The organism is Mesorhizobium sp. M6A.T.Cr.TU.014.01.1.1 (assembly GCF_004022765.1).
In the GTDB taxonomy this organism is placed as follows: Bacteria; Pseudomonadota; Alphaproteobacteria; order Rhizobiales; family Rhizobiaceae; genus Mesorhizobium; species Mesorhizobium mediterraneum.
The window spans coordinates 119,773-175,716 of record NZ_RZPG01000015.1 but is presented as its reverse complement, the minus strand read 5'-3'; the positions used below and the strand labels follow the sequence as shown (position 1 = coordinate 175,716).

At 60.7% G+C, this 55,944-nt stretch carries 59 protein-coding genes, 1 tRNA gene and 2 pseudogenes (1 of these 62 only partly in view); 32 read left to right on the top strand and 30 right to left on the bottom strand.

Annotation, left to right across the window (positions count from 1 at the left end):
* Positions 1-412 (bottom strand): annotated as a pseudogene (locus EN885_RS18725) (ABC transporter ATP-binding protein/permease); it reaches 1,414 nt to the left of the window's first position.
* A 119-nt stretch (positions 413-531) separates the two neighbouring features.
* A complete protein-coding gene (locus tag EN885_RS18720; RefSeq protein ID WP_128242931.1) occupies positions 532-1,308 on the bottom strand; it encodes a class I SAM-dependent methyltransferase in 777 nt (258 codons plus the stop codon).
* A 97-nt stretch (positions 1,309-1,405) separates the two neighbouring features.
* Between EN885_RS18720 and gloB the strand changes: the two genes are divergently transcribed.
* Both gloB and EN885_RS18710 read left to right on the top strand, forming a co-directional pair.
* A complete protein-coding gene (gene gloB / locus EN885_RS18715) occupies positions 1,406-2,173 on the top strand; it encodes a hydroxyacylglutathione hydrolase (RefSeq protein WP_095485941.1) in 768 nt (255 codons plus the stop codon).
* Between the two features lie 23 nt (positions 2,174-2,196).
* On the top strand, positions 2,197-2,637 hold the full coding sequence (locus tag EN885_RS18710; RefSeq protein ID WP_128242932.1) for a cupin domain-containing protein: 441 nt from the start codon (positions 2,197-2,199) through the stop codon (positions 2,635-2,637).
* Here EN885_RS18710 and EN885_RS18705 read toward each other — a convergent pair.
* The 4 genes from EN885_RS18705 to EN885_RS18690 all read right to left on the bottom strand — a co-directional run bounded on the left by EN885_RS18705 (position 2,612) and on the right by EN885_RS18690 (position 6,102).
* Entirely contained in the window at positions 2,612-3,280 is a 669-nt protein-coding gene (locus EN885_RS18705; RefSeq protein ID WP_128243014.1) for a lysoplasmalogenase family protein, read from the bottom strand. The genes EN885_RS18710 and EN885_RS18705 overlap by 26 nt on opposite strands.
* Positions 3,280-4,167 (bottom strand): EamA family transporter, encoded by an 888-nt coding sequence (locus EN885_RS18700; protein WP_128242933.1) that lies wholly within the window; start codon positions 4,165-4,167, stop codon positions 3,280-3,282. Before EN885_RS18700 ends, EN885_RS18705 begins: the two co-directional genes overlap by 1 nt.
* Before the next feature lie 28 nt (positions 4,168-4,195).
* Positions 4,196-4,984, bottom strand: coding sequence for a DUF3108 domain-containing protein (locus tag EN885_RS18695; protein WP_128242934.1), 789 nt, complete (start codon positions 4,982-4,984; stop codon positions 4,196-4,198).
* A 266-nt stretch (positions 4,985-5,250) separates the two neighbouring features.
* On the bottom strand, positions 5,251-6,102 hold the full coding sequence (locus EN885_RS18690) for a hypothetical protein (protein WP_128242935.1): 852 nt from the start codon (positions 6,100-6,102) through the stop codon (positions 5,251-5,253).
* Positions 6,103-6,800: 698 nt separating this feature from the next.
* Here EN885_RS18690 and rpmB point away from each other — a divergent pair.
* From rpmB to EN885_RS18675, 3 genes are all read left to right on the top strand, one after another.
* Entirely contained in the window at positions 6,801-7,097 is a 297-nt protein-coding gene (gene rpmB / locus EN885_RS18685) for a 50S ribosomal protein L28 (protein WP_006328411.1), read from the top strand.
* Between the two features lie 81 nt (positions 7,098-7,178).
* Positions 7,179-7,859 (top strand): queuosine precursor transporter, encoded by a 681-nt coding sequence (locus tag EN885_RS18680; protein WP_128242936.1) that lies wholly within the window; start codon positions 7,179-7,181, stop codon positions 7,857-7,859.
* A gap of 3 nt (positions 7,860-7,862) precedes the next feature.
* Positions 7,863-8,564 (top strand): hypothetical protein, encoded by a 702-nt coding sequence (locus EN885_RS18675; protein WP_128242937.1) that lies wholly within the window; start codon positions 7,863-7,865, stop codon positions 8,562-8,564.
* A gap of 41 nt (positions 8,565-8,605) precedes the next feature.
* On the opposite strand, the gene EN885_RS18670 is transcribed toward EN885_RS18675, so the two are convergent.
* The 4 genes from EN885_RS18670 to EN885_RS18655 form a co-directional block, all read right to left on the bottom strand.
* Complete coding sequence (locus EN885_RS18670) at positions 8,606-9,637, bottom strand: esterase-like activity of phytase family protein (RefSeq protein ID WP_095485932.1); 1,032 nt, start codon at positions 9,635-9,637, stop codon at positions 8,606-8,608.
* The gene (gene cobT / locus EN885_RS18665; protein WP_128242938.1) at positions 9,634-11,532 is read right to left on the bottom strand and encodes a cobaltochelatase subunit CobT; all 1,899 of its coding nucleotides are present in this window, start codon (positions 11,530-11,532) and stop codon (positions 9,634-9,636) included. The genes EN885_RS18670 and cobT overlap by 4 nt, the downstream gene beginning before the upstream one ends.
* A gap of 11 nt (positions 11,533-11,543) precedes the next feature.
* Entirely contained in the window at positions 11,544-12,530 is a 987-nt protein-coding gene (gene cobS, locus EN885_RS18660; RefSeq protein ID WP_095485930.1) for a cobaltochelatase subunit CobS, read from the bottom strand.
* 123 nt (positions 12,531-12,653) lie between these two features.
* Positions 12,654-13,283 carry a J domain-containing protein gene (locus EN885_RS18655; protein ID WP_128242939.1) on the bottom strand — a complete coding sequence of 210 codons (630 nt, stop codon included), beginning with the start codon at positions 13,281-13,283 and terminating at the stop codon, positions 12,654-12,656.
* Positions 13,284-13,476: 193 nt separating this feature from the next.
* On the opposite strand from EN885_RS18655, the gene EN885_RS18650 reads away from it, so the two are divergent.
* The gene (locus EN885_RS18650; protein ID WP_095485928.1) at positions 13,477-13,779 is read left to right on the top strand and encodes a BolA family protein; all 303 of its coding nucleotides are present in this window, start codon (positions 13,477-13,479) and stop codon (positions 13,777-13,779) included.
* A gap of 3 nt (positions 13,780-13,782) precedes the next feature.
* Here the strand turns inward: EN885_RS18650 and EN885_RS18645 are convergent, their stop codons facing one another.
* The 4 genes from EN885_RS18645 to EN885_RS18630 form a co-directional block, all read right to left on the bottom strand.
* On the bottom strand, positions 13,783-14,586 hold the full coding sequence (locus EN885_RS18645) for an alpha/beta hydrolase (protein WP_128242940.1): 804 nt from the start codon (positions 14,584-14,586) through the stop codon (positions 13,783-13,785).
* 82 nt (positions 14,587-14,668) lie between these two features.
* A complete protein-coding gene (locus EN885_RS18640; protein WP_128242941.1) occupies positions 14,669-15,562 on the bottom strand; it encodes a transporter associated domain-containing protein in 894 nt (297 codons plus the stop codon).
* Positions 15,559-16,719, bottom strand: coding sequence for a 3-dehydroquinate synthase (gene aroB / locus EN885_RS18635; RefSeq protein WP_128242942.1), 1,161 nt, complete (start codon positions 16,717-16,719; stop codon positions 15,559-15,561). Before aroB ends, EN885_RS18640 begins: the two co-directional genes overlap by 4 nt.
* A complete protein-coding gene (locus EN885_RS18630; protein ID WP_128242943.1) occupies positions 16,716-17,321 on the bottom strand; it encodes a shikimate kinase in 606 nt (201 codons plus the stop codon). Before EN885_RS18630 ends, aroB begins: the two co-directional genes overlap by 4 nt.
* A gap of 147 nt (positions 17,322-17,468) precedes the next feature.
* On the opposite strand from EN885_RS18630, the gene EN885_RS18625 reads away from it, so the two are divergent.
* From EN885_RS18625 to EN885_RS18605, 5 genes are all read left to right on the top strand, one after another.
* Positions 17,469-17,621 carry a histidine kinase gene (locus EN885_RS18625; protein WP_095485924.1) on the top strand — a complete coding sequence of 51 codons (153 nt, stop codon included), beginning with the start codon at positions 17,469-17,471 and terminating at the stop codon, positions 17,619-17,621.
* 24 nt (positions 17,622-17,645) lie between these two features.
* Complete coding sequence (locus EN885_RS18620) at positions 17,646-18,563, top strand: site-specific tyrosine recombinase XerD (protein ID WP_128242944.1); 918 nt, start codon at positions 17,646-17,648, stop codon at positions 18,561-18,563.
* A 99-nt stretch (positions 18,564-18,662) separates the two neighbouring features.
* On the top strand, positions 18,663-19,613 hold the full coding sequence (locus EN885_RS18615) for an acetyl-CoA carboxylase carboxyltransferase subunit alpha (protein WP_128242945.1): 951 nt from the start codon (positions 18,663-18,665) through the stop codon (positions 19,611-19,613).
* A 198-nt stretch (positions 19,614-19,811) separates the two neighbouring features.
* Entirely contained in the window at positions 19,812-21,140 is a 1,329-nt protein-coding gene (locus EN885_RS18610) for a murein L,D-transpeptidase family protein (RefSeq protein ID WP_128242946.1), read from the top strand.
* Between the two features lie 11 nt (positions 21,141-21,151).
* Positions 21,152-21,442, top strand: coding sequence for a sulfurtransferase TusA family protein (locus EN885_RS18605; RefSeq protein WP_095485920.1), 291 nt, complete (start codon positions 21,152-21,154; stop codon positions 21,440-21,442).
* A gap of 14 nt (positions 21,443-21,456) precedes the next feature.
* Here EN885_RS18605 and EN885_RS18600 read toward each other — a convergent pair whose 3' ends face one another.
* Both EN885_RS18600 and EN885_RS18595 read right to left on the bottom strand, forming a co-directional pair.
* Positions 21,457-22,569, bottom strand: a complete 1,113-nt coding sequence (locus EN885_RS18600; RefSeq protein WP_128242947.1) for a GTP-binding protein — start codon at positions 22,567-22,569, stop codon at positions 21,457-21,459.
* 4 nt (positions 22,570-22,573) lie between these two features.
* Positions 22,574-23,746 (bottom strand): D-alanyl-D-alanine carboxypeptidase family protein, encoded by a 1,173-nt coding sequence (locus EN885_RS18595; RefSeq protein WP_128242948.1) that lies wholly within the window; start codon positions 23,744-23,746, stop codon positions 22,574-22,576.
* Between the two features lie 224 nt (positions 23,747-23,970).
* On the opposite strand from EN885_RS18595, the gene EN885_RS18590 reads away from it, so the two are divergent.
* The gene (locus EN885_RS18590; protein ID WP_127205111.1) at positions 23,971-25,134 is read left to right on the top strand and encodes a M20 aminoacylase family protein; all 1,164 of its coding nucleotides are present in this window, start codon (positions 23,971-23,973) and stop codon (positions 25,132-25,134) included.
* A gap of 101 nt (positions 25,135-25,235) precedes the next feature.
* Here EN885_RS18590 and EN885_RS33645 read toward each other — a convergent pair whose 3' ends face one another.
* Together EN885_RS33645 and EN885_RS18585 are read right to left on the bottom strand one after the other, a co-directional pair.
* The gene (locus tag EN885_RS33645; RefSeq protein ID WP_164547102.1) at positions 25,236-25,382 is read right to left on the bottom strand and encodes a hypothetical protein; all 147 of its coding nucleotides are present in this window, start codon (positions 25,380-25,382) and stop codon (positions 25,236-25,238) included.
* A 78-nt stretch (positions 25,383-25,460) separates the two neighbouring features.
* A complete protein-coding gene (locus EN885_RS18585) occupies positions 25,461-25,760 on the bottom strand; it encodes a DUF768 domain-containing protein (protein ID WP_128242949.1) in 300 nt (99 codons plus the stop codon).
* A gap of 236 nt (positions 25,761-25,996) precedes the next feature.
* On the opposite strand from EN885_RS18585, the gene EN885_RS18580 reads away from it, so the two are divergent.
* Positions 25,997-26,073: transfer RNA gene (locus EN885_RS18580), tRNA-Arg, on the top strand.
* A gap of 266 nt (positions 26,074-26,339) precedes the next feature.
* On the opposite strand, the gene EN885_RS18575 is transcribed toward EN885_RS18580, so the two are convergent.
* The gene (locus EN885_RS18575; protein WP_127205110.1) at positions 26,340-26,570 is read right to left on the bottom strand and encodes a hypothetical protein; all 231 of its coding nucleotides are present in this window, start codon (positions 26,568-26,570) and stop codon (positions 26,340-26,342) included.
* An 844-nt stretch (positions 26,571-27,414) separates the two neighbouring features.
* Between EN885_RS18575 and EN885_RS18565 the strand changes: the two genes are divergently transcribed.
* Positions 27,415-27,951, top strand: coding sequence for a J domain-containing protein (locus EN885_RS18565; RefSeq protein ID WP_127205109.1), 537 nt, complete (start codon positions 27,415-27,417; stop codon positions 27,949-27,951).
* Here the strand turns inward: EN885_RS18565 and EN885_RS18560 are convergent.
* On the bottom strand, positions 27,939-28,394 hold the full coding sequence (locus tag EN885_RS18560; RefSeq protein ID WP_128242950.1) for a hypothetical protein: 456 nt from the start codon (positions 28,392-28,394) through the stop codon (positions 27,939-27,941). The genes EN885_RS18565 and EN885_RS18560 overlap by 13 nt on opposite strands.
* Entirely contained in the window at positions 28,395-28,673 is a 279-nt protein-coding gene (locus EN885_RS18555) for an HNH endonuclease (protein WP_128242951.1), read from the bottom strand.
* Between the two features lie 138 nt (positions 28,674-28,811).
* Between EN885_RS18555 and EN885_RS18550 the strand changes: the two genes are divergently transcribed.
* Positions 28,812-29,033, top strand: coding sequence for a hypothetical protein (locus EN885_RS18550; protein WP_128242952.1), 222 nt, complete (start codon positions 28,812-28,814; stop codon positions 29,031-29,033).
* A gap of 395 nt (positions 29,034-29,428) precedes the next feature.
* The gene (locus EN885_RS18545) at positions 29,429-30,493 is read left to right on the top strand and encodes a phosphatase PAP2 family protein (RefSeq protein ID WP_164897870.1); all 1,065 of its coding nucleotides are present in this window, start codon (positions 29,429-29,431) and stop codon (positions 30,491-30,493) included.
* A 177-nt stretch (positions 30,494-30,670) separates the two neighbouring features.
* Here the strand turns inward: EN885_RS18545 and EN885_RS18540 are convergent, their stop codons facing one another.
* From EN885_RS18540 to EN885_RS18510, 7 genes are all read right to left on the bottom strand, one after another.
* Positions 30,671-31,360, bottom strand: a complete 690-nt coding sequence (locus tag EN885_RS18540) for an isoprenylcysteine carboxylmethyltransferase family protein (RefSeq protein ID WP_164897869.1) — start codon at positions 31,358-31,360, stop codon at positions 30,671-30,673.
* Positions 31,332-32,129, bottom strand: a complete 798-nt coding sequence (locus EN885_RS18535; RefSeq protein ID WP_128242954.1) for a sterol desaturase family protein — start codon at positions 32,127-32,129, stop codon at positions 31,332-31,334. Before EN885_RS18535 ends, EN885_RS18540 begins: the two co-directional genes overlap by 29 nt.
* Before the next feature lie 105 nt (positions 32,130-32,234).
* Positions 32,235-32,759, bottom strand: coding sequence for a prepilin peptidase (locus EN885_RS18530; protein WP_128242955.1), 525 nt, complete (start codon positions 32,757-32,759; stop codon positions 32,235-32,237).
* A 9-nt stretch (positions 32,760-32,768) separates the two neighbouring features.
* On the bottom strand, positions 32,769-33,302 hold the full coding sequence (locus EN885_RS18525; protein ID WP_128242956.1) for a tetratricopeptide repeat protein: 534 nt from the start codon (positions 33,300-33,302) through the stop codon (positions 32,769-32,771).
* A gap of 67 nt (positions 33,303-33,369) precedes the next feature.
* Entirely contained in the window at positions 33,370-34,320 is a 951-nt protein-coding gene (locus EN885_RS18520) for a type II secretion system F family protein (protein WP_128242957.1), read from the bottom strand.
* Between the two features lie 18 nt (positions 34,321-34,338).
* On the bottom strand, positions 34,339-35,310 hold the full coding sequence (locus EN885_RS18515) for a type II secretion system F family protein (RefSeq protein ID WP_128242958.1): 972 nt from the start codon (positions 35,308-35,310) through the stop codon (positions 34,339-34,341).
* A complete protein-coding gene (locus EN885_RS18510; protein ID WP_128242959.1) occupies positions 35,310-36,698 on the bottom strand; it encodes a CpaF family protein in 1,389 nt (462 codons plus the stop codon). Before EN885_RS18510 ends, EN885_RS18515 begins: the two co-directional genes overlap by 1 nt.
* Positions 36,699-37,229: 531 nt before the next feature.
* On the opposite strand from EN885_RS18510, the gene EN885_RS18505 reads away from it, so the two are divergent.
* The 11 genes from EN885_RS18505 to EN885_RS18455 all read left to right on the top strand — a co-directional run bounded on the left by EN885_RS18505 (position 37,230) and on the right by EN885_RS18455 (position 45,874).
* Positions 37,230-37,412, top strand: a complete 183-nt coding sequence (locus EN885_RS18505; RefSeq protein ID WP_128242960.1) for a Flp family type IVb pilin — start codon at positions 37,230-37,232, stop codon at positions 37,410-37,412.
* A 96-nt stretch (positions 37,413-37,508) separates the two neighbouring features.
* Entirely contained in the window at positions 37,509-38,549 is a 1,041-nt protein-coding gene (gene cpaB / locus EN885_RS18500) for a Flp pilus assembly protein CpaB (protein ID WP_128242961.1), read from the top strand.
* Between the two features lie 43 nt (positions 38,550-38,592).
* On the top strand, positions 38,593-40,038 hold the full coding sequence (locus EN885_RS18495) for a type II and III secretion system protein family protein (protein WP_128242962.1): 1,446 nt from the start codon (positions 38,593-38,595) through the stop codon (positions 40,036-40,038).
* Positions 40,025-40,309, top strand: coding sequence for a hypothetical protein (locus EN885_RS18490; protein ID WP_128242963.1), 285 nt, complete (start codon positions 40,025-40,027; stop codon positions 40,307-40,309). The genes EN885_RS18495 and EN885_RS18490 overlap by 14 nt, the downstream gene beginning before the upstream one ends.
* A gap of 57 nt (positions 40,310-40,366) precedes the next feature.
* Positions 40,367-41,851, top strand: coding sequence for a pilus assembly protein TadG-related protein (locus tag EN885_RS18485; RefSeq protein ID WP_128242964.1), 1,485 nt, complete (start codon positions 40,367-40,369; stop codon positions 41,849-41,851).
* A 5-nt stretch (positions 41,852-41,856) separates the two neighbouring features.
* Positions 41,857-42,390, top strand: coding sequence for a TadE/TadG family type IV pilus assembly protein (locus tag EN885_RS18480; protein ID WP_245493096.1), 534 nt, complete (start codon positions 41,857-41,859; stop codon positions 42,388-42,390).
* 2 nt (positions 42,391-42,392) lie between these two features.
* Positions 42,393-43,019, top strand: coding sequence for a TadE/TadG family type IV pilus assembly protein (locus EN885_RS18475; RefSeq protein WP_128242965.1), 627 nt, complete (start codon positions 42,393-42,395; stop codon positions 43,017-43,019).
* A complete protein-coding gene (locus EN885_RS18470; protein WP_128242966.1) occupies positions 43,016-44,179 on the top strand; it encodes an AAA family ATPase in 1,164 nt (387 codons plus the stop codon). Before EN885_RS18475 ends, EN885_RS18470 begins: the two co-directional genes overlap by 4 nt.
* Positions 44,163-44,753, top strand: a complete 591-nt coding sequence (locus EN885_RS18465) for a L,D-transpeptidase (RefSeq protein ID WP_128242967.1) — start codon at positions 44,163-44,165, stop codon at positions 44,751-44,753. The genes EN885_RS18470 and EN885_RS18465 overlap by 17 nt, the downstream gene beginning before the upstream one ends.
* Entirely contained in the window at positions 44,750-45,337 is a 588-nt protein-coding gene (locus EN885_RS18460) for a hypothetical protein (RefSeq protein WP_126104686.1), read from the top strand. Before EN885_RS18465 ends, EN885_RS18460 begins: the two co-directional genes overlap by 4 nt.
* Before the next feature lie 249 nt (positions 45,338-45,586).
* Positions 45,587-45,874, top strand: a complete 288-nt coding sequence (locus tag EN885_RS18455) for a GIY-YIG nuclease family protein (RefSeq protein WP_065009969.1) — start codon at positions 45,587-45,589, stop codon at positions 45,872-45,874.
* A 151-nt stretch (positions 45,875-46,025) separates the two neighbouring features.
* Here EN885_RS18455 and EN885_RS18450 read toward each other — a convergent pair whose 3' ends face one another.
* The gene (locus EN885_RS18450; protein WP_128242968.1) at positions 46,026-46,565 is read right to left on the bottom strand and encodes a hypothetical protein; all 540 of its coding nucleotides are present in this window, start codon (positions 46,563-46,565) and stop codon (positions 46,026-46,028) included.
* A gap of 295 nt (positions 46,566-46,860) precedes the next feature.
* On the opposite strand from EN885_RS18450, the gene EN885_RS18445 reads away from it, so the two are divergent.
* Genes EN885_RS18445 through EN885_RS18430 form a run of 4 tightly spaced genes read left to right on the top strand, consistent with a single transcriptional unit; the run spans position 46,861 to position 52,445 of the window.
* Complete coding sequence (locus tag EN885_RS18445) at positions 46,861-48,309, top strand: TolC family protein (protein ID WP_128242969.1); 1,449 nt, start codon at positions 46,861-46,863, stop codon at positions 48,307-48,309.
* 40 nt (positions 48,310-48,349) lie between these two features.
* Entirely contained in the window at positions 48,350-50,479 is a 2,130-nt protein-coding gene (locus EN885_RS18440; RefSeq protein ID WP_128242970.1) for a type I secretion system permease/ATPase, read from the top strand.
* A gap of 48 nt (positions 50,480-50,527) precedes the next feature.
* Entirely contained in the window at positions 50,528-51,817 is a 1,290-nt protein-coding gene (locus EN885_RS18435; protein WP_128242971.1) for an HlyD family type I secretion periplasmic adaptor subunit, read from the top strand.
* Entirely contained in the window at positions 51,807-52,445 is a 639-nt protein-coding gene (locus EN885_RS18430; RefSeq protein WP_095485885.1) for a ribbon-helix-helix domain-containing protein, read from the top strand. Before EN885_RS18435 ends, EN885_RS18430 begins: the two co-directional genes overlap by 11 nt.
* 176 nt (positions 52,446-52,621) lie before the next feature.
* Here EN885_RS18430 and EN885_RS18425 read toward each other — a convergent pair whose 3' ends face one another.
* Complete coding sequence (locus EN885_RS18425; RefSeq protein ID WP_128335202.1) at positions 52,622-53,575, bottom strand: transglutaminase-like cysteine peptidase; 954 nt, start codon at positions 53,573-53,575, stop codon at positions 52,622-52,624.
* Positions 53,576-53,897: 322 nt separating this feature from the next.
* On the opposite strand from EN885_RS18425, the pseudogene EN885_RS18420 reads away from it, so the two are divergent.
* Positions 53,898-55,944 (top strand): annotated as a pseudogene (locus EN885_RS18420) (hypothetical protein); the annotation flags it as partial.

The following is a 55,944-nucleotide window of genomic DNA, read 5'->3' as shown; positions in this document are numbered from 1 at the left end:
TGGCTAGCCGGAAGGCGCGCGCCGGCCGCATCCATTCACCGATCAGATCGAGGGTCAACGCCTCACGCAGCTTCAGCCGAATCATCTGGTCGAGCCAGGTCTGGCCGACATTGAGCACCACAAGCCCGCCGGCGATGGCGGCAAAGATCATAAGCTGGTGCAGAAAACCCTGCATGTCGCGCCGCGCCAGCGCGTCGTAGAAGGGCTCGTTCCAGCGATTGAGCAGCACCTGCCCGATCGAGGTTGCCACAATGACGGCAACTATGCCGATGCTGGCCCAGAGCAGTTGTTTGCGGATCGGCGAGGTACCCAGCGCCAGCTTGATTGTCGCCAGTTGGTCGCGCAGGCTGCTGGCCTCGATCGACGCGGCAATCGGCTTGGTTTTGGCCTCGACATCCGGATGATCAGCCATTGGGGAAGTCCTTGGATTCGGAAGCGGTGCTGAAACCGGTGAACATGTCGACTCAATCGGGTAGCGAGCTCGCCCCCGACAGATAGGTGAGAAAAAGCACGATTCCGATCACGAAAATGTCATCGACGGACCGGCAACGATGCGTTCCCGGTCCGCGATATCCGGCCGAGCCTTGTGGCGCCATGCGGGGAGAAAACCGGTACGAAGACGCGACGAGACGCGCGCTGGGCGACCGGCACGCCCTGATAGAGCCGCTTCTGCGCCTCGACCACGATGACGCCGGAAAAGATCGGCCAGAGCCTGCGGCCGGCGCGCTCCAGCACGTTGTGGAGCTGCATCATGAAGCGTCGCCGCGATGGCGGGAAAAACAGGGCATCGGACCAAGCGGCGGGCGTGAAGTTTGCTTCGCGCAGCAATTCGGTGAGCTGGCCGCGCGAGAAAGGCCGGCCGCTGCCGAACGGCGTATGCTCGAAACGGGCCCAGACACCGCGCCGGTTTGGCACGACGATGACGACGCGGCCGGCGGGCGACAGCACCCGCCAGATTTCGTTTAGCGTCTCGCGCGGGTTCTCGGCATGTTCGAGTGAATGGACGAGCAGCATACGGTCGATGGAGGCATCGACCAGCGGCAATTCCTCATCGAAGACCAGCGCGGTCGCGGTCGGCCCCGTGGCAGGCCAGACCACCGCGCCTTGCGTCGCCGGCATGAAAGCAAAGACCCGCTCTGCGTCGGTGCCGAATCGCTCCAGCCACGGCAAGGTGTAGCCAAGGCCAACAAGCCGCTCATTGGGCACGACAGCCCATATCGAGGACAACGCCATGGTGATCGAGCGTTCGGCCAATCGCCCGAGCGTGGTCGAATAGAAAGAGCGGAGATCGACGATATCGGAATGCATGCGCGGGACGGTATCTTCGATGCAGTCCAAGTTCAACAAAGGCGGATGACATCCGCGGACAAGCGCCCTATGTCTGCGGCGATAAAGGAGAGATGCGATGCCGGTCGAAATCGAACAGTTCATGTGCCGCAGCGACAATTTCGGTGTGCTGGTGCACGACCCCAAAAGCGGCCAGACCGCGATTATCGACGCGCCGGAGGAGGCGCCGATCCTGGCTGCGATTGAGCGTACCGGCTGGACGCCGACGATGATCCTGACCACCCATCACCATGTCGACCATGTCGAAGCCAATCTGGCGCTGAAGGAACGCTTCAAGCTGCGCATCGTCGGACCGGAGGCAGAAAAGGCCAAGATCCCCGGCATCGACGAAACCGTCGAGCAAGGCTCGGTCATCCACCTCGGCGAGGAGAGGATCGACGTGATCGCCACGCCCGGCCACACGGCAGGCCATGTCTCCTATCATCTGCCGGCGTCGAAAGTGGCGTTCACCGCCGACACGCTGTTCGCGCTCGGCTGCGGCCGGCTGTTCGAATGCAAGCCGCCGGTGATGTACGATTCGCTAAAGAAGCTCGCGGCACTTCCGGCCGAGACGGTCGTCTATTGCGGCCATGAATACACGCTTTCCAACGCCCGCTTCGCGCTGACCGTCGACCCGACCAATTCGGCGTTGAAGGAGCGCGCTGCGAAAATCGAGGCGCTGCGCGCCGATGGCAAGCCGACGCTGCCGACGACGATCGGCGAGGAATTGTCGACCAATCCGTTCCTGCGCTGGCACGATCCAGCAATCCGCAAGCATCTCGGCATGGAGAAAGCCTCCGACGTCGAAGTGTTCGCCGAGATACGCAAGCGCAAGGACAATTTCTGAGCGCCATTGATGGTCTGGAAAGCATGACCACCTCCGCCGAAATCATCGCAACGCTTGGCCTGAAACCGCATCCGGAAGGCGGCTGGTATGCCGAGACCTTCCGCGATGGCGCAGAAGGCGCGCGCGGCCATTCGACCGCAATTTATTTCCTGCTGGAGCAAGATCAACTGTCGGCCTGGCACCGGGTCAAGGACGCGGCCGAGGTCTGGCACTTCTATGCCGGCGACCCGCTGGCGCTGTCGATGCATGAGGAAGACGGGCCGGTGGTCGAGCAGGTGCTCGGCGCGGCACTGGCGGCGGGCGAGCGGCCGCAGATCGTCGTGCCGGCAGGCTGGTGGCAGTCGGCACGCAGCCTGGGCGAATGGACGCTGGTCGGCTGCACCGTGGCGCCGGGCTTCGATTTCGCGGCCTTCGAACTGGCCGCACCAGGCTGGAGTCCTAACCCAGCAGGAAACCCAGAGTGATCCCCAGCTGGGCGGCGTAATACAGCGCCCAGACCGCGTAGCGCATCCAGGCGCGGTGCGGCGAGATGGCGGACAGCAGGTACTTTTCCGAGGCGAGCAACCCGTCGGACGCCATGAATAGCACGGCGCCGCTGATAACCCAGAAATTGCTCAGGGTGAGTGCTGAAATCCCCATAGCAAGCATTGCCGCGATATAGACGCTGACGGGAAGGCGCAAGGCGGGACCGACGCGGCGCCAGAGCGCAAAAAGCATGGCGAGCGCGAACACGATCATTACCACGGCAATCGCCGCACGCCACGGCTCGGCCGAGAGCAGCCCGATCCCACCGCCGGAACGCAGGAACAGCGCGATGTAAAGCCCATGCGCAACGAGAAAACTGGCCAGCCCGCCGAGAAAAGCCTTATCAGCGTCGCGCGACAGGAATGCATCGCCGGTGGCGCTGAGCGCCAGCGCCGCGACGAGCAACCAGGGACCGCCCTGCAGCGATGCCAGCACGGCAAGCATCGCCACGGCCAGCGTCTTTGCCGCCGAGCGCGCCAGCGTTGGTGACATGTCGATGGTGAAGGCGTAGATCACGGCCGCCACCAGCGAAAACAGCAGCGTCGCATTGGCGTTGGCGTCGATGCCGCCGGGAAACGGCATCACGCCCCGGCCTCGCTCGTTGCCTGCTTGCGTAAGAACAGCGATTTCGCCGCAAGGGCTGCCCCGCCGGTGATCAGCACGCAGGCAGCGAGGATGCGCAAGGACGGCTCGGCGAAACCGGCTGATATCAGCACCAGCGTCGACAGCAGCGGCGCGGCATAGCTCGCCGCGCCAAGCACCTGGATGTTGCCGCGCTTGACGCCGATATCCCAGGCGTAGAAGGCCGCGCCCACCGGCATCAGCCCGAGGCCGAGCACGGCCAGCCACTGGCCGGCGCCGACGGGCAGCACCGTCTCTTCCAGCATGAGATGGCAGATAAGCGAAAGCGCTGCGGTAGCCGCACAGAACCAGGTGACGATGCTTGTAGGCACCGACGGGAAGCGCCGCGACAACAGCGAATAGGACGACCACAGCACGGCGCAGATGCCGGCCATCGCATAGCCGAAGGCATAATGTGCGTCGAAGGCAAGCCCGCCGCCCTTGGTGACGATCAGGAAAGTGCCGGCGAGACCGAGCAGCGCGCCGACGACGTGGTTCCAGGCCAGCCGCTCGCCCGGCATCAGCGCCGACCCGAGCACAATCAGCAGCGGCCATAGATAGGCGATGAGGCTCGCCTCCACCGCCGGCGCGTTGCGCAGCGCGGTGAAGTAGAAGAAATGATAGCCGAACAGGCCGGCAATGCCGATCACCCACACTCGGCGCGGTATCTTCTCGCTCCTGTCGGCGGCCGGCATGAATAGCCGCGCGACGAGCCCGACGCCGGTGCCGATCGTGAAGGTGATCGCCGAGAGCAGGAACGGCGGCACCGCGCCGGAAGCGTCCGTAAGCAGCGCCAGCAGCGCCCACATGGCGACCGCCGAGAAGCCGATCAGTGTTGCGCGCCCCATGTCCGTCTCCGGCGGCGCGCGATCGCGCCTATTCTGTTGCTTCGAACCGCTCCGCGCTGACGGTGAGAGTGCCGATTTTCGTCGTGACCGCGGCGTGGATCGGCGCATATACGCCGGTTTGGCCAAGCGGCGCAAACGTCACCATGATGCGGCTGCGCTTTTTCAGGTAATTCAATGCCTTGCGGTTCTTGCGATAACCCGCCACTGGCTCAAAACCCATCCTGCAAGTGACGGTATCGCCCTTGTAGCCGCGCACCGAGGTCGAGCCCTTCGAATCGTAGGTCAACGTCAGATCGGCGCGCATCTCGCCGTCGTAGAGTTTCACCGTGCGCCCGCAAACCTCGTCGAGACTATCGGCATGGATCACGGTGGCGGCCATCGGATCGAGCACCGAGGCGAGATCGCTGGCGCCCAGCGGTATCCAATTCTTCGGATTGCGCTTCTTCGGCGCCGGCACGACCTTTGTCGCGGTAACAGTGCCATTGGCGAACTGTATATCGATCATCGACGCCTTCTCGCCCGACTTGTAGTCGGCGCGGAACGCCTGCGGCTGCAATCGCTTGCCCAAAATCTTGCCCTTTGATGAGATCGTGCCACGCGTGTCGTCGAACATTGTGGCGAGGCCGGCGCTGGAGACGCTGCCATCGATCGAATAGGTGTCGCCTTGGTAACTGCTGGAAAAGATTGCCTTCGCCACAGAGAGGCCGAGGATCGACACCGTATACTCGCCCTTGAAGGATTGCGGCGTGGCGGCAGACGTTGCCGTCGGCAGCGCCACGGCAAGCGAGGCAAGGAGAGCATGAGACGAACGAAGCATGGCGGGATCGGTCCTCGATTTTTGACCGGAGATGGCAACTCCGGCCTGGCATGTCCCTGTGCGACCGCTTATAGGCTGAATTCCGGCCTTTATGTGAAAGGCGCCGTCACAGCGTTGCCCAACGATGCCTTCTTCTGCGAGCCGGCATTCAGTTCGACAAGCTCACCTAGGCCTGGCACCCAATTTCGCCGTCAAGCGCTTCGATGCCGGGCCTGTTCCTCGGGCCGGCCAAGGTCGAAATCCGTGGGACGTTCAGCCAATGGCCTTCAAGTCGCGTAGTTTAAATTTTTCTGATCGTTTACGTCTGTACGATTGTAAGTGAAATTTCTGCCGTTGAACTCGCGACAGAAGGCGGTCACACGCTCTTTGCCAAACGCGTCTTTGTACGTGATCTTGCCGTACACGAAGAGGCGCTGACCGGTCGCGCGATGCTCTCCAATCAGGTCACCCAAGCTGCGGCCCTCAAACTGAGGAATCCAGCCCTTAAAAGGCCACGGTTCATCTTGTGGTATAATGGAATCGTCGGGATACCTTCTCTCGAAGGGGCAGTTTTTTGGGTCGGGGGGACTGTCGGCCAAAGTATAGGAAATGCTCAGCTTCTTAACCAAAGCCGGAGTGCGTCCGTAGTTTCTAAAAGTGACTCCATTGGTGGCAATAATGGTGCCATCCTTTTTCTTGGTCTTAGCGGTTACAAAGAGTCTGACGTGCGGACGCTCAGAATTGACGAGTCCCCGAGCGGCTCGTTCAGCAGCCAAAGCCGCGCCGGCAGTGGGGATCAAGGTCAAAAGCAAAAGAGCCAAGCCAGCTGCACTTACATAGAGTGTCTGCCAGCTAGCCTGCGCGCTTTCCTGTGCGGCATGAGCTGCGGACCATTGGGCGCAGATATCTGGCCCATTCCGGGCGCTGGTATCGTTGCAGTGCTCTGTATCGTCGCTGGAGCGCTCTTGCAGGCCGTCGCTGGCTTCTTCGATATTTTCGGTATTAGCCCGATAACTTTCGTGTACAGCCCTGTCGGCTGGATTATATGGCTTATCGTGAGCTACGGTTGAAACCAGAATCGTAAACAATGATGCTAACAGGACAATCCTTAGCGCCCCGCGCTGATTTCTCTGTTTCATCTTTGCAAAACACCTGCACCTTGGAGACTCAGATGACCCCTGAACCGTCAACAAATCTGTGTTTCATAGCAACGGCCATGGACGGAGAATATCGTAAAGGACCCCTGCAGCGTTTTCTGCGGTTCAGGGATCGCAGATTATCGTCAAATCGCGTCGGACGCGTCATCGTGGATGTGTACTACCTCATAAGCCCATTCGCGGCTAAAACACTCGTAAGACATCCCCTTCTTCGTAGGGGCGCTCGTTGGTCATTGCATGTATTAGCTAAAGCCATCTAAATTAAATTAGATAAAAAACACTGCACCAGTCCTGATCGTTAGCATGGAGCGTGACAGTGACGCCCAGAAAAAGTACTCATTAGAGCTTGCTGCAAATGGTCGCCTTTCTCCTCAAAGCGAAGCCAGCATTTGACCAGATAAGCATACGCGACATCCTTTTCACTCAGATCAACTTCCAGAAGGTTAGCCGCTGATGCCTTGCAGGCTGTCATCTCGCCCATACGTACCGTCTAGCATCTCCAAGCCTGCCCAGTTGAGAGTGCTCCCGTCTCATATGTCGTCAGCAAGCCGGAGCTTGACGCATCGGCGAAATGCAACTAAGGAACGCCAACTTTTCCATAAGGCCGCCTGACCGAAACCGCGCGCCACCCGGCGCGGGCTCAAAGGTTTGGCCAGACCGAGAACTGAAGGTTTAGAACCATGTCCCGTACCTGCGAACTCACTGCCAAGGCAGTCATGTCCGGCAACAATGTGAGCCACGCCAACAATAAGACCAAGCGTCGCTTCCTGCCGAATCTCGTCAATGTGACGCTGATCTCGGAAGCGCTGAACCAGAATGTGCGCCTGCGCATTTCCGCCAACGCGCTGCGTTCGGTCGAGCATCGCGGCGGCCTTGATGCGTTCCTGGCCAAGGCCGACGCCAAGGAGTTGTCGCAGCGCGCCCGCCTGCTGAAGAAGCAGATCGCCAAGAAGCTGGCCGAACAGCCGGCCGCTTAATTTTTCAGGCGGCTGCCTTCCAAGGAGTGTCGTCCGAACTCGGTATGACACCCCGCTGGTTCCATTACCCAGGATAAAAAAATGAGTTTTTTCTCCCGATATCTGCCCTTTGTTGCGGCCATGGCGCTTGTCGTGGTGGCGTCGAACATCCTCGTGCAGTTTCCGGTGCAAGGTGCGATCGGCGGCCTGTCGCTGGCCGACATTTTGACCTGGGGCGCCTTCACCTATCCCTTCTCGTTCTTGGTCACCGACCTTGCCAATCGCCGCTACGGCCCGGCCGTGGCGCGCCGGATCGTCTTTGTCGGCTTCATGGCGGCGGTGATCTGCTCGATCCTCATCCCGCCCTTGCTGTTCCGCCACGGCCTGATCGAATTCGAGACGGCCGCCGACCGGCTGGTGCGCATTGCGGCGGCTTCCGGCGCCGCGTTCCTGATCGCGCAATTGCTCGACGTGACCGTATTCAACCGGATGCGCCGGCAGAGCTGGTGGCGCGCGCCGATCGTCGGCACGCTGGTCGGCTCGGTGTTCGACACCGCCGTGTTCTTCACCGTCGCCTTTTCGGCGGCCTTCGCCTTCGCTGGCCCGAACGATGGCTTCGCGCTCGAAACCGCGCCGCTGATGGGCGTGCTGTCGGTCGAGACCATGCGCTGGGTGTCATGGGCGCTCGGCGACCTCGGCGTGAAGCTGATCATCGCCGTGGTGGCGCTGATCCCCTATCGGCTGCTTGCCGCCCGCTGGAGCCAGCCGGCACTGGCGGCATAGGCAGTGATCCCATGGGTCCAGCTCGACACTGCAAAAACGCCTGACGGCGGCCGGGAGCTTCGCCTGAAACGGCGCGGCGCCGAGTTCTCGATCATGCTTGGCTCGAACGAGCTGATGAACAGCCGCCTCAGCGGCTCCGAGGAAGCGCTGGCCAGCCTGACTTGCCAAAGGATTGCCGGCCGCAGCCAGCCGAAAATCCTGATCGGCGGGCTGGGCATGGGCTTCACGCTGCGCGCTGCCCTTGCCGAGCTTGGCGCCGATGCCGGTATCGTTGTTGCCGAGTTGGTGCCCGCCGTCGTGGCGTGGGCGCGCGGCCCGATGGCCTCGGTGTTCGGCGGCTGTCTCGACGATCCGCGTGTGATTGTTCGCGAAGCGGATGTCGGGCAGCTCATGCGATCGGAAGCCTCTGCCTGGGATGCCATTCTGCTCGACGTCGACAACGGGCCGGAAGGAATCGTCCACAAGGCCAACGATGCTCTTTACAGTCTAGCCGGGTTGAACAGCGCGAGAGCAGCGCTCAAGCCCGGCGGCGTGCTGGCGGTCTGGTCGCAGGGACCCGACAGCGGTTTTACCCGCAGGCTCAAGCAGGCAGGCTTCGCGGTCGAGGAAGTCAAGGTCCACGCCAACGGCAAGCGTGGCGCGCGCCACGTCGTCTGGGTCGCGATCAACGGACTCCGGCCTGCGGCAGCCAGCGCGAAGCTTTAGACTTCTTTTCGGCTTATCGGCCATCCCTCGCCGACCGCCTCTCAATCCTCGTGCAGGACGAATTCCAGGTAGAGGTTGCGTTGCAGCATCGAGTGGTTGTCGTCCGAGATCAGCGACACCATCAGCGCGCCATCGTCGCGGGTCCAGACGTCGAGCCCTTCCATATTGTCGATCTGGTAGGCCATGTCGGCTTCCATCAGCACCGGCCCGTCGGCGACGGCGCCCTTCTCGACGCTTTCACCATAGATGCGCCTCAGCCGCATCTTGACGCCGCCGGCCATCGAGAAGCTGCGCTCCAAAAGCAGAAGGTCGCCGTCCGGCAGGAACGCACCGTCGGTGATGTCGAATTCACCGTTGCGCTTGACGGTGAAGACGCCCTTGTGCGGCCCTTCGATGACAGCCGCATAGATGTTGCCTGATTTGTCGAGGCTCTTTTCCGACACCACGACCAGCCCGCCCTCGTGCTGCCCGTGAGGATTGGCATGGGTGCCTGTCTCAAAGCCGCGATTCCGACGAAGCTCCCAGGCCGGAATCAGGAAGTCCAGTTGCTTCAACGGCGCCTTCATATCGTGCGGATCGAATTTGAACTGGGCGACACGGTGGTTGCGCTCGAAGCCGACCGTGGCAATGCCGTCCTTGACCGCAAGGCCTTCGGCGTCGACCTCCCATTTCTCGTCGATCGGCTGGCCTGATGCGTCGATCATCTGCTGCATGCGGAAATTCTGGATGCCCGACGGGCGCTTGTCGGCATCATGAGTGACCGTGCCGAAGAACCAGAAACCGGTGTCGGCGACGCCGATGAAATCACTGCCGGGCTTGAGGAAGCGAAACGCCGACAGCGCGCCGAAATCGCGTGACGGCGAAGTCATTTCCAGCCCGCCGACGAATTCGAGCGGACCGAACCGCTTTTCGTCACGGCCGATGTGAAACCGGGTTATCGGCCGTGCCGAGATTTCGATCGGCTCGACCGAAACAGGGCCGACTGCGATGGAAGGCGACAAGGCGATGCCGGCAAAGAACAGCGCTGTGGCGGCGAAAAGCGTCTGCCGAAAGCCGCCCCGCAAAAAAATCATCCGGCACGCCGCATGCCGCCGCGTCGCGTGTCTCGCGCGCTTTCCTCGCCAAACAGCGAAGCGAGCTGCTCGGTCATGGCGCCGGCCAGTTCCTCGGCGTCGACGATGGTGACGGCGCGCCTGTAATAGCGGGTGACGTCGTGGCCGATGCCGATGGCCAAGAGCTCGACCGGCGAGCGCGTCTCGATCAGTTCGATGACGGCGCGCAGATGCCGTTCGAGATAGTTGCCCGGATTGACCGACAGTGTCGAATCGTCGACCGGCGCGCCGTCCGAGATCATCATCAGGATCTTGCGCTGCTCCGGCCGGGCGATCAGGCGGTTATGCGCCCACAGCAACGCCTCGCCGTCGATGTTTTCCTTAAGCAGGCCCTCGCGCATCATCAGGCCGAGATTGCGGCGTGCCCGCCGCCACGGATGGTCGGCGGATTTGTAGATGATGTGGCGCAAATCGTTGAGCCGCCCGGGATTGGGTGGCTTGCCTTCCTTCAGCCATTTCTCGCGTGCCTGCCCGCCCTTCCAGGCGCGGGTGGTGAAGCCGAGGATCTCGACCGAAACGCCGCAGCGCTCCAGCGTCCGCGCCAGAATATCGGCGCAGGTGGCGGCGACCGTGATCGGCCGGCCGCGCATCGAGCCCGAATTGTCGAGCACCAGCGTCACCACCGTGTCGCGGAATTTGGTGTCCCGTTCCTGCTTGAAGGACAGCGGCTGCATCGGATCGATGACGACGCGCACCAGCCGCGCCGGATCGAGATAACCCTCTTCGAGATCGAAATCCCAGGACCGGTTCTGCTGCGCCATCAGGCGGCGCTGCAGCCGGTTGGCCAGCCGGCCGACTACGCCGGACAGGTTGGCAAGCTGCTTGTCGAGGAAGGCACGCAGCCGATCCAGCTCCTCTTCCTCGCACAAATCTTCCGCACCCACCGTCTCGTCGAAGGCGGTGGTGAAGACCTTGTAGTCGATCTCCTTCGACAGGTTGGCGAAGGGATTGTCGTTGCGGCGCGCCTCGCCGGGCGTCTCGGCATCGGCGTCATCATCGTCGGACAGGTCGTCGGCGGTGGCATCTGACGCCTCCGTCTCGGCCGATTGCTCGTCGTCGGACGACGCCTCGGTGTCGTCGGACTGCGACTGCTCGGAGCCGGAATCGTCGTCGCCGCCCTCCTCGCTCTGCTCCTCGCCTTGCGGCTGGTTCTCGTCGTTGTCCTCGGAGTCTTCCGTCTCCTGGTCGTCACCGAGCTCCTCGGCCATTTCCATGGAAGCCAGCATCTCGCGCACGACACGGGCGAAGGCCTGCTGGTCGTCGAGCTTTGCCGACAGCCCGTCGAGATCAGCGCTGGCCTTCTCCTCGACCCACGGGCGCCAGAGGTCGACCAGCCGCTCGCCGCTCTTCGGAACAGTGCGGCCGGTCAGCTTTTCGCGCACCATCAGGGCCAACGCCTCCTCGATCGGAGCATCCGCCTTGTCCTTGATGTCGATGAGGTTGGCCCTGGCGTATTTGTCCTCGAGCATCGAGCCGATATTGTCGGCCACACCTTGCATGGCGCGGGAGCCGATCGCCTCGACGCGAGCCTGCTCGACCGCATCGTAGATGGCGCGGGCCTGCTTGCCTTCCGGCGCCAGCCTGGTGTGGATGCGCGCGTCGTGGCAGGCGCGCTTCAGCGCCATGGAATCGCCGAGACCGCGGGTGATGGCGATATCGGCCTTCGACGCCTTCTTCGGCAGCTCGGGCAAGCGGGCGCGGCTGCCAGCGAGCGCCGGCCGGTCCTTGGCGAAACCGACTTCGAGTTCCTTGTCGCCGGCGATGGCGCGCATGCAGACGGTGACGGCGCGCTTGAAGCTGTCGGCTTCAGACCCCGTCTTCGACTTGTTGCGCGTATTGTCGCCCGGACCCGCCATCGAGACTCTGCTTAGCCCAGCACCACATTGGCCGCCGATTCCGGCAGATCCTCGCCGAAGGCGCGCTGGTAGAACTCGGCCACGAGCGAGCGTTCCAGCTCGTCGCACTTGTTGAGGAAGGTCAGCCTGAACGCCATGCCGATATCGCCGAAGATCTCGGCATTCTCGGCCCAGGTGATGACCGTGCGCGGGCTCATGACAGTCGAAAGATCGCCGTTGATGAAGGCCGAACGCGTCATGTCGGCGACACGCACCATCTTGTTGACGATCTCCTTGCCCTTGCCGTCGCGGTAGTGTTTGGCCTTGGCCAGCACGATGTTCACCTCATTGTCGTGCGGCAGATAGTTCAGCGTGGTGACGATCGACCAGCGGTCCATCTGCGCCTGGTTGATCTGCTGGGTGCCGTGATAGAGGCCGGTGGTATCGCCGAGGCCGACCGTGTTAGCGGTGGAAAACAGCCGGAACGCCGGATGCGGGCGGATGACCCGGCTCTGGTCGAGCAGCGTCAGCCGGCCGGACGATTCCAGCACGCGCTGGATGACGAACATCACGTCCGGACGGCCGGCATCGTATTCGTCGAAGCACAGCGCGACATTGTGCTGGTAGGCCCAGGGCAGGATGCCGTCGCGAAACTCGGTGATCTGCAGCCCGTCCTTGACGACGATCGCATCCTTGCCGACGAGATCGATACGGCTGACATGGCTGTCGAGATTGACGCGCACACACGGCCAGTTGAGACGGGCGGCGACCTGCTCGATATGCGTCGATTTGCCGGTGCCGTGATAGCCCGACACCATGACGCGGCGGTTGTAGGCGAAGCCGGCGAGGATCGCCATCGTCGTGTTCTTGTCGAACAGATAGTCCGGATCGATGTCGGGCACATGCTCGCTCGTCACCGAGTAGGCCGGCACCACCATCTTGGACTCGAAGCCAAATTTCTCCTTCACCGACACCGTGGTGTCGGGCAGGTTGGCGATGTCGCGATCGACCTTGTTCATCACTATCAACGTCTCCACGGGCGAAACGCCTGATTTCGCCGGCAATCTATTTTGTCCGGGGGCGGTCTTAGAGCCTTTTCCAACCTTATGAAAGTTGGAAAACGACACGAACCGTAAGGTCGCTCAGCACAATCCTGCCTGCTTGAGCACGCGATATGCCTGGAGCACATCGCGGAACCGGTCTTCCGAACCTCTGTCGCCGCCATTCGCATCCGGATGGTGGCGTTTCACCAGTTCCTTATAGCGCGCCTTGATATCCTTGCCAGTCGCCTTTGTATCAAGGCCAAGCGTTTCCAGCGCCTTGGCCTCAAGCGGCTTGGCCTTGCGCTCGCGCACCTCGCGCGGATCCTTCGGACCTTTGAACAGGTCGAACGGATCGCGCATGCGGTTGTAGTAGCCGGCGCGGCCGGAACGCTGCTGGGCGAAATCAGGCGAGGAGCGCGTCGAGGCGCCGTTGACGCCCATCTTCCATGTCGGCCGGTGGCCGGTCATCGCTTCCTTCTGGAAGCGGGCGATCTCGGTGTCGGGGACACCGGAGAAATAATTGAAGCCTTTGTTGTACTCGCGCACATGATCGAAGCAGAACTGAAAATACTCGCCCTCCTTCATGCGCCCGACCGGCGCGCGATGGGTGCCGGCCTCCTTGCAACCGTCCCACTGGCAGATCGGCGAGCGCGACTTCAGCTCCGCATCCTTCTCCGGGCGGATGCGGATTTTCTCGAAATATTTGGGGTACGCTTTCATCTCACCCATTTATGGGCTGTTCGCCGGTGCGAAACAAGAATTGACATTTTCGCGATGATCGCCCTAACCGCTGAATCGCGGCATAAAGCGGGCGATTGGCGAATTTTGTCGCGGCGACGGCATTGCGCGTCCTCCTGGACACGCAAAGAGCACCGATTTTCGGGGGTCATGCGCCAGCCATATGTGGTGAAGGGAAGTACGAATGTCCATACAGTCAACGATGGAAGGCAAGTTGAAGAAGGCGTTCTCGCCGGAGCGGCTGATCATCATCAACGAAAGCCATCTCCATGCCGGCCATCACCATCAGGACTCCGACCATCACGGCACCTATGACGGCACCGGCGAGACGCATTTCCGCGTTCGCATCGTCTCCTCGACCTTTGCCGGCATGAGCCGCATCGAGCGCCACCGCGCGGTCAACGAATTGCTGGCCGACGAGCTGAAGGCCGGTGTCCATGCGCTGGCGATCGAGCCGGCCGCGCCGGACGAAAAGACCAGGTGGTAGGCATCAGCCGAGCGCTGCCTTCAGGAAAATCATCACCGCACGGGTCAAGGCATCGCCTTCGTCGCCGAAATCGCGATTGATCGACATGTGCGAATAGGCGCTGCCGTCGAACAAAATGACTTCCGTTCCGGTTGCCCGCAGGCGCTCGGCGAAGGCCTGTGAGGCTGCCGCACGACCCGCTGCGCGCGAATAGGCGACGAAGGCCGGCGGATGCTTGCGGCTCCCGACATGGAAGGCAGGCGACAGCGCAGGCCATTGCGCCGGATCGGGAAAGGCCCGGGCATAGGCCCGCGTCATGCCGCCGCTCCTCGCAAGCGCCTCCAGATCATAGGCCTTGGTATCGTTCAGAACCAGCGCCGCAACGCCGGGCAGACCGCCGCGCAGCCCGGTCAATGCAGCGAGATGGCAGCCGGCCGAATGGCCCATGACCGCTATCCGGTTCGGATCGCCGCCGTGTCTGGCGATGTTGGCGCGCACGTAGCGATATGCCTGTTCGACATCGTCGGCCTGGGTGGCGACATCGGCCTTAGGCAGCATCCGATAGTCGATGGAGACGAAGCAGAAACCATTGTCGAGCAGGAAGTCCGGCTTAACGTTGACGTTGGTGCGGTTGCCGGCCCGCCAGGCACCGCCATGGATAAAAATGACCACAGGCAGGCCGCTTGCGCCATCGCGCGAGTAGATGTCGAGCTTGGCCGGTCCGTAGTCGAACGTTTGCGGAGAAGGCGAGCGCCGGCGCGATGACGCTGAAGCGCTGGCAGGCAGCAAAGCCATTGACATCAAAAGCAGGGTTCGCCGATCGATCACCGTCATCTCCAGACAGCCCAGTCGAAAGTGCACGCCGGCGCGGCGAGCGTCCAGTCAAGGATTGGTTAGCCGGGACAAGAAGCTAAATGTCGCCGGCCGGCCTGATCCTCAGCCTTGCGATCCGGTTCTTGTCGCGCTTCATGACGACGAAGCGCTTGCCGTGAAAGGTGAAAGCCTGCTTCTCGTCCGGGATCAATTGCGTCTCGTGGATGACGAGACCGGCAATGGTGGTGGCTTCCTCGTCCGGCAGGTCCCAGTCAAGCGCCCGGTTCAGGTCGCGGATCGGCACGGTGCCGTCGACGACGACGGAGCCGTCGGCTTCCTGCTTGACGCCCTGAATGTCGATATCGTGCTCGTCGGCGATCTCGCCGACGATCTCCTCGATGATATCCTCCAGCGTCACCAGTCCCTCGACCTCGCCATACTCGTCGACGACGATGGCGAAATGCGCCTTGCGACGCAGGAAGGCATTGAGCTGTTCCTGCAGCGTCGTGGTGTCGGGCACGAACCACGGTTTTGTCGCGATCTTCATCACGTCGATCTGGGAAAAGTCGTTGCCGACATCGTTCAGCGCGCGCAGCAGGTCCTTGGCATGCAACACACCGACGATGTTGTCGAGTGAGCCCTTCCACAAGGGCATGCGGGTATGCGGGCTCTGCAGGATCTCGCGCACCACCGCTTCCGGCGGATTGTCGGCGTTGACCGAGCGCATGTTGGTGCGGTGGACCATGACATCGGACACTTCGAGCTCGTCGAGATCGGACAGGCGGCCGATGCGGGCGCGATCCTCGCGCACCGCCTGGCCATTGCGCCGAACATCATCGACGGCGCCGCGCGGTTCATCATGGTTCGAATGCTGCGGCTCGATGCGCTGCAGTTCATAGCCGAAGGCGGCGAGCAGCCGCGCGCGAAAGGCGAAAGCGAGCAAGCCGAGCCCGGCCAGGACAGCAGCGACAATCCAGCCGGTCTCGTTCATCCCGGGCGGCTTTTCTGCTGACCCGGGCGGCTGTGCTGACCCGGATGGTTCTCCCTTAGAAACGACAGCACTTCCGACGCCGGCACGTCCCTGGCGATGAAGGCCTGGCCGATGCCGCGCGTCAGGATGAAGGTCAGCGCGCCGCGCGACACCTTCTTGTCCTGGGTGATGAAGGCGAGCAGCGCCTCGGCATCAGGCAGTTCGCCCGGAATGTCGGTCATGCGCCAAGGCAGGCCGACGGCGCGAAGGTGCGCCTCGACCCGCGCCGCATCGTCGGGACTTGCCAGATTGAGCCTGGATGAAAAGCGATAAGCCAGCGCCATGCCGATGGCGACCCCCTCACCGTGGACGAGACGGGCGCTGTCATAGCGGGTGGCGGCCTCCAGCGCGTGACCGAACGTGTGGCCGAGATTGAGCAACGCGCGGTCGCCGGTCTCGAACTCGTCGCGGGCGACGACATCGGCCTTGGCGCGGCAGGCTTCGGCGATGGCTTCGGCCCGCTCCGGGCCGCCGGCAAACACTTTGCCCCAGTTTTCCTCCAGCCAGGCGAAGAAGCCAGGGCGATCGATGAGCCCGTATTTGGCGAGTTCGGCATAACCGGCCCTAAATTCCCGGATCGGCAGCGTGTCAAGCACTTCGGTATCGGCCAGCACCAGTTTCGGCTGATGGAAGACGCCGACGAGGTTCTTGCCGCGCGCGCTGTTGATGCCGGTCTTGCCGCCGACCGAAGAGTCGACCTGCGCGAGCAGCGAAGTCGGTATCTGCACGAAATTCATGCCGCGGCGCACGATGCCGGCGGCAAATCCGGCCAGGTCGCCGATGACACCGCCGCCGAGCGCGATGACGACATCGCCGCGCTCAAGCCTGGCTGCCAGCACGCCGTCCACCACCTCCTCGAGATGCGCGAAACTCTTGGTCTTTTCCCCAGCCGGCAACGTGATGACGGCAGGCTGAATGCCGCCCTTTTCGAGGCCGGCCTTCAACGTTTCGAGGTGTGCTGCGGCGACATTGTCGTCGGTGACCACCGCGGCGCGCGTGCCTGGAAGGCGACGCGAAATCTCGGTGCCCGCGCGCGAAAGCAGGCCGGAGCCGATTAAAATGTCATAGGCACGATCGCCAAGCCCGACTTCGACGGTGACTGTCGCATTGACGCTCACGACCGCACCTCGCCTGTCGCGGCCGCAACGCCGAAATACCCGCAAAGCGCGCTCACCACCTCGGCCGCAATGACCTCCTTGCGATCGTCGCGGGTCGGCACGGTGACATCGGCGCCTGCGTAGACCGGATAGCGCTCGGCCATCAACCGCTCGATCACGGCGCGGGGATCGGCGCTTTTCAAGAGCGGCCGGTTTTGCTTCTTGGAAACGCGGTCCATCAAGAGGTCGATCTCGGCCTTCAGCCATACCGACACGCCATGGCCGGCGATCGCCTCCCGCGTCTGCGCGCTCATGAAGGCGCCGCCGCCCGTCGACAGCACCTGCGGGCCGTGCTCCAGCACGCGCAGGATGACGCGCTGCTCGAGCGCCCGGAACTCGGTCTCGCCATAGCGTTCGAACAATTCGGGGACACTCATGCGCGACACGCTTTCGATCTCCTGATCGCTGTCGATGAAAGGCAGTCCCAGGATCCCCGCCACCTTGCGGCCGATCGCCGTCTTGCCGGCGCCCATGAGGCCGACAAAGACGATGGAACGGTTGCCCAGCCGGCTGAGCAGCGCGGCATGGCTCTCGTCAGGAGGATTTGCTGGTAGCGCGCTCATACGGACCTCGTTGCCGGCGTATCGACATCAAAAGCCTGTTTGCGTCAAGCGTGGCGCGCGCCGAGCTTCGTCCTTGAATTGGCCGGATTGGCGTCTCATAAGGGCACAGGGTTTGGAAACGCAGAACAACAAGACGGGCGAAAATTGATGCCGACACTGTTCCGCTTTGTCGTGACGCTCACGATTCTGGCCGGCATTGTCTATGGCGCGATGTTCGCTCTGGCGATGTTCGTCGAGCCGAGAAAGGCCGAAATGAGCGTGCGCATTCCTCCGGAAAAGCTCAATCCCAAGAAAAACTGATCCCAGGAAAACTGACCCAAAGAAATGAACAGCGCAGCCCGCATCGAAGCCTTTCTGGAAATGATGAGCGCCGAGCGGGGCGCAGCCGAAAACACGCTTTCCAGCTATCGCCGCGACCTCGAAGACGCTTCGGCCGAGATCGATGGCGGGCTTGCGGGCGCCGCCGCCGGCGATATCCGCGCCTATCTCGACGATATCGCCGCGCGCGGTTTTGCCGCCACCTCGCAGGCACGCAAACTGTCGGCGATCCGCCAGTTCTTTAAGTTCCTTTACGCTGAAGGCCTGCGCCGCGACGACCCGACCGGAACCCTGGACAGCCCGAAGAAGGGCCGGCCGCTGCCGAAGACGATGAGCGAGGCCGACACCGGCCGGCTGATCGACCGTGCGGCGCAAGAGGCAGCTGACGCCTCGCTGAACGATGGCGACAGCCTGGCGGCGCTGCGCCTGCATGCACTGGTCGAGGTGCTCTACGCCACCGGCCTGCGCGTTTCCGAACTGGTCGGCCTGCCGGTGACGGTAGCGCTGCGCGACGATCGTTTCTTCATGGTGCGTGGCAAGGGCGACAAGGAACGCATGGTTCCGCTGTCGGCAAAGGCGCGCATGGCGATGCGGACCTGGCTCTCTGCCCGGGCAACGGTGCCGGCTCTCGCAGACAGCCCGTTCCTGTTTCCGGCAGCAGGCGATAGCGGCTATCTCTCCAGGCAGGTCTTCGCCCGCGACCTGAAGGGCCTTGCGGCGCGGGCCGGCATCGCCTCGGCGAAAATATCGCCGCATGTGCTGCGCCATGCTTTCGCCAGCCATCTCCTGCAGAACGGCGCCGACCTCAGGGCCGTGCAGCAGTTGCTTGGCCATGCCGATATTTCAACGACGCAGATTTACACGCATGTGCTGGAGGAGCGGCTGGTGCGGCTGGTCAACGATCATCATCCGCTTGCCGACTAGGCGTCATATCGCTATGTGAGGACCACGTTCCATCGCTCGGAGCCTCTATTTCCTGGGTTCCGCCAGTCATTGCCTCCCGGTCTATCGGTCCGCTCAAGAATGTACAATTACCTCGATTTCGAAAAGCCGGTCGCCGATCTCGAGGGCAAGATCCTCGAGCTGAAGAAACTCGCCGAGAATGGCGAGGCGGTCGATGTCGGCGATGAGATCAGCCGTCTCGAGAAGCGTTCGCGCGACGCCCTGCGCGACGCCTACAAGGCGCTGACCCCGTGGCAGAAGGTGCAGGTGGCGCGCCATCCGGACAGGCCGCATTGCGTCGACTACATCAAGGGCCTGTTCGACGATTTCACGCCGCTTGCCGGCGACCGCAATTTTGGCGAGGACCAGGCGATCGTCGGTGGCTTCGCCCGCTTCCGCGGCGAGCCGGTGGCGATTATCGGCCAGGAAAAGGGTTCGGACACGACCAGCCGGCTGAAGCACAATTTCGGCTCGGTGCGGCCGGAAGGCTACCGCAAGGCGGTGCGGCTGATGGAACTTGCCGACCGTTTCAACATCCCGTTGCTGACGCTGGTCGACACGGCCGGCGCCTATCCCGGCGTCAACGCCGAGGAGCGTGGCCAAGCGGAAGCCATTGCCCGCTCGACATCGGCCTGTCTCGGCCTGAAGGTGCCGTCGATCTCGGTGGTCATCGGCGAAGGCGGGTCGGGCGGTGCCATCGCCATCGCCACCGCCAACCGCGTCTACATGCTCGAGCACGCCATCTATTCGGTGATCTCGCCGGAAGGCGCCGCTTCGATCCTGTGGCGCGACACCACCCGCTCGAAGGATGCAGCGACCAATATGAAGATCACCGCCCAGGATCTGCTGGAGCTGAAGATCATCGACGCCATCATTCCCGAACCGCTGGGCGGCGCCCATCGTGGCCCGGAAGCGGTCATCGCCGCCACCGGCGACCTCATCGCCAAGACGATGAAGGAGTTCTCCGGCGCCAACACCGATTTTCGTGAGCAGCGCCGCGAGAAATACCTGGCTATGGGGCGAAACCTTTAGCAAGACGAGGTTCGGCGCCGCAATGTGGCGAGATTGAGCACGTCCGCCACAAAAATGCCGCGGCATTCGGTTCAACCAAATTGCCGTAAGGGGATGCGCCCGGCGCTTGCGGTAAGGAATTTTCAAGGTTAACGGGCTTAGGGTTGGGCCTGGCGGCGCTGATGCCTGCGGCCCGAAAGAAAAGACATAGCCATACCCATGTTTGCCAAGCTCGCCCGCACCGGACTTCTGATTGCCGCGATAGGGGTCGCCGGCTGCAATGATTCTTCGATGAAGGATTTTGCCCCCCAGGCCAACAAGCCGCTGCCCGACAAGATCCTGGCCGGCATGAAGGCCAAGGGCATGACCCGCACCTCGCCGGTGATGGCCCGCATCTTCAAGGAAGAGGGCAAGCTCGAAATCTGGAGGGCCAAGACCAACGGCCGCTACGACTTGGTCGCCAGCTACGACATATGCAAATGGTCGGGCAAGCTGGGTCCCAAATTCACCGAAGGCGACCGCCAGGCGCCGGAAGGCTTCTATACAGTCCGTCCGGCGCAGATGAATCCGCGGTCGAGCTACCACCTTGCCTTCAACATCGGCTATCCCAACGCCTACGACCGCGCCAATGGCCGCACCGGTTCTCATCTGATGGTCCATGGCGCCTGCTCGTCGTCGGGCTGCTATTCGATGACCGACGCGCAGATCGAGCAAATCTACGCCTTCGGCCGCGATGCGTTCCAGGGCGGGCAGACCGAATTCCAGATCCAGGCCTTTCCGTTCCGCATGACCGCCGCCAACATGGCGCGTTATCGCAAGGATCCGAACTACGAATTCTGGAAGATGCTGAAGGTCGGCTACGACAATTTCGAGATCACCAAGGTGCCGCCGAAGGTCGACGTCTGCGAGAAGCGCTACGTCTTCAACCAGGTCGCGGCCGACGGCACGACGTTCGATCCGGCCGGCGCCTGCCCCACGACGACGCAGCCGGATTCGTTGAAGAGCGCCTTCAATGCCTACCAGAGCACCTACGAAGCGGCTTTCAACGGCGCGGTCAAAGCCAGCGTGCCGGCCCCAAAGCCAACCATCGCCGGCATCAAGGAAGCCAGCGTCGTTTCCGAGTGGTCGAAAAAGCGCGCCCGTGGCGAACGCGTGCCGATCGAGCCGCCGTCGTTCAACGCCGACGGCTCGGTGACAGAGACGGCGCGCATGGGCCGCATCGATTCGCCGGCCGGCCGCAAGATGGCCGCGCTGGATGCGGAGAAAGCCGCCAAGCAGAAGGCCGAGGAGCAAAGGCTTGCCGCCATAGAGGCGGCCAAAGCCGAGAAAGAGGCGGCCAAGGCTCAGGCTCTGGCCGAAACGGAAGCGGCCAAGATTAATTCGCTAGCCGAAGAGGGCGATGCCATAGCCGCGGCCGAAGCGCCTGTCGCCACCGCGACAATCGCGTCGCCCCAAGCTGCCGCCCCGGCCGAAACGCAGGCGGCCAATGCCGATCAAAGCAGGGTGACAAAGCTGAAGAACAAACTGCTCGGCATGTTCGGCGGCTGAGGTTCTCGCGCTTGGCCAAGCCTACTTCCGTCTATGACCTCAAGGGCCTGAACTGCCCCCTGCCTGTGCTGAAAGCAAAAAAGCGGCTGGCTGCGATGCGGCCGGGCAGCAGGCTCTGGCTGGAAACCACTGACCCGCTGGCCGTCATCGATATTCCTGCTTTCTGCACCGATGCCGGCCACCGCTTGGTCGAAACGGCAGCGGTTTCGGGCGCCCATCGCTTTCTGGTCGAGCGCGGCGAGCAGTCGCTAGACCATGATCCCGAAAAGTGGAATCCGGTTTTCGGAAAAGATCGTGGCTAACCAATAGGTTAAAATCAACGCCCGGCGATGGCCAGCGGGTTGTTTTCCAGCGCTGCGCGGTCGGGTGTGTCTATCGACGGCCGGTTGGTGAAGGCGGCAAACAGCCGGCGGACATAGTCCTCCGGCATGTCGAGCGTGATCAGCACCAACCTCGTGCCACGTTGGCCGTCCGGCCAGGACGGCAGCCGCGCCGGCGGATGCAGGATCTTCTGCACGCCGTGGACGACCAGCGGCCGCGCCGGGTCTTCCAGCAATTCGATGACGCCCTTCATGCGTAGCAGGCGCTCGCCATGCGCCGAACGCAGCAGGTCGAGGAACATCTCGATCGCCGAAAACGGCACCGGCCCGTCATGAACGAGCGCGTAGGAGCGCACGCGGGAATCGTGCCGATGGTCGTCATCGTGATCATGGCCATGGTCATGGTCGCCATGGTGGTGGTGATGATCATGGGCGGCTTCCTCGCCCAGCCAGCGCCGCACGTCGGCGGACTTGGTGGCTGGGTTGTAGAGGCCACAATCGAACAGCGCCGCTACATCGGTCCTTCCGTCACCGGCCTCAAGCAGCTCGGCACCCGGATTGATCTGCCGCAGCCGGGCCCGCAAGGTCTCGAGGTCGCGCGGATCGGTGACCAGATCGGCTTTCGTCAGCACGATGCGATCGGCGACAGCCACCTGCTTCACCGCCTCGACATGGGCGTCCAGCGTCGCATTGCCGTTGACCGCATCGACCAGCGTGATGACGCCGTCGAGCCGAAAAGCCTGGACCAGCGCCGGATGCGCCATGATCGACTGCAGCACCGGCGCCGGATCGGCGAGGCCGGTGGTTTCGATGACGACGCGGGCAAGCCGGGCGATGCGGCCGGTCTGCAGCCGGTCGACGAGATCGGCCAGCGTGTCGACCAGTTCGCCGCGCACCGTGCAGCAGAGACAGCCGTCCGAAAGCTGGATGATGCCGTCCGAGGCCTGTTCGACCAGGAGATGGTCGATTGCCACCTCGCCGAACTCGTTGATGATGACGGCGGTGTCGGCGAGTGCTGGATCCCTGAGCAGCCGGTTGAGCAGCGTCGTCTTGCCGGCGCCGAGAAAGCCGGTCAGCACCGAGACAGGGACGGGAAAGCCGCTGTTCATCAGGCTAGTTCAAGGCCTTGGCGGGCTGGCCGTCTTTGGCCGCCGTGGCAGAACCGATAACTGTCGGCTCGGCACCGGGCGGCGTCGGCAGGTCGGGGCGCCAGCTCGGCAACGGCACGTCGGCATATTCCCGGCCCGATGCATCGAGCATCGCCTTCGGCTTTGGCCCGGTGGCGCCGCCAAGGCCGACGGCGACCAATGTCGGCACATGGTCGAGCTTTTCCCGATAGGGCGATTTCGGCGCATCCTTATCGCCGACGGGGACGGCAGCTTCCGACTGCTCCTTAGCCGGCTTCTTCTTGCAAAGCTCGTCATGCATGTCGTTGACCGATGTCATGTCGCCATAGGCAGGCAGCGCCGCGACCGTGGCCCAGCTCGGCTCGGCCGCCGCGAAACCCTGGTCGAGCAATCTCGCCGCGGTCTCGGCACGTGTGATAGTCGACTGTTCGCCGAGCACCACAGCAACCAGTGTGCGGCCGTCGCGCGTTGCCGAGCCGATCATGTTGTAGCCCGAGGAACAGACGAAGCCCGTCTTCATGCCGTCGGCACCCGGATAGCGGCCGATCAGAAGATTGTAGTTCGGGATCTGCTTCTTGCCGACGGCGAGGCCCTCGATCGAGAACCATGCGGCATATTGCGGGAATTCCGTGCGGATCGCCATCACCAGCAAGCCGAGGTCGCGTGCCGTCGTATACTGGTCCGGCGAAAAGAGCCCGTTCGGGTTGACGAAATGCGATCCGGTCATGCCGAGCCGGCTCGCCTCGGTGTTCATGCGTTCGGCGAAAGCGGCTTGCGAACCGCCAATGTTCTCGCCGACGGCCATGGCGACGTCGTTGGCCGATTTGACCAGCATCATCTTCAGCGCATTGTCGAGCCGCATGACCGAGCCCGGCTTGAAGCCCATTTTGCTTGGCGGCTCGCTGGCGGAGCGTTTCGTGACCTTGATCGGTGAATCGAGCCGGGCCTCGCCGGCCGCGATCGCGCGGAACGTCACATAGGCGGTCATCAACTTGGTCAGCGAGGCAGGATACCAGCGCTTGAAAGCCTCCTGATGCTGGAGGATCTTGCCATTCTCCAGGTCGAACACGATCGTCGGATTGGCGAGAGCCGGACCGGCCAGCACCGGAAGCACCACGGCGCCCGCCAGCAATAGTCTAGGGAAATGCTTGTACCGCATGGAATCCGAAATCGCCTCTTGCCGCAGTCGCCTCTGGCTCCGTAAGATTGTTACGCGTTCGCCAGCATAGTGATCCGGCCCTCTACCCGGATCCCAGTCTTGCGGTGCTATTTACCCTATGTGACGTCAAGATGGCAAAGTGCCTGAATGACAATTGTAACAGTAGGCACAATTGCAAAGCAGCAGGCAGAACCCGTCTGCCCCAACAGCGAGATGGAACCATCATGCCGATCCTGAACCGCGCCGCCGAAATGCAAGACGAGGTCGCCGGCTGGCGCCGCCATTTGCACCAGACGCCAGAGCTGAATTTCGACGTCTTCAAGACCGCCGCCTTCGTCACCGAGAAGCTGAAGGCCTTCGGTTGCGACGACGTGGTGACCGGGCTCGGCAAGACAGGCGTCGTCGGCATCATCCGCGGCCGCCTGGGCGAAGGTACGACCATCGGCCTGCGCGCCGACATGGACGCGCTGCCGCTCAATGAGATCACCGGCAAATCCTACGCCTCGACCGTTCCGGGCAAGATGCACGCCTGCGGCCATGACGGCCACACCGCGATGCTGTTGGGTGCTGCCAAATATCTTGCCGAGACGCGCAATTTCGCCGGCTCCGTTGCTGTGATCTTCCAGCCCGCCGAAGAGGGCGGCGGCGGCGGCAACGAGATGGTCAAGGATGGGATGATGGAGCGCTTCGACATCTCCAAGGTGTTCGGCATGCACAACATGCCGGGCCTGCCGGTCGGCCAGTTCGCCATCAAGCCGGGCCCGATCATGGCGGCCACCGCCGAATTCACCATCACCGTCAAGGGCCGGGGCGGGCATGCGGCGATGCCGCACGGCACGATCGACCCGATCGTCATCACCAGCCAGCTCGTCGGTGCTCTGCAGACGATCGCCTCGCGCAGCACCGATCCGGTCGAAGCTGTCGTGGTATCGGTAACGAAATTCCACGCCGGCGACGCCTACAACATCATTCCCGAGAGCGCCGAGATCGCCGGCACCGTGCGCACGCTGAAGAAGGAGGTCGCCAGGAAGGCGGAAGAGCGCGTGCGCGCCATCTGCGAGGGAGTAGGCGCGGCCTTCGGCGCAACGATCGAGGTCGATTACAAAGCCAATTATCCCGTCACCTTCAACCATGCTGAAGAGACGGTCTTTGCCAGTGACGTCGCGGCTGATATCGCCGGCGACGCCCATGTGCACCGAGCCATCCAGCCGGTGATGGGCGGCGAGGATTTCTCTTATATGCTGGAGGCGCGGCCGGGCGCCTTCATCTTCATCGGCAATGGCGACACCGCGGGTCTGCACAACCCGGCCTACGACTTCAACGACGAGGTCATCCCGCACGGCATGAGCTATTGGGTGAAGCTGGCGGAGACGGCGCTGGCCGCCTGATGAATGTGCCTGAGCCCGTCCTCGGCTTGACCTGAGGGTGCGCTGCGATTTTGAGATGGCGACAAGGCCATCGAGCTCAGGACGTGGCGATGCTCCGATCGTCACTTCCGACCGGACGGCTTCCGCGCAAGACCGAAGGCAATGCCTAGCGCAATGCCGATCCCGATGCCTGCAATGATGTTGTCCAACGCGACGCCGATTGCCACGCCGATCACAACACCGAGTGTGATGTGTTTGGCATCTATCATGCCGGGTCATGTAGAGTGGAAGGGGAGAGCCGCAACCGCAGGCCATCCGTCGGCTACCAACCAGTGTTGCCTGGATCACTACGGGCCGCTCTTCGAGTCGTCGACCTTCAGCGCCTCCATGACGGGCGCCAGATCACTCTCTTCGACTGGGTCTGTAGCCTGCGGCTGTTCGCCTGTCCGGGCCTTGTGCAGAGCTTTCTCAATGGCCTCTTCGATGTCGCCGATCTCGTCTTCGCGTACCTCGTGACCATAGCCGGCCGCGTCGGCATCTTGCTCGAATTGCTGCACCAGGACGGCCACGCTCACTTCGCTTTCGGCGGGCAGATCGCCGACGTTCTCCTGGAGCCAGGTTTCAAAGAACTCTTTTGTGGCGCTCATGCGGTATCTCCTTCGGCACACTAAATCGCAGCGGTGGTCCGAAGTTCCGCCATCCCCAGGTTATCTTTGCGATCCAACCCTCCCGGATCAGTCTATAGAGTGGTGATGATCAATTTCGAATTGTGAGCAGAAGCCTCTCGACGGCTGTGCTTCAACGGCCATCGTCGAAACCGACCGATTGGGTGCAGAGCGCCTCTTGGCGAAACGGTCCGAAGCGGCTATGTGTCGGGCCGCGTGGTCCCGTAGCTCAGTAGGATAGAGCGGCAGATTCCTAATCTGTAGGTCACAGGTTCGATTCCTGTCGGGATCACCATAGTTTTCAACTACTTTGCGACCAATCGCCGTACTTTTTGCTAATTAAGTGCGACGAATTTCATAGGCTTTCAGACTTTGGGCGCGCATGCCCCAAGTACGAGTGGAGAAATGCCGGCCGCAGAAGCGCAGGACGCCCTTGCGCGACATGGCGGACTAGCATGGAAGCCCAGGAGAACATCTACAACACCTGGGCCTCCTCAAGCTGGTTCGCATGGCTATTGAACAGACCTGCCGGCCGGCGTGCTGCCGAGCGCGGAAGCCGTGCTACTGCCCTACGGCCGCGAGTCTGTCCATGAAGGCGAAGCCCTTGCCAAAGCCATCATTGAGACGGTTGAAAGGCTGGCCCGATGATTCGCCTTGAATCAATGCCGCGATGAGGAGCGAGCAATCGAGCTCCTCCGGAAACGAAACATTTAAGTCACTCTGAGTCGCCATACGAAGCGACCTCAATCTTGCTGTCTTCGCGGCGCGTTCGGCGCGCTCAGCCTCAGCCATCACCTTCGCGGAGCGCCTAACTGTGCTATTTCCCAGCCAACACATCTATTCGATCCAGTAGAATTCCGATGCCCCGGTCATGCCCTGACTCATTGAGATTGTCGCCGTTCATTGTGATGAAGCCGGTTCGATCGGTGAGGTTAAGATCCGCGTTGCCGCCAGGCGCGGGCCGATCGCCTTGGCAATAGCCGTGGGCGCGCGCCACCAACGCGCGAGTAGCCCGAGCCGTGCAAATCATACTGCTTACGCTCGATGTGGCTGCGCTCGGCCGGCGCCTATCTGGGCCATCACCAAGATCATCGCGGCAAATGACTAGCGGAACAGATATTTTGATACCTCTGGATTGCCTCGTCTCCACATAACGTTATCCAGAAAGTAGTGATGCACGTTGATGAATATCCACGCTATGAAGAGGAACAGCGACGAGCCGAACACCTCTTTGTTGTAAGGAACCAAAACGGACAACGCGATCGGGACCAGCCAGAAACCGAGAATCCCAGAATTCCACCAATGATGATAAATCCCACCACCCGAAAACGGTCTTGGGCGTCATTGAACTGAACCTACGGTCCATCGACCTCAACACTGGCGTCTGACGCGAGCCGACGTATATCGGCGGATGAACGGAATGAGGGCAACCCTTTGCAGGGGCGAAGCTTGCGCGCTAGTATCTGCAAAACGGGAGGGGGGACTAATGCCACGAATTGAGCGAGTAGAGACCCGCAAGCGCGGATTTCTGGCCTTCAACGTGTTGATGGGCATCATCGACTAGCTATGACCGCAAGACACTCCGGCGACGGTCTCTCGACTGTGTGCGCAATAGCGATGTTGTGGGAGCACCACTTTGTTCATTGACTACTACGAACTCCTAGAAATCAGCCCGAACGCCAACTCGGAAACGATAGAACGGGTATTTCGTTATTTTGCTATGCGCTACCATCCCGACAATCAGGATACCGGCGATGCATCACGCTTCAGTGAAATCGCGGAGGCCCATAATACTCTCAAAGATCCTCTCAAGCGCGTGCAGTACGACATTCAGTATAAAGACAATTTGAAACTTCGCCGCGAGTTGATTGAGGAAGTCAGCAACACTAAAGGAATCGAACGGGACGGCGTCATTCAAGCCAAACTGCTCTCGCTACTTTATGTCAAACGCCGACAAGACGTCAACAAACCTGGAATTGGCGATGAAGAACTCGAACGCATGTCGGGCTGTCCGCGTGAACATCTGGAGTTTCATCTCTGGTATCTAAAAGCAAAAGGCTGGATAGGAAGGGTCGAAAACGGGATGTTCGCGATTACCGTAGAAGGCATCGATCGCGCCAATACCGAACATCGTCGTGACACCTCCACCAGACTACTGAATCATACAGGCTGAAGAGTGGAAGCTCGCGTGCCAGTGCCCCTTGGATTAGCCCTTAGGAGCCCCACCAGCGCGCGTTCCGGCTGGCCGCTCTCAGCGCCTCGCGCACGCCGGCGCTTCTCGCTGGCCTGAATGAGGCGCTGCAAAGCCCTGGCCTGAACTCCGGCCTGGAATCGCTCTATCGCCGCCAGCTTTTCCTCCTCGCGCGCCAATCGGTAGACGTCGGGCAAAGGCTGCCAGTCGGCCGGCTTCTTCCGCATACACCATTGAGGCTGGCGATATCCCCAGTACTCGATACCGACGAGATCGGAACCGTCGAACCAGCATAAAACGTTCAGCTTGGGGAAGTGCAAGACCCTTGCCGCCCACCAGATCTTATCGATGGCGCTCTCGCCGGTGCCTTCCGCCCAGGGCGTCCAGCCGCGGCCTGGACGATCTGTCAGTTCGCTGTCGCGCATTCAGACTCCGGGCGCATTCGAGCGCTCGGCGCCCATAGCTTTTCGTTGCTTGGCAGCGTTCATTCGCCGGCCGGCACTCTGATTGCACTTACGGCAAGCGGCGGCCAGATTGGACCGCTCGTTCGTGCCGCCAAGCATTTTCGGCTTCTTGTGCTCTAGGGTGGCTTGCTTCGGTCCGGTCTCGGTGAACGGTTCCCTGCAATAGTAGCATTTCCCGCCTTGGAACTCGACCAGTTCGCTTCGGACTTTGGCTGAACTGAATTTCAGCTTCTTCTTCATGGGGGTTGGTTCCCTCCCTTTTTGGTAAAGGGACCACGACCTCGATCCAAGGTCAAGCCTTGCATTGGCAGCCGCTTGACGAAGCCGCCGGCCCAACGCATTCTCCCCTGGGGGAGAGATGGCAATGGCCGATCTTCCATGGGGCAAAGCAAGCCCCGCAACAGCATTCCATATGGCTGGATACTTGTCGCTGCCATGGGCGGCGCTGCAGCGGGCAATTACCTGTGGTCGAACTCATCCAATCTGGCGAATGCGGTAAGTGCATTCGTCTCGTTTGCTGGCTGTGACATCAAGGGCAATATTTCAATCGACACCGGTGAGCGCATCTATCATGTCCCCGGCCTGACGACGGACGCCTAGGGCCACCTGTTTCCTCGGGCCGACGATGCCACTGAACTGGCCAATGCCGAGGCGGCTCTTCTGCAGTGACTGCGACATGGACGCGACATGGCCAAGCAAGGCCTTGCTCCACAAGGCTTGCAGGAAGTTTCCTAACTGTAGGTCACAGGATCGATTCCTGTCGGGATCACCACGCTTTTCAAGGTCTATTCTGGACACATAGGGTACGGTTTATACAGGAGACATGGGTGACAATCTCGTGCCGAACGGATTGTCGATGGTTTGCAAGGTTCTCTGTTCTAGGTCGATGTTCGAGAGGCAAATCCCGTCGCTGTGCGCGGCGAGGTTCCGCCATTGCCAATCCACAAACCGCCAAGGCAGTGCCGCTTGACGGGTTAACTCAGCTAAGGATGGCCTTGCCGGCTGGCTGGCAACAATATTTACTCAGACGCCGAAGGGGCGGCTGGGCGCCCTTTATAGAGGGCTGGGTGGGTATGGGGTCAGTTCGTCGCTTGATCTGCCTATCGCTGAGCTTAACAGCGCTGATCGCGGCGGCATCCTATGTCTGGCTGCCACATTCGAAGGTGTACATCGACCCCTCAAACGCCTGGCTCGTCACGAAGGCCTTCTGCGTAGTCGCCGGTCTCTACGGCGTGGTCGGTTTGGTGGCCCGGCGAGTCCGGGGCGATGAAACAGGTCCCGGCAGATTGATCGAGCGTCTAGCCGGGATGGCGCAGACGCTCCTAAACCTATGCGCGATCACAATACCTTTCGGCTGCGCTTTTGGGGTTTTCATCTGCCTGGCTTCCGCAAACGGCAGGCCCCTGATTGACGGCGATCTGGCGGCGATCGACCTAGCGCTCGGCTTCGACTGGCCTTCTTTCCTTGCACTGACCAATCGCGACCCGACGATCAGCGCAATCCTAGTGGCAACTTACCATTCGGCAGGCTACCAGATGCTGGCGCTCGCTTTGGTTCACGCCTCAATGCGGCGGCTGGACAGGCTGCTTGAATTCTCGGTCGCCTGCGCGGTTTGCCTGACGATCACCGGCACAATCGTCGCGCTATTCCCGGCAGAGGGTGCCTACGCCTATTTCAAGCCGACCGCCGAGATGTTCAGCAATTTCACCACCGATGCTGGGATGTGGCACTACCCGACGTTGCTGAAGCTTCGATCAGGCGAGCCATTCGCCATTATCTTGAGCGAGGCGCAACCGCTGGTCACCTTCCCCTCATTCCACTCCAGCATCGGCGTTCTGGTCGCCTATTCGGTGCGCTGGTGGCGCTTTGTCTTTTGGCCGGTCGCGCTGTTGGAGGTCGTCATGATCGTGAGCACGATCCCGGAAGGCGGACATCACTTGATCGACCTGATCGCTGGGATAGTGGTCGCGGCAGTGTCGATCGTCGTCGTGAGATCCGTCCTCGCCACTCGATCTGCACCGGCCGTCCCGATAACCTCTAGGCCTCTATCAAACTCTTGAAATACGCCGCAAGAGCGGCCGAGGGCAACGCCCGTGGCCGACTCAGCGGCCCGCTTTCGATCCCACCACTGATCTCGCAGCGCTGTCAGCCTTTCCGCCCTCACAAGCACCAATCATTCTCACGGCAAAGATCGAAGCCACGCCAACCATTGCGGCGAGTTTGAGATGCGGCATAAGCTATCGCGGGTCAGGCGCCGGCAAAGATGCGCCAGCGAAACGGGGTAAGAGCATCGGAACGCGCTGGGCGTATTCCTGATACTCGGGAAACGTGGCTCGCAAGACCCTCTCCTCGTTGACTATCCGCCGGTATTGGAAAGCAACGGCGATCGCGCAGATTGCGACCGTCGCCCATGTCGGATTACCGAGAAGAATGCCGAGCAGGACGATCGCTTCGCAGGCGTAGAGCGGGTGCCGCACGATTTGATATGGGCCTGCGGTGACGAGCCGTCTGGCCTGGGCAGCGATGCTGAACGATCTGCCGAGCCACCATAGGCACCAAACGCAAAGCGCGAAGCCGATGATGGTAATCAGGTCGGCAGTGAGCTCAATCTGTGGAAGTATCTCGATTCGAGGGACAGCAATCAAAGTTACGGTGGCAAAGCATCCGATCAGCGCCGAGATTCGGGGCTCCAGTCCCTGCGCTGTCTTCAGCGGCGGAAGACGCACCACTGTCGTTGCAACAACGAGAACGAGAAAGCCGAGAGCGGCAATGTCTGCTACGACCCCGATAATTCGCGCTATGGGCCATTCAGCGCCGCGAAGAGCTATAACCAATGCTCCGGCCTTCAAAGTCGCGCAGACCGTGAAGTAAAGTATCATCATTGCACGCCCGATGAAATCACGCGTCGCCGCTGGTGGGAGCTTCATGGATTTTGCCCTTCGGAATAAATGGATAGGCGAGTTGCTCGACGTAAGTTGGTGGAATGGGATCATCGACGCCATAGCGCTCCGGCACAGCCTTACCGGGCAGGTACATCGTTCCAAAGAGCGCGTCGATGAATGAAAGTTGAGCTGCGAAGTTCTTGTCGTATGCGGCTCGTTCATGAGCGTGATGCCAATGATGGAACTGGGGCGAGGCGATCAGCCATCGAAGCGGTCCGATGTTTAGCTTTACGTTGGCGTGCAGCAGCAAGCCGTGGGCGTGATACATCAACGCGAACAGGGCGATCGCCGGGCTGCTGAAACCCAGCAGGTAAACTGGCACGAGTGACGCGCCCTTCGTCAGAACCTGATCAACAGGATGAACCCTGTGCGCCGCCAGCCAGTCAAGTTCTTCAATACTGTGATGAATCGCATGGAAGCGCCATAAAAACGGGACGGCGTGGAACATACGATGCGCCAAGTAAAAGCCAATATCCGCGATGACTATGATTTCAATAACCTGGAGCCAAAATGGCTGTGATGAAACTGAGCTACTGATGTAGACTGGTATCAACTGCCCCACCGTGCCTGTCGCCAATGTAACAGCCGCGATCAGACCAAGGCTTATAGGAACGCCATTGAACAGAGCGTAGATGAGATCGTTGAAGAAGGCTTTCCTGAGGATCTTTTGACCTGGCCTTAGAGCGAACAGGCGCTCGATCGGAACGAAGATCAGAACCGCAATCAAAAGCGCTTTGAGATTGAGAATGTCCATACGGCGCCCCGCCGGCAAGATCCAATCCAAGCACTTCGCCGATTTGAGCGCAAGTTAATGGTTTCCGAAAGGTTAATTGAGAAGGTGATTTGCGCGCCACGAGTGTCAGACCGAGAGGCCGCCTAGAACCGTCAAGTTGCTATAGACCTGAAACACTATCGTGCAGACCGCTGCGAGCGAGATCGGCACCCCAAACGGCACAACGCCTTTGCGGTCCAGGTGCTGGACATACAGGCGGAAAGCGCCCGCGGGCAGCATGAGCGGATTTTTCACGATCAACGCTGTGGCGAGTGCGAAACCCAGCAGCAGTGCGGAGAACACAAGGAGGCCGCTGCCGCCGATCAGCAACGGCACCACCGCCATCAGCTTGACGTCGCCAGCCCCGATCTTGCGCATGGCCCAGAACGGAAAGAGTGCAACAAACAGCAAAAGACCGGCAAGCGCGCTCAGGCCCATGTCCCACCACGACCCGGATTGCACCGACAGGAGCTGCAGCGAGCCCAGACCCAGGCAAAGCAGCAGCAGCACATTCTGGTTGGATATCTTCTGGGTGGTAAAGTCGAGCCAGGCGATCCTTGCCAGCAAAGGAATCGCTAGCCCCTTCAGCAGCAGCGATGCGGCGAGCAACATGCTATCGCCTTACCGCTCGAGATTCTTCACGCTGGACGACAGGAGCTTCAGATTGTTGGCCACGGTCGGATCGTTGGGCGCCAGCTCATAGGCCTTGAGGAAACTGCTGCGCGCGTCCTGCAGCTTGCCGCGCAGCAGATAGGAATAGCCGACATTGTTGTAATATTCGGGTGTCCCGCCGACCAGCCGGAAGGCCTGGCGATAGGCCAGGTCGGAGAGGTCGAAGCGGCGGATGCGATCGCTGGAGGCGGCCAGGCCCATCCAGGCACCACCATCATTGGGTGCCAGCTGCGTCGCCTTGTAGAACAGGGCGCCGGCATTGCCGTAGTTTTCCGCGCGGAACTGGTTCTTGGCTTCGGCAACAGCCTGGTCCGAGGCATAGTACTCGACGTCGCTGACCGTCTTCAGCCCGTCGAAGGCATCGCCAAAGGCTGTCACGTCACCTTTCGAGGGCTCGTTGGTGCGGACGACGCCGCTGGTATCAGCCGTCTGACAGCCGGAAAGCACGATAAGCAGCAAACCGGCTACGGCTGCGAGGCGCATTGGCCCTGTCATTTCGTCCCCCAAAAGAATTCTCCGACTCTGTATTTCGACCCAAGCATATACGTGCCTAGAAGAAAATGCCCTTCATCCGGATGATGACAGGCAGCATGACGATCATCATCACCACCGGAAAGATGCACAGCCCCAATGGAATCATCATCTTGACCGGCAAAGAGTTGGCGCGTTCCTCGGCGCGAAGAATTCTCTGTCCACGCATTTCGTCGCTGTAGACACGCAGGGCTTCTGTCAAACTTGTACCGAGCTCCTCGGATTGCCGGAACAGAACCGCCAGCGCCCGCGCCTCTTCAAGGCCGATGCGGTCGGACAGTTCGCGCAGCGCCTCGCGCAACGGCTTGCCGGCGCGCAATTGCAGATTCATGATCGAAAGCTGGATGCCGAGCCATTTGTGGGTGCCGGCCAGTTCGTTGCTGACGCGCTCGACTGCCGCCTCGAGGCTCATGCCCGCGTCGGCGCAGGTGATCATCATATCCATGAAATCCGGAAACCCGCGACGATAGATCTGCTTTTGCCCATTCTCGAACCGGTCGAGCGCGATGCTTGGTATGACAATGCATGCCAGCCCAAGCAAGGCTGAACCTCCAAAAGCGACAAGACTGGGCAATTGGGGCGGTAAAATCTGGGACAGGAGTGCATAGGTCGCAACAAAGCCGACGCACACTGCGCCGAGCCGCGACAGAGTATAAATGAGCGGCGCGCTTGATTGGTAGAAGCCGGCGCGAAAGAGCTTCGCGTCCAGGGCGCTGGGCTCGTCCCGTTCCTTTTCGAGCGATCGAAAATACGCCTCGACCGGCCGCTGCGCCGAGATCCTGGTCAGTTCTTCCTGTCCGACAAGCGAGCGTCGATTGGGAATGCCCTTTGCCATCAGGCTTTGCGCAACCAATTTCCTCGTCTGCAGTGCCGGCAAGAAGACGAGCGAGCCAACCAGGAAAAGTGCCACCGCCGCAAGGAAAACGGCGGCGGAGACCAGAAGGCTCAGATCCTGGATGTTCGAAAACAGGTTTATGGCTTGCTCCTGTCAAAAATCGAAATTGACCATGCGATACATGATGAAGTCACCCAGCAGGGCCCATAGCCCGAAAATCAGGAACACAGGCATGATCAGCGGATTGCCCCAAACATCGCCATAGTAGCTCGGAGCGATGCCCATGAGGATGCCGAACATCAAGAGCGGAAACAATGAAATGATCCATCCCGACATTCGGCCTTCGGCGGAAAGCGCCCTGATCTTCAACCTGAGTTTCTGCCGTTCGCGCAGCACCGATGCGAGGTTCGACAGGATCTCGGTCAAATTGCCACCGGTCTTGGCCTGAATCGACAGCGACACAGACAGCAGTTGAAGGCCCTCGAAGCCGACGCGTTGCGAGAGTTTCCGCACCGCGTTTTCAAGGCTAAGGCCGAAGGTGATTTCGTCGGAAACGATGCCGAACTCGGTGCCGAGCGGATCAGGCATTTCACGGGCGACAAGACCTATCGCTACGGAGGTCGGATGACCGGCGCGCAGCGAACGCACGATCATGTCAAGTGCATCCGGCAATTGCTTCGCGAATTTCTGGATTCGCTTGGCACGCGCACGGCGGAGAACCAGAAACGGCAGGGCGAATCCGATGAGAAGAAAGATGACACACGAAACCACCGCTGAGAAGTGCAGGAGGTACGCAAATACCAGTGCCAGTACCAGCCCAGCGAGAATAAATATTGCGACAAACGACAGCGGATTCCCGGTAATGCCGGATTGAGTGTATAGCCTGTTCAGCCCGACCGCATTGAAAAGAAAATCGCCCGAGCCGGTAAGCCCACGTTCTCGCAGCAATCCCTGCAAGGTCTGTTCGGCCGGCACCTCGTCAGCGAGCCGCTTCAGCCGACGGTTGATCGTGCTGACCGTTGAGCGGCGTTTGGAGTAGGTCATGTACAGAGTCTCGGCCGCGAGAATGACCGACGCCGCCGCCATCACATAGATGAGGTAAAGTAACGTCTGGCCCGACGGCATCAAAGCGGAACCTGCGGATTGAAGGCATCCTTGGCGAAGTGGTGGCCGAGCGTCGCCGCTTCCTGGGCAAAGCGCGGACGGATGCCGGTGGCGCGAAATTCACCGACGATCTGACCCTCCGCACTCACATCCCGGCGAACGAAATGGTAAAGCTCCTGAAGCTGGACGACATTGCCTTCCATGCCGGTCAGTTCCGATATGGAAACGACCCGCCTTCCCCCGTCGGAGAGGCGTTGCGTCTGCACGATGATGTCGATCGCCGACGCGATTTGCGCCCGGATTGAATCATGGCTCATCGGCATGCCCGCCATGCCGACCATTTGTTCTAATCGCGATATTGCGTCCCGCGGCGTGTTGGCGTGGATAGTGGTCATCGAGCCTTCGTGGCCGGTGTTCATCGCTTGCAGCATGTCGAAGGCTTCCTCGCCGCGCACCTCGCCGACGATGATGCGATCCGGCCGCATGCGCAGCGCATTCTTGAGCAATTCGCGCTGGCGGACCTCGCCCTTGCCCTCGACATTCGGGGGGCGCGTTTCCAGCCGGCCGACATGCGGCTGCTGCAATTGCAATTCGGCGGCGTCCTCGATGGTGATCAGGCGCTCCCTTGCCGGGATGTAGCTCGACAGCGCGTTGAGCAAGGTCGTCTTGCCGCTGCCGGTGCCGCCTGAAACCAGGATCGACTTGCGTGCCTGCACCGCGATCCGCAGAAGGTCGATCATCGGCTGGCGGATCGAATTGAACGCCATCAGGCGTTCAAGCGAATAGGGGTTTTTGGAGAATTTGCGGATAGACACCAGCGGGCCATCCACCGAGATCGGCCGCACCGCGATGTTGACACGCGACCCATCTTCCAGCCGCGCATCCACCATCGGCGCGGATTCATCGACTCGTCGGCCGATCGCCGAGACGATCTTGTTGATGACACGCAGCAGATGCGCCTCGTCGCGGAAACGGATCGAGGTCTCCTCGATCACGCCGCGCCGCTCGATGAAAACGCGATTGTGCGTGTTGATCAGTATGTCGGAGATTGAATCGTCTTTCAGCAGCGGCTCGATTGGCCCCAGGCCGAGCATCTCGTCGGCGGTGTCGCTGGTCAATTGATCGAGCTCGCGAGCATTCAGCGGCACGTTGCGAGCGCGGACAAATTCTCGCACGATCGGCCGGATCTCATTCAGGATTTCATCCTTGGACGCGTTTTCAAGGGCGGTCAGGTTGAAGCGGTCAATGAGGTGGCGGTGGAGTTCGACCTTGAGCGTCAGGAACTCGTCACCGTGCGGTTCAAAGTCGGCAACAGGAGAAAGCGTCGGGCTAGCGGGCAAAACCGCCATCGGCTCGAGCTTTGGCTCGACTCGCAACTCGCTTGGCCCTTTGGTGAACCGCCCCAGCATATCGCGTTATACTCCCCGTAGAATCCGTCGCCACGGAAACTAAACATTAACCACGCATGGCACAAGCGCCAGCCGCGCACCATGCGATTTAATACTTCAGACATAGTTAAGATCAAGGATCAGAAAACGCGATGTTTATTTGGTCAGCGGCGCTGTCCTAATGGAACACGAGGGACTCGCTTTCAATGCCAAGTGCTTTTTTTGCCACAAAGGCGTCATGGAGCCCACCTAAGGCCTTAGATATAAAGGAATATGCGCTATCGCTAATACCGCCCCATTTCCGCCATACCCACGGCCAAATTATGAACGAATGGTTAAGATGGGTTGAAAAATGAGCCGAATCAATGTTTTGGTCCGCCTGAAATCGGCAATATTCTTGCCGAACCCTGTATAGGAAAGTTAAGAAACCCTTAATCCCGTTTGACTCTGATTTTCGTCGGGACTTAGATCGAGATGACGGGGGATGCTTGGGTATGGATTTCATCCTTGGCTCGTCTCGTCGGGTTCAAACCTCCAAAGGGAGAAATTGGCATGAAGAAGCTCATGACGATGACCCGGCAGTTCCGCGACGACGAAAACGGCGCTGCCATGGTCGAATATACCATCTTGCTCGGCATCATTACTATCGCAGTGATTGCGTCGATTGTTATCGTCGGCAACTGGGTCGGTCTCCGGTGGACAACACTATCCACAACGTTGGCTGCCAACCCGTGATCTCGTGACGCTATCATCGACGCCGCGGATATCCGCGGCGTCGATGATCAAGAATAATGCAGTGATCTGTGAAAACGCAGCCGGGTGGGGCAAGAAATGCGCGCAAATACTGTCATCATGATCGTCCTCGCCGGTGTGTTCGGCGTGCTCGCGGTGGTTCTCGCCAATATCTGGCTGGCCAACCAGCGCAGCGCCATGGCGCAGACGGAAGATGTCCAGCGCGACACGGTCGTGGTGGCCGCGATGCCGTTGAAGTTCGGCGACACGCTGTCGGCGGACAAGCTGCGCGAAGTCGCCTGGCCCGCAGGTGCGGTCCCGACCGGAGCTTTCAAGACAACAAAAGATCTGCTGGCCGGCGAAGGTACCAAGCAGGCACTGCAGGCGATCGGCGTCAACGAGCCTGTTCTCGCCACCAAGATCACCGGCCCCGGCCAGCGTGCCACGCTCTCGGCAGTACTCGGCGAAGGCATGAAGGCCGTTTCTATCAGGGTTAACGACGTGCTCGGCGTCGCCGGGTTCGTTTTCCCCGGCGACCGCGTCGATGTGCTGCTGACCCGCAAGGTGCGCACCACCCAGGGGACGGACCAAAGTTTCGTCGACGTGCTTTTGCAGAGCATGAAGGTGCTCGCCGTCGACCAGGTCGCCGATGAAAGCACCGAGAACCCGACGGTCGTGAAGGCTGTCACGCTCGAGGTCAGCACCAAGGACGCGCAGAAGCTTACCTTGGCTGCCGACGCGGGCCAGCTTTCCCTGGCGCTTCGCCAGGCCGCGGCCAGCAAGGGCGAGACGACCGGACGCATTACGCTTTCGGACTTGACCGGTGATACGCCGGACGACGTCGCCGCCAGGCAGGCCGAACTCGCCAAGCAGGCTGCAGCCGACGCCGAGGCAGCGGCCGAGCGCAAGCGCGCGGACGACAAGATCAATGGGCTGACCCAGGCCGTGGAACGGGTGGGAAGCAGGCTTGACCTGTTGAGCAAGGCAAAACCGGCTCCGGCAGTGGCCACAGCACCCCAGATGCAAGAAGTGGTTAAGGAAGTGATCAAATATGTGCAGCCGGAGCCGCCGGCGCGTGCGACAATCGGCGTCTTCAGGGGTGTTAAGCTCGAATCCTACGACGTGCCGCGACAAAAATAACGCTAGGGTATTGCCGAACGATTCGGCAAGGGGGGTAGTCTAGATGCGTATGTTCCGGGGATCACTGGCGGCTGCCGCGCTGGCCTGTTCGGTCACGTTGCTGCCGATCGACCTTGCTGCTCATGCAGCCGACCGCAAGATCGATGTAACGAACCCCAGCGTCCACCGTGTTTTCCTGCCCATGTCGCAGTCGGTGACGATCCAGGTGAACGCCACGCTCGGCGATATCGTCGTGGGCGACGAGAAGATCGCCGACGCCCAGCCAATGACCGACCGAACGCTCTATGTCATCGGCAAGAGCGCCGGCACCACCACCGTCAATCTCTTTTCAGAAGACAAGCGCTCGCTTGGCGTGATCCAGATCGAGGTCGGCGTCGACGTGAGCGACATGGCGCAGGCGATCCGGCAGGTCGCTCCCAGGGCGCGCATCGATATCGGTTCGATCAACGGCAAGGTCAGGCTTGGCGGCCATGTCAAGGACGGCGCCACGCTGGCGGCGATCATGCAGGTTGCCCAGCAATATGGCCCCGACGCGATCATAAACGCTGTGACCGTCGACGACAGCCAGCAAGTAAACCTCGAAGTGCGGGTGCTGGAGGCCAAGCGCAATGCCGGCCGCGATCTTGGCGTCTCGATCAGGAGCACCAACGGCAGCGGCACCACCCGCACCGCAACCGGCATAGCCGCCGTCGACGAAGACGATGTGGTGCTGGGGCCGGGCAATCTGCTTACCGGCCTTCTTTCGAACACCAACCCGTTCGCGGCGCTGATCACCCGCGTCATCGACAGCAACATCAAGGTCGACCTGATCATTGAGGCGCTCGAGGCCAAGGGCGTGGTGCGCACCCTTGCCGAACCCAACCTCACCACGCTTTCCGGTGAGGTTGCCAGCTTCAACGCCGGTGGCGAAGTACCTATCCGCACCCTCGACGAGGATGGCGAGATCAGCATCGTGTACAAGCAGTTCGGCGTCAATCTGCTGTTCACGCCGGTCGTGCTCGACAACGACAAGATCAACATTAGGCTGGCGCCGGAAGTCAGCGACCTCACCAGTTTCACCATCGCAGGCGACCCGATCTTCACCAACCGCAAGCTGTCGACCGTCGTCGAATTGCGCGACGGCCAGAGCTTTGCGGTCGGCGGGCTTTTGTCCAGCAAGAACACCAAGATCCAGAGGCAGGTGCCGTGGCTCGGCCAGGTGCCGATCGTCGGGGCGCTGTTCCGGAATTCGAGCAACCAGAAGGAAGAAACCGAACTGGTCGTGATCGTCACGCCGCGTATCGTGCGACCGGTAAAGCCCGGTGAGCAACTGGCGACGCCGTTCGACAAGACGCGGCCTGCCAACGACCCGGAGCTCTTCATCCTCGGTCAGCTCGAAGTGACCAAGGACATGGTTCGCAAATATGAGCTCGGAGAAGGCGTGGTCGGCCCCTATGGCCACATGCTCGACCTGAAATCCAAGGACAAAATGATCTATGTCAAGAAATAGCGCCTTGATCCTGCTTTTGTGCGTCGGCGCGTTGACGGGCTGCGCCGCCGACTACCTGAACAATTACGAAACGGTGACACTGGCTGCCGGCGACACGCAGAAGTACAATTCGCTGCTGCAGACGGTCGATCCGCTCAATCCGGCGTCGAAGAACACAGCCATCGAAGGCGATGGCGCGCGCGCTGCCGCTGTTGCCCAGAGTTACAAGTTTCCACCACCACCACCGCCACCGCCGGCCATCACGGTGAATGTCGGCAACACCGGGGATTGAACAGAAGGGTGCAGTTCAACGTCAGGCAAAGCGACTGGCGTCAGGGGAGCAAGGGCCATGCTGCGGATTGTTCGCGCGTTCTGGCAAGATCAAAGGGGAATAGCGCTGATACTGGTCAGCATCATGCTGCCGGCAATCATCGGCTTTTCCTTGCTGGCGATCGACATGAGCCGGGTCAACAACCTTCACAACGATCTTCAGAAGGGGGCGGATGCGTTTGCTTTGGCGGGCGCGGCTGAGCTGGATGGGACGTCGAGCGCTATCACCCGTGCCGACAGGGCGATCGCTACGCTGGTAAGCAATCGATACACTTTCTCGACCTCCGGCCCGCCTCAAACGCTCGCTTCCACCGGAGTAACACGCCGCTATCTTCGTTCGTTGCCGGCCACCGACGATCTCCCGATTGTGGCGGGCAATGTGATCACCGACGAACTGAACGACGCCAGACTTGCCCGTTTTGTGGAGGTCACGGTAACCCCGGTCGGGTTTGCCGCTATCTTTCCGGCCTCATTCTTGTCCCCCGGCGCCAGCAACAGTTTCAATGTCGGGGCAGTCGCCGTGGCGGGCTTCACCTCCGGCGTCTGCGATTTCACGCCCGTCTTCATCTGCAACCCATACGAGAACGATCCTGACGGACACACTCTCGAAGAGGCAGCCGCCAGGGTCGACCTGCGGCGGAGACTCATAGAACTGCGCAAGGTCGGCAACGGTGCGGCCGCCGGTCCAGGCAACTTTGGCTTTCTCGAGCCGCCGGAAGGAGTCGGCAACGGAGCCCAGGCACTTGCACAGACCATCGCCACATCCAGGCCAATCGGCTGCTATTCGGCAGAAGGCGTCGATACCAAGACAGGACAGAACGCTGGACCAGTGCAGGACGCCTTCAACGTTCGTTTCGGGATCGCTGCCAACGGCCACTTCAATTCCGCGGAATACGGCCCCGCCGCGAACGTCCGAAAGGGCGCTTCGGCTGGAGGGAATGGCAACGACAATGGCAACGGAGGCGGAGGCGGCAACTGCCCTCAATATAACCAGTTGACGTTCGGCACACCCAATATGGGCCTGCCCAGAGATCCCAACGCGCCATATATGAATGGGCGAATGGGCGATGGAGACTGGAATTTTTCCGGCTATTGGAGCACCAACTTCGGTTCCGCTGCCTATCCATCGGCATGGGACACGACCAAGCCCTCGCGTTACGAAGTCTACAGGTATGAATTATCGGCCGGCCTTGTCGGAACGGCATCTATCGGAGGCGAGGTCGGAACGCCGCCGAATTCGTGCGAACCGCCGGTCACGACGGTGGACCGTCGCCTGATCTATGGCGCGATCCTGAATTGCACCGCGCTGGAACAAACCAACGATCTTTCTGGCCACAGCACCGGTCTGCCAGTCGAAGCATTCGCCAGTTTCTTCCTCACCGAGCCAGTATCCTCGCCGTCGGACGATGCGTCAGTTATGGTTGAATTAGTCGACATCACTGGACGCGGCGGCCAAGGCACGCTCGACAATTTCCTTCGCGACGAAGTCCAACTTTACCGGTGATGGCGATGATCGGAACGCTATGCCGCCACCTCGACAGATTCCGACGCGACAGCCGTGGTGCGGTGCTCGTCGAAATGACGCTGATCACGCCGCTGATGCTGATCTTGTCGGCAGGTGTGTTCGAGTTCGGCAATCTGATCCATAACAAGCTGCTGATGGAGGCCGGCCTGTCGGACGCGGCACGCTTTGCCGCGCGCTGCAACAGCCAGTTGTACACGCAGGCCGGGCTGGCGGCGATCAACTGCGCCGATATCGCCACCAACATCGCTGTGTTCGGCAAGGCGGCGGTAACAGTGACAGACGTTCCGCGCGTCAGCGGCTGGCAGACATCGGATGTCACGGTGACCATCGCTGCCACCGCCTCCTGTCACCCCGCCGTCGTCGACGGCGTCATCCAATATCGCTCCACCACCGCACAAGTCTGCATCGTCCGAGCGGTCGGCAACTATCCATATACCGGCGTCGGCATGCTGTCGTTCATCGGAATCGGTCCGATCACGCTGACCGGCTCTCACGAGGAGCGGTTGATCCGATTCTGATCATGATCAAGCGTTTTGCGAAATCGGAAGACGGCGCGGCGATGGTAGAAATGACCATCGTGGCGACGCTGCTGTTTGCCCTTGTTCTCGGGTTCGTCGACTTCGGCAATGCCTTCTATCAATGGAATGCGGCCACCAAGGCCGTCCAGATCGGTGCAAGGCTGGCCTCCATCTCCGATCCGGTCGCGCCGCTGATTTCCACAGCTGGCCCGACTACGACGCCGGGAGCGCCAGTAGCCGCGGGTGATTTTGCCTACGTTTGCGACGGCGCAACATCGACCTGCAACTGCACAGGCGCCTATTGTGTCGCCGGCGTGTGGGAAGCAGCAAATTTCTCCAGAATTTTTGCAGGTGACGACGGGGTATGTGGTGCCGTGGCCGGCAGTCGTCCCGGCATGTGCGACTTCTACCCCTATTTGCAGCCGGCGAACGTCGTCATCCGCTACTCGGCCACGGGGCTTGGCTACCAGACCCGGCTGGCGGGATCTGTACCGACAATAACTGTCAGCCTCCAGAACGTGAACTTCCAGTTCTTCTTTCTGCAGGGACTGATGGGGTTTGCGAACATCACCATGCCCTCCATGCTGAGCACGGTTACGGGCGAAGACCTGAAGAGTACCGCGTCATGAACGCCATCAACACCAAGGTTCTGCCGACCAAACGAAAGCAGGTGGCCCTGTTCTCGTCGGATCCGCAATTCAAGCGCGAGGTGGCGACGCGGCTCGACGCGCTGGCCATCTATGATGTCAGGATTTCGGAGACGGGTGACTTTCTCAAAGGCCCGCCCACCGAGACGCGGCCGGGCATCGTCATCCTCGACCTCGCCAATGGCGAGTTGCTCGGCGAGCCTGGAATAATCGCGGCGCGCGCGCTGTGGGCGGCGGTGCCGCTGATCGCGGTTTCCGGTGAATTGACCTCCGAGCAGACGCGCATCCTGGTTCGCATGAACGCTTCGGACTGGCTGCACAAGCCGCTCGACGCCAAGGAACTGCTCAACGCGGTCACCTTCCACGACACCGGCAACCAGGGCACCAAGAGCCGCATCATCACTTTCATCAGCGCCAGCGGCGGCGCCGGCGCCACGACGCTCGCTCTGTCGGCGGCGGAATTCCTGGCGTCGAAATCCACCGGACGTGCGGCTTCGACCTGCCTCGTCGACCTCGATTTCCAGAGCGCCAATTGCGGCGCCTATCTCAACCTGTTCAACCAGTTCGACCTGGCCGGCATCATCGGCCAGCCGGAAAGGCTCGATGTCGAACTGATGGACGTCATCAAGCTCTCTCGCCCGTCCGGCCTGACCCTCTATTCATTCGAGAGGCCGCAATTGCCGTTTGAGCCGCAGGGCGCCGATTTCGTGTTCCGGCTGCTGGACCTCGTCGCCTACCGGTTCGACGACATCGTCATCGACCTGCCGAATATCGAAACCCCCTGGCAGAATTCCGTGCTTTCGACGAGCGACGAGATCTTCATCGTCTTCGAGCTCAACGTCGCCTCGCTGCGGCAAGGCAAGCGGCTCTACACGAAGATCCGCGAACTGCGCGGCAATTCGGTGAGCATCACCCTGGTCGCCAACAAGCATAAGCGCAAATGGTTCGGCAACCACTTTTCGCGCAGCGAACTCGAGAAGATATTCAAGGCGCCGCACATCAAGTCGGTCGGCCTGGACAATGCGCTGCTGACCGACGCGCTGAACCGGGCCATCCTGCCTTCCGAAGTGGATGGGCGGGCGCGCTTCAACAAGGACCTGAAGCGGATGTTCAAAGAGCGGCTCGATGACCCAGCCCGGTAGATACCGCATCGTCCCGAGGCTTGCCGGCGCCTGCATCATCGGCTTGGCCTTGGGGATGCCGGCGTCGGAATTCGCCCATGCCCGATCCGCGCTGTCGGACCGGCCGCCGCTGCCGGCAATGGGCCCCAGCCTGCGCAAGGCGGTTGCTCTCCAAACCGCGGAACAGCCCGGCACGATCATCATCCGCAAGGACGAGAAGGCGCTCTATCTGGTGACCCGGCAGGGCCAGGCGTTGCGTTACCAGATCAGCGTCGGGCGCGACGGCTTTGGTTGGACCGGCATCGTCAAGGTCGGAGCGAAAACGGAATGGCCGGAATGGCGCCCACCCAGGGAAATGCGCGCCCGCCAGCCGGAGCTGCCGGAAATGGTGCCCGCCGGTCCCTACAATCCACTCGGCGCCAGGGCACTCTATCTGCTGCGGGACGGGCGCGACACGCTCTACCGCATCCACGGCACCAACGATCCCAAGGGCATCGGCTTCGACGGAACATCGGGATGTTTCCGTCTTACCAACACCGATGTGATCGATCTCTTCAAGCGCGTCTCGGTCGGCGCAAAGGTGGTGGTCCAATGACGATGATCAGCGACCCGGATATACCGGCAATCGACATTGGGCCGGCAACCCACACTGAAGAGCAAGCTGCAGTTGGGAAACCGAGCAATGCAAGGATGCTCGGCGTTGTCGCCGTCGGCGCCTTGCTGATCACGGCGGTGAACATAGCGGCCGCGGTCTATTTCTACCGCGGCATCAACGATCTGCGCCTTGTCGAACGGCGGCTGGAACAGCTCGGATCATTCGAGCAACGGATCGCGGCCCGGCTCGATACGGTCAACAACGGCTTCCAAAGCCGGTTTGAAAAACTGGACAGTCAACTGCAGGGCAGCTTCAACGAAGTCAAAGGCAGCATTGCCCGGCTTGAACAGGAGCTGCCCCTGGACAGTGACGACGACATGTCGAGCATCGCGGAGCCTTCCGTGATCACGACCAGCACCATGGCGGAAGCAGCCACCGATCTCGAAGAAGCGACCGAACCCAGTATCGTCGAAGCGCCGCGCCCGCCCAAAAAGAGGATCGCGGCGCCGCCCCCTCCCCCAAACTCGTCCTACCAGCGCATCGTGCAGCCTGACGGCAAGGTCCATTACAAGAAAATCAACTAGTTCCTCTGCACAGAGGATTTGGTTCTTAGCCTGAAAGCGACCGTGAACGGTCGCTGTAGGCCGGCCTTCAGCCGCGTTCTCTGACGCTGGCGATTAGCCGTAAGCCCCCGCGCCTTCGTCATCCTAGGGCGAAGCAAGGAGCGAAGCGACGCGGCGCAGACCCTAGGATCCATGCCGTTACCTCTGCCGAACAATGCAACGGCTCAGAACGGCGCTTGTATCCGCAACTGCGCTCGTTACCCTTCAGCCATGACCGGCTATGCCTATATGACCGCGAGCCAGAAGCGCGGCACGATCTACATCGGTGTCACCAATGATCTCGGCCGCCGCATGCCGGAGCACAAATCCGGCCAAGGCTCGCGCTTCACCAGCCGCTACGGCGTGCAGCGGCTGGTCTGGTACGAGGAACATTTCGACATTCGCGACGCCATCCAGCGCGAGAAGTCGCTGAAGCGCTGGCCGCGCCAATGGAAGATCGAGCTGATCGAGAAGACCAATCCAGAGTGGTTCGAGCTTTTTCGCGGAACGGGGTGGTAGGGTTCGGTTCTGGGCCGCTGCATTCTTCGGCTGATGTCACGGAATGGATCCCAGGGTCTGCGCCGCGTCGCTTCGCTCCTTGCTCCGCCCTAGGATGACGAAGTGGAGGGAAGGTTCGGCTAATCGAGAAGGCACCGGCGTGCCCCGGGTCCTACAAATCCCGCTGGAGAGCAATAAGCCGTACGGCGAGGGCTCGGGAACGCTGTCGCGCTTCGCCGAGAAACGCAACATGACAGTAGGCGCAGGCTGCAGTGCCCAGACCCAGCACCAGGCTGTTCTGCCATGTGAAATCCAGGATCAGCGAGAATGGATGGCCACTCGGCGCGGTGAATGCCGCGATCGTGCTCGCGGTTTCAGAATGGCTGCTGGAAGCGACCATCATCGCGGCGAAAAGCAGAGCGACGTGGTTGGCAAGGAAGAAGAACGCGGCCGATTTTCGCGTCCGGCAAGCCATCCAGCAGAGGATCGATGCGGCGGTCAGGATGGCGGCATCAAGGACCATTGAACCGCCCAGATAAAGGTCGACCTGCTGCCAGAACATCGTCGCCAAAGGGCGCAGTCCAAGCCAGATCCGCCACATGGCAGGGCTGGCCGGATAGGTTCCCAGCAGGAACGTCGCTGCTCGCTCCCCTGCCAGAATGAGAAGAATGAGAGCCGGGAAGGCAAAAAGCAGTAGCGGCTTGCGCGTCATGTTCCCTCGCCAATCGATAAGCAGAATAGGCTGCAAAGATTGCGCGAAGCTTAAGGAAGGCGGCGAACAGCATTGATCACAGGCGCAGGCGCAGCCCACAACCTGGCGAGCGCCCGTTTTATGTGCCATTTTTGCTACATTCCCGAAACTTATGGCCCGAATTCGGTTCTTGGCCGGCCCTAAATCAATAAACACTCACATATTCGAAGAATTTATCGGATAATTTGTCAAAGCTTCGGTGAAAAGGCTTGGCCATATAACAAAGTACCAGGCGGAAGCGTGGGCGGGGGTAGAAATGAATACGACGATCAAAGTGGCCATTGGCAAGCGCCTTGGCCTTCTCATTACATTTTCGATGCTGGCTTGCGGGAGCGCTAGTGCCCTCACGCTCAAGGAAGCGATGGCCGTAGCCGTCGAGTCCAATCCGGAGATCGGCCAAGCGATCGAAAACCGCGAAGCAATCGAATTCGAACTGCGTCAAGCGAAAGGGCTCTATCTTCCCAGCATCGATCTCGAGGCATCTGCGGGAGCCCGTCGCCTCGACAATTCGTCCCGACGAGCGCTCTCCACAGAGGATGACGCGCTCTATCCGGCGGAAGCGGGTGTCGTGATATCGCAAACGCTCTATGACAGTGGAGCACGACGGGCCGAACTGAACCATCAGGCGTCGCGGGTCGATGGGGCTTCTTTCAGGGTACTGGAGCGATCTGAATTCATCGGGCTCTCCGTCGTTCAGGATTATCTTGAATACATGCTGCAGGCCTCGATCGTTTCAGAGGCGAAAAAGAACCTGGGCTTCCATCAGGGGATTCTCGGCGATATCCGGCAAGGCATCGCGGGTGGTGCGCTAAACGATGCCGACGGCCAACAAGCCCAGGAGCGGCTTTTAGCAGCCAAGGCACGCTTGCAGGAAGCTTCCGAAGAGCTGGAACAGGCCAAAATACGATTCTTCAAGACCGTCGGCAAGCCGCTGACGAACGCCTCAAGGCCAGGGAGTGTTGGCGGCGCGCTGCCAAGGTCGCTTGATGAGGCGCTGGGACTGGCGCGCGAGAACAATCCGCGCGTTCACATGGCCAACAGTGATATCGACGCTGCTGCTTCACTGGTGGACGCAGCCCGGGCCAAATTCGGGCCCGCCATCGTCGCCGAAGGCCGTGCCCGGGCCGGATATGACGTTGATGGCGATGACGGCGACGCCAGCGACCTGCAAGCGCGGCTCGTGCTGCGATGGAACCTCTATCGCGGAGGTATCGACAAGGCCAACGAACAAGAACAGATCCGCCGCACCAGCGAACAGCGACTCGGATTGCATCAGGTCTTGCGGGAGATCGAGGAAGCGGTCCGCACCTCGTGGGATCGCCGCTTCCGGCAAGCCGACCTCGCAAAAACTCTGCGGCTGCAGGCTTCCGAGAGCGCAAAACTCGTCGTCTCCTATCGCGAACAATTCAAGGTCGGACAGCGCTCGCTGCTCGACGTGCTTGATGCGCAAAATACGCGGTTCAATACAGCAACGCTGGCGGATACCGCCTCCTACGCATCGCTGTTCGCCGAGTATCGGCTGCTGGCGGCGACCGGGCAGTTGCTGAAAACGATGAACCTTCAGCCGGCAAAACAGGCGACGGCTTATGCCAGGAGCGAGTTTGCAACGCCAGAGACTGCTGACACCGAAACCTATGCGCGCACCCCGTCGGAACAGAAGAATGATCTGCCTTTCGACATCCTCGCCCCGGTCAGGAAAAAATAGCTTGGTTTAAGGATCGATCGAGAGTCCTTGCGGGCAGATCGTGAATCAGCAACCCAACATCCTCTCCCCTAAAGAGGCATTCAAGGCCTGCTTTTCGGCTGTTGCCGGATATCTCGGCAGACCGAGCGCCGAAACCGTCCTGTTCGCCGGGGTTCCGCTTTCAGAGACGCGAATAGAGGTGGAGGACATCAGGCATCTTGCCGAACGGATCGGTCTGGAGGTCCAGGAATTCAGCCACCGGGATTTTCTGCGCGGTCGTGTCGATCTTCCTGCCATTCTCTTTCGCGTCAGCCAGTTGCCTGTTGCTCTGCTGGCGGAGATGCAAGACGGCGCATATACGACCGCCCCGCAGGAGGATGGCCGCACGATCATCGCCAAATCCGAGCTTGCCGCCAGTGTCATCAGTGGCGGCGTATCCTTTTCGATAACCTATGCCAATGCCGCCGAAGGGATGAACGTCGGTTCGGCAGCGAGGATAGAAAGGCGCCACTGGCTGACGGGAACGATGGGCGCCTTCTGGCACACCTATTCGAAAGTGGTCCTGTCGGCGATATTCATCAATCTGCTGGCGATCGCCTCGCCGATCTTCACCATGAACGTCTACGACAGAATCCTGCCGAATAAGGCAACATCAACGCTGTGGGTTCTGGCAATCGGCATCGGCGCCGTTATTCTGTTCGATCTGCTTCTGAAGACCGCCAGGGCATCTCTCATCGACTATGCCGGGCGCAAAGCAGATCTGCGAATATCATATCTTCTGTTCGAAAAAGTCCTCAACTCGTCTCTGTCAGCGCGCCCTGGCTCGACCGGTGAATACGCAAATCGCGTGACTCAATATGAATTCGTGAGGGAGTTCTTCACCTCCAACACCATCAGCGTCTTCATCGATACGGCTTTTGTGTTCGTCTTTCTTCTGGTCATCTATGCGATCGGCGGCTGGCTGGTGGTGATACCGGCATTGGCCTTCGTGGCGTCGGTCATCGTCGGGCTGATCACGCAGCGACGTATCGGCAAGCGAGTCGCCGCCTCGATGAACGAGGCTTCTCAGCGCCAGGCCTTGCTGGTCGAATCCATTTCGACGCTGGAGACGATCAAATCGCTGCGGGCCGAAGCGTATCTGCTGCGGAGATGGGGCGAGCACTCCAAGAACGCTGCCAACACGTCGGAAAAGATCAAGCAGCTTTCGGCCGCCGCCGGCAACATCACCCAGGCCATACAGCAGCTTGTGACCGTCGCCCTGGTCGTAGCCGGCGCCTATGCCTTCTCGGAAGGTCATATTTCTACGGGAGCAATAATAGGCACGGTCATGCTGGCGAGCCGCGCGGTGGCTCCGCTTGGCCAGATCGCCATCACCCTTTCGAGACTGCGGCAAGCACTGCTCTCGTTGAGAATCATCAATTCGATCATGGCTCAACCGGAAGACCGGCCGGACACGGTGGGTTTCGTCAACCGCCCCATCCGCAACGGTGCGATGGTGTTCAGGAATGTCGGGTTCGTCTATCCCGGTTCGGAAAACGAGGTTCTGACCGGGCTCAATTTTTCGGTGAAACCGGGAGAACGGATCGGCATCATCGGTCGCATAGGGTCCGGCAAAACAACGATGGGTCGCCTGATCGGCAGGCTTTTCCTTCCGACCTCGGGAGAACTTTTGCTCGACGGCATCGACATCCGCCAATACCACCCGTCGGAGGTTCGCGCTGCGGTAGGAATCGTCGCCCAGGCCGGCGATCTGTTTTCAGGCACCATCAAGGAAAATCTCCTGATGGCGTGCCCCGAAGCGACCGATGAGGAAATCATCGACGCCGCAAAGGCTGCCGGCGTCGACGAATTCGTCTCTCGCCACCCGCGCGGCTATGACATGAATGTCGGCGAGCGGGGTACCAATCTCTCGGGGGGGCAGCGACAGACGGTGGCAATTGCGCGCCTGCTGCTGACCAAGCCGAAAATCGTCTTCCTGGACGAGCCGTCAGGCTCAATGGATCTCGCCTCGGAAAGACAGTTGATCAAACAGCTCAAAGTGGCCTTCGATGAAAACACGACGCTGATCGTGTCAACCCACCGCTACAGCATGCTTGAGCTGGCGGATCGGCTTATCGTTGTCGAACAAGGCAGGATAGTTGCAGACGGACCAAAGGAACAAGTCGTAAAGGCACTGCAGAAAAGTGGCTGATCAAAATAGATTATATTGAACGAGTTCAATATAATGGGGCGTGGGGAAATGCTTGCCAGAGAAGACCGTCCGCCGCTTTTCGCGTCGGCATCCATATTCATCATAGGAGCGCTCTTCGTCGTTTTCGTTGCTTGGGCAGCTTTTGCCGAAGTCGATGAAATCGCACGCGGCGACGGCAAGGTCATCCCGGCGTCCAAGACCCAAATCATCCAGGCCAGCGAAGCCGGCGTCGTCCAGGAAATCGCCGTCAAGATTGGGCAGGTCGTCAGGAAAAACGACCTGATCATTCGCCTCGACAACACGCTGAATACGTCCAGCCTTGGCGAGCAGCAGGCCAAGTCACGCGCGCTTGAAGTGCGAATCGCAAGGCTCAAATACGAACAAAGCGGCAATCTCGCAGGGCCCTTTCCGTGCCCGGCTGACATTCAGTCGATCGCTCCGCAAATCTGCGACAATGAACAAAAGCTTCTCACGGCCCGGCGCGAAAACTTCGACAACAAATTGTCGGTTCTCAAATCGCGCCTCGACCAGCGCGAGAAGGAACTGGACGAAGCAGCCGCCAATTCCGACCGCCTGACAAGGAACCTCGCCGTTAGTGACCAAGAGGCAAAACTGGTTGGATCAATGGTCAAAAAGGGGCTGATGGCCAGGACAGAGCAAATCCGGGTTGAACGGGAGCAGACTGAACTCAACGGTCAGCTGAACCTGTCCGGCGAGACAGTCAAGAAGATCAGGTCAACGATCACCGAAGCCCAACTCCAGGTCGAGGAGCTTGGCCTCCAGCTGCAACAGGAAGCATTGGATGAACTGACGCAGGCGCTGGCCGAGCTTTCGGTCGTGGACGAAACCATTCGTGGGGCCACCGACAAGGTAGCGCGCACCGATATCCGTTCGCCGGTGGACGGCATCGTCAATACACTGGAGCTAAACACGGTTGGCGCCTTCGTGCAGCCTGGCTCGGTCGTGGCAGGCATCGTGCCCACCTCCGAAACCTTGCTGATCGAAGCGCGGGTCTCGCCGCGCGATGTCGCTTTCATTCGTCCCGACCAGGAGGCGCTGATAAAAGTCACCGCTTACGACTTCTCGATCTTCGGCGGCATCGAAGGCAAGGTCTCCAACATCACCGCCGACAGCCTGGTCGACGAGAAAACGGGTGAGCCCTTTTACCAGGTGCGTGTCGCGACGGACAAGTCCACCCTCGAACGGGACGGCAAGGCCTATTCGATCATCCCCGGCATGATCTGTTCAGTCGACATCAAGACAGGACGCAAGACGATCCTCAGTTACCTTTTGAAGCCGATCAACAAGGCGCGTCAGGAGGCGATGAGTGAGCGCTAGCGCCAACTCTCCTCCCAGCACCCATGATCGGTTGCTTCTGCCGATCACCAGAGAGGATTTCGGGCTGGAGTTCCGGGTTGTCGCGCGTGGCGGCATACGCCGCGGCATTCGTCTGGAAAAGGCTTTCTGGATGTCGCTGAAGCAGATGGCTGAAAACAGGAAATGCACGATCGGCATGCTGATCGACGAGATCGCCAAAAATCAAACCAAGACTGGTAATCTGACGTCGGCGATACGGGTGGCCTGCATACTCGGGCTGGCGGATGAAAACCTGATCCTGCGAAAGCTTGCATCGATCAGAACGATCAATGCCATATTGGTTGCCTGCCCCTCGCCCGCTTTTGCCTTGGCGTCATCGAAGAAGATCCTGACTTTCAATGCTCCGTTCCAGCAACTGGTCAAGCGTCAGTTGCCGACCGGACCGAACAACGATGCACGACAAGATCTCAAGCTGGCGCTGGATCTCAATGTCGCCGACATTTTTGCCCGACTCGATGCCAATGGCGAAGTTCCGATCGCCAGCGGCTTCGTCATCGGCGCCGGCGAACGTCGGTATCGGGGTCAATTGAATGCAGTGCGGGCGCCCGTACCCGAACCGGAGCTGCTGATGGCGTTCGTCAACGGCTAATGCATGTCGCGCAAAAGCTTGCCCTCGGGCTTGACCCGAGGGTGCGCAGCGGTTTTGCTATATGGATAAAAACAAGAACTTAAAGCGCGTCGCATGAATCCGTTCAAATGCAACGCGCTTTAGAGCTGCCGCTCCGGGCAAGTGCAGCTCAATCCTGACGATGCTTCGCGTCATTTTCACAGGGACATATCCGGCTCCGAACCTTCGCCAGGAGCAACCGTTGCGAAAGCGCCCTTGATGTCGGCTATTTGCGCGCCCCCTGGTTTTGCGCCATGGATCCACGCCCGGTCAGTGCTGAAGGAATACAGCGGCAGATAATCAGGGAGTTCGCTGTCTTTCAAAACAGTGTTGTTGAGACTGTCGAGGATGAATGTGCCGCTGTCCGTACTCACCGACAGCACGGCATGAAAGAATTTTCTGCGGCGATCCTGGAGAACAACAAGCGACATGCTCTGCGCCGGGATACCGGCCCGCAGCAGAGCCGCCATCTTGAGGATGGCAAAATCCTCACAGTCGCCAGCCCGCCGCTCGAGGATTTCCGAAGGCTTCGCCCAATAGTCGAGCCTGCTGTAAACTGCACTGTCTTTCTTGTAGGCAATCGCGCGGTTTATGCTGCTGTTGACGAAGGACAGCTTGTCGCTGAACCCCCGGTCTTTGACCGCGTTAACGATCTCGGCAAAAGCAGCGCTCTTGCGCTCGCACGCACTGTTCGCGAAGCAGCCGGCGATGGCCCTGTAGACAGGTGCCCAGCGCGCCGAGACGGGAGAGTTGCGCATCGACAAGGCAACCGATCCGAACACACCGGGGATTATCGCCGCCGTCTGCACAGGATCTATGCCGGCATCGCCTCGCGACGTCGAATGAGCCTCCCCGTAATCAGCAACGGCTAGCCCGTAGCTGCCGGGAAACATATCTGTGCGGTAAGCTTCAGCAGGCCGCCAAGGCTGAAATCTCGCCAGCGAAACGCCGCCGAGGCATGGCGGCGCCTGCAACTTTTCCAGCTGCTCACCGGTCGCAGCGACATCCGCCACAATGGCATTCGCGAGTGCTGGCTGCGACAGGCCGACAAGGCCGACCGCTAGCAGGAGCATTTTGAGCCCGGTTGCCAGGCCAGCCTTTTCTTTTTTCATAACGCCCACCTTTGAATGTGGACGCTACCAATCTTGTCTCAAATTATTGGAAAGGAAGGTGGATAACTTTATCGCAAAGGGCTACGTCTATTCTGTATAAACTTTTATATACATTTATACTTATTTTTCCGCGTCATTGTCGTAAGGATTGCCAGCAAATTGGTCTGCTGCGGCAACATATATAGGGTTATATAAATATGATTTACCATGCGTAAAAAATAGTGGCAAATGCATATTAGGATATATGGAATAGATTACCAGACTGTTGCAAAGCCGAGATTACCGCTGTCTCTTCCAGAGAAATACCGGAGGGGTTTCAGCTATGGCGACCATTATCGAATTGGACAGTGTTTCAGGTTCCTCGGACGAACATTCTGCTTCCAATGAATACAGCGGCCTGGCATCGGCGGCAGGTATCCAGGTCGCGCAAGCAGCCTCGACCGAGCAACCGGCAGCAGCCGAGCCGGTGCCGGCGGATGTGGGCAACGGCGCAGCAGTGCAAACGGAAGCGCCGGCAGCGGCCAATGCACCAGCGGCTGCGGCGCCGAATGAATATGTGGCCGACGCCGGCAACACCGTGAGATTTCCGGCCAACGTCGCTATCGACAATATCCGAGTCGACGGCCGCCACCTTCTGCTCGAACAACCAGACGGCTCGGTGGTCGTCATCAAGGACGGTGCCCTGAACGTGCCGACCTTTATTCTCGGCGACATTGAGGTGCCGCGCGTCGCCTTGCTGGCGGCGCTTGAAGCAAGCCATGTCGACATTGCCTTCGGCGCCGACGGCTCGATCTCGGCGGGGCCGGGAAACGGGACGCCGGGCAGCGCCGGCGGAAACTTCGCGGTTCCAGTCGGTGGGATCGGCAATGGGTTCGATCTATCGGCATTGCTGCCGCCGACGGCCTTGCAGTTTGGCCGTTTGGAGCCGCGCGAACTGACGATTGGCGTCAGGGAGAAAGACTCTACCCCTTCGATTGATCCTGTAGCCTCGACCACGGTCTATGAGGCTGGCCTGCCGGCACGCAGCGGCGAGTCACATGGCTCGAATGAGCCTGCGACCTCGGAGACGACCTCTGGCACGATCGGCTTCAGCTCGCCGGACGGCGTGTCGGAAGTCTCGCTGGGCGGCCATGTGCTGACCGGCGTGCCCCAGACCTTCACCGACGCGACCGGCTCGCTGACAGCGAGCTATGTCTATGATCCCGCGACCGGCTTGGGCACGATCAGCTATTCCTATACGCTCATCGACAACACCTCCGGCGACACCACCAGCGTAAACCTCCCCGTCGCGGTGACGGACGCCGATGGCGATCCGGCAGCGCCAGGCAACCTGGCCATCAACATCGTCGACGACGCGCCGACGGCGATTGCCGACACGGACAGCATCGCGGCGGGTCAGTTCGGCCCCGCGACGGGTAATGTGCTTGCTGGCGGGACAGACGGCGTTGACGTCAACCTGACTGATGGGGCGGCCGACACGCAGGGCGCCGATGGTGCGACGGTGGTCGGGGTCACGAGCGGCACGACGAATTCCGATCTGGACGACGGCGGCACGCTTGGCGTGCAGATCCAGGGGACTTACGGCAAGCTGACGCTGAACGCCGACGGCACCTACAGCTATGCGCGCGATGCCGGCACGCCCGGCGGCGTCGACGACGTGTTCACCTACACCATCAAGGATGGCGACGGCGACCTGTCGCACACGACACTGACAATCTCGATCGGCGATGCACCGCCGGTGATCACCGACCTGACGCCCGAGGCCCGTGGCGGCGACGTGACGGTGAATGAAGAGGCGTTAAATGTCGGTACGCCGGGCGGGCCTGGGTCGAACCCGTCAAGCACGGCCGAGACCGGTACGGGCACCTTCACCATCTCTTCGCCCGACGGCATTGCCTCGCTGACGATCGGTGGTCAGGCCTTCATCACCAACGGCGTGTTCACGGCGGGCTCGTTCACGACGCCGGAGGGCAACACGCTGGCTGTGACTGCCTACGATGCCGCGACAGGTCAGGTGAGCTACACCTACACGCTCCTCGACAATGAGGCGCATCCCACCGCCCTCGGTGAGAACAGCCTGTTCGAGAACTTTGCAGTGGTGCTGACCGACCAGGACGGGCAGAGCGCCAACGATACACTCACCATTGACGTCGTCGACGATGTGCCGACGGCGAACGCCGACACCAACAGCGTCGCCGAGGGCGCCATCGCCACCGGCAACGTGCTGAGCGACGCCACCGATGACGTGTTCGGCGCCGACGGTGCGGCCGCCGGTGGCGGCGTTGTCGGCGTGGCCGCCGGCAGCAACACCGCCAGCCCGGTGAGCGGCGGGCTGGGCGCCGGCATCGCCGGCACCTACGGCACGCTGA

Coding starts and splice junctions, on each gene's coding strand:
- EN885_RS18710 (WP_128242932.1), top strand. CDS start 2,197: ATGACCACCTCCGCCGAAATCATCGCAACGCTTGGCCTGAAACCGCAT.
- EN885_RS18590 (WP_127205111.1), top strand. CDS start 23,971: ATGCCGATCCTGAACCGCGCCGCCGAAATGCAAGACGAGGTCGCCGGC.
- EN885_RS18530 (WP_128242955.1), bottom strand. CDS start 32,759: ATGTTGCTCGCCGCATCGCTGCTGCTGAAGGGGCTAGCGATTCCTTTG.
- EN885_RS18585 (WP_128242949.1), bottom strand. CDS start 25,760: ATGAGCGCCACAAAAGAGTTCTTTGAAACCTGGCTCCAGGAGAACGTC.
- EN885_RS18700 (WP_128242933.1), bottom strand. CDS start 4,167: ATGGGGCGCGCAACACTGATCGGCTTCTCGGCGGTCGCCATGTGGGCG.
- EN885_RS18620 (WP_128242944.1), top strand. CDS start 17,646: ATGAACAGCGCAGCCCGCATCGAAGCCTTTCTGGAAATGATGAGCGCC.
- EN885_RS18435 (WP_128242971.1), top strand. CDS start 50,528: ATGCTTGCCAGAGAAGACCGTCCGCCGCTTTTCGCGTCGGCATCCATA.
- EN885_RS18525 (WP_128242956.1), bottom strand. CDS start 33,302: ATGCGCCTCGCAGCCGTAGCCGGTTTGCTGCTTATCGTGCTTTCCGGC.
- cobT (WP_128242938.1), bottom strand. CDS start 11,532: ATGGCGGGTCCGGGCGACAATACGCGCAACAAGTCGAAGACGGGGTCT.
- EN885_RS18615 (WP_128242945.1), top strand. CDS start 18,663: ATGTACAATTACCTCGATTTCGAAAAGCCGGTCGCCGATCTCGAGGGC.
- EN885_RS18480 (WP_245493096.1), top strand. CDS start 41,857: ATGATCGGAACGCTATGCCGCCACCTCGACAGATTCCGACGCGACAGC.
- EN885_RS18490 (WP_128242963.1), top strand. CDS start 40,025: ATGTCAAGAAATAGCGCCTTGATCCTGCTTTTGTGCGTCGGCGCGTTG.
- EN885_RS18600 (WP_128242947.1), bottom strand. CDS start 22,569: ATGAACAGCGGCTTTCCCGTCCCTGTCTCGGTGCTGACCGGCTTTCTC.
- EN885_RS18610 (WP_128242946.1), top strand. CDS start 19,812: ATGTTTGCCAAGCTCGCCCGCACCGGACTTCTGATTGCCGCGATAGGG.
- EN885_RS18495 (WP_128242962.1), top strand. CDS start 38,593: ATGCGTATGTTCCGGGGATCACTGGCGGCTGCCGCGCTGGCCTGTTCG.
- EN885_RS18575 (WP_127205110.1), bottom strand. CDS start 26,570: ATGGCTGAGGCTGAGCGCGCCGAACGCGCCGCGAAGACAGCAAGATTG.
- rpmB (WP_006328411.1), top strand. CDS start 6,801: ATGTCCCGTACCTGCGAACTCACTGCCAAGGCAGTCATGTCCGGCAAC.
- EN885_RS18485 (WP_128242964.1), top strand. CDS start 40,367: ATGCTGCGGATTGTTCGCGCGTTCTGGCAAGATCAAAGGGGAATAGCG.
- gloB (WP_095485941.1), top strand. CDS start 1,406: ATGCCGGTCGAAATCGAACAGTTCATGTGCCGCAGCGACAATTTCGGT.
- EN885_RS18550 (WP_128242952.1), top strand. CDS start 28,812: ATGGGGCAAAGCAAGCCCCGCAACAGCATTCCATATGGCTGGATACTT.
- EN885_RS18595 (WP_128242948.1), bottom strand. CDS start 23,746: ATGCGGTACAAGCATTTCCCTAGACTATTGCTGGCGGGCGCCGTGGTG.
- EN885_RS33645 (WP_164547102.1), bottom strand. CDS start 25,382: ATGATAGATGCCAAACACATCACACTCGGTGTTGTGATCGGCGTGGCA.
- EN885_RS18555 (WP_128242951.1), bottom strand. CDS start 28,673: ATGAAGAAGAAGCTGAAATTCAGTTCAGCCAAAGTCCGAAGCGAACTG.
- EN885_RS18695 (WP_128242934.1), bottom strand. CDS start 4,984: ATGCTTCGTTCGTCTCATGCTCTCCTTGCCTCGCTTGCCGTGGCGCTG.
- EN885_RS18535 (WP_128242954.1), bottom strand. CDS start 32,129: ATGGACATTCTCAATCTCAAAGCGCTTTTGATTGCGGTTCTGATCTTC.
- EN885_RS18455 (WP_065009969.1), top strand. CDS start 45,587: ATGACCGGCTATGCCTATATGACCGCGAGCCAGAAGCGCGGCACGATC.
- EN885_RS18705 (WP_128243014.1), bottom strand. CDS start 3,280: ATGCCGTTTCCCGGCGGCATCGACGCCAACGCCAATGCGACGCTGCTG.
- EN885_RS18560 (WP_128242950.1), bottom strand. CDS start 28,394: ATGCGCGACAGCGAACTGACAGATCGTCCAGGCCGCGGCTGGACGCCC.
- EN885_RS18680 (WP_128242936.1), top strand. CDS start 7,179: ATGAGTTTTTTCTCCCGATATCTGCCCTTTGTTGCGGCCATGGCGCTT.
- EN885_RS18460 (WP_126104686.1), top strand. CDS start 44,750: ATGACGATGATCAGCGACCCGGATATACCGGCAATCGACATTGGGCCG.
- EN885_RS18505 (WP_128242960.1), top strand. CDS start 37,230: ATGAAGAAGCTCATGACGATGACCCGGCAGTTCCGCGACGACGAAAAC.
- EN885_RS18425 (WP_128335202.1), bottom strand. CDS start 53,575: ATGAAAAAAGAAAAGGCTGGCCTGGCAACCGGGCTCAAAATGCTCCTG.
- cpaB (WP_128242961.1), top strand. CDS start 37,509: ATGCGCGCAAATACTGTCATCATGATCGTCCTCGCCGGTGTGTTCGGC.
- EN885_RS18690 (WP_128242935.1), bottom strand. CDS start 6,102: ATGAAACAGAGAAATCAGCGCGGGGCGCTAAGGATTGTCCTGTTAGCA.
- EN885_RS18470 (WP_128242966.1), top strand. CDS start 43,016: ATGAACGCCATCAACACCAAGGTTCTGCCGACCAAACGAAAGCAGGTG.
- EN885_RS18465 (WP_128242967.1), top strand. CDS start 44,163: ATGACCCAGCCCGGTAGATACCGCATCGTCCCGAGGCTTGCCGGCGCC.
- cobS (WP_095485930.1), bottom strand. CDS start 12,530: ATGAACAAGGTCGATCGCGACATCGCCAACCTGCCCGACACCACGGTG.
- EN885_RS18670 (WP_095485932.1), bottom strand. CDS start 9,637: ATGATTTTTTTGCGGGGCGGCTTTCGGCAGACGCTTTTCGCCGCCACA.
- EN885_RS18640 (WP_128242941.1), bottom strand. CDS start 15,562: ATGAACGAGACCGGCTGGATTGTCGCTGCTGTCCTGGCCGGGCTCGGC.
- EN885_RS18630 (WP_128242943.1), bottom strand. CDS start 17,321: ATGAGCGCGCTACCAGCAAATCCTCCTGACGAGAGCCATGCCGCGCTG.
- EN885_RS18540 (WP_164897869.1), bottom strand. CDS start 31,360: ATGAAGCTCCCACCAGCGGCGACGCGTGATTTCATCGGGCGTGCAATG.
- EN885_RS18450 (WP_128242968.1), bottom strand. CDS start 46,565: ATGACGCGCAAGCCGCTACTGCTTTTTGCCTTCCCGGCTCTCATTCTT.
- EN885_RS18510 (WP_128242959.1), bottom strand. CDS start 36,698: ATGCTGGGGCGGTTCACCAAAGGGCCAAGCGAGTTGCGAGTCGAGCCA.
- EN885_RS18515 (WP_128242958.1), bottom strand. CDS start 35,310: ATGCCGTCGGGCCAGACGTTACTTTACCTCATCTATGTGATGGCGGCG.
- EN885_RS18720 (WP_128242931.1), bottom strand. CDS start 1,308: ATGCATTCCGATATCGTCGATCTCCGCTCTTTCTATTCGACCACGCTC.
- EN885_RS18445 (WP_128242969.1), top strand. CDS start 46,861: ATGAATACGACGATCAAAGTGGCCATTGGCAAGCGCCTTGGCCTTCTC.
- EN885_RS18650 (WP_095485928.1), top strand. CDS start 13,477: ATGTCCATACAGTCAACGATGGAAGGCAAGTTGAAGAAGGCGTTCTCG.
- EN885_RS18475 (WP_128242965.1), top strand. CDS start 42,393: ATGATCAAGCGTTTTGCGAAATCGGAAGACGGCGCGGCGATGGTAGAA.
- EN885_RS18625 (WP_095485924.1), top strand. CDS start 17,469: ATGCCGACACTGTTCCGCTTTGTCGTGACGCTCACGATTCTGGCCGGC.
- EN885_RS18655 (WP_128242939.1), bottom strand. CDS start 13,283: ATGGGTGAGATGAAAGCGTACCCCAAATATTTCGAGAAAATCCGCATC.